34 protein-coding genes and 2 pseudogenes (1 of these 36 running past the window's edge) are annotated in these 41,898 nt (G+C 62.6%); 24 read left to right on the plus strand and 12 right to left on the minus strand.

Annotated elements, in window-relative coordinates:
• The 3 genes from GGQ88_RS07070 to GGQ88_RS07080 all read left to right on the plus strand — a co-directional run.
• Positions 1–326, plus strand: the final stretch of a protein-coding gene (locus GGQ88_RS07070; protein WP_183612405.1) for a response regulator. The gene continues 412 nt to the left of window position 1, outside the view; only the last 326 of its 738 coding nucleotides appear in the window; its start codon lies beyond the left edge, outside the window; its stop codon occupies positions 324–326.
• Positions 323–1,747: a sensor histidine kinase gene (locus GGQ88_RS07075; RefSeq protein ID WP_343057115.1), complete on the plus strand. Its 1,425-nt coding sequence runs from the start codon at positions 323–325 to the stop codon at positions 1,745–1,747. The genes GGQ88_RS07070 and GGQ88_RS07075 overlap by 4 nt, the downstream gene beginning before the upstream one ends.
• 135 nt (positions 1,748–1,882) lie before the next feature.
• The gene (locus tag GGQ88_RS07080; RefSeq protein WP_183612406.1) at positions 1,883–4,549 is read left to right on the plus strand and encodes a M1 family metallopeptidase; all 2,667 of its coding nucleotides are present in this window, start codon (positions 1,883–1,885) and stop codon (positions 4,547–4,549) included.
• A 141-nt stretch (positions 4,550–4,690) separates the two neighbouring features.
• On the opposite strand, the gene GGQ88_RS07085 is transcribed toward GGQ88_RS07080, so the two are convergent.
• Positions 4,691–6,265 carry a helicase HerA-like domain-containing protein gene (locus GGQ88_RS07085; RefSeq protein ID WP_183612407.1) on the minus strand — a complete coding sequence of 525 codons (1,575 nt, stop codon included), beginning with the start codon at positions 6,263–6,265 and terminating at the stop codon, positions 4,691–4,693.
• A 104-nt stretch (positions 6,266–6,369) separates the two neighbouring features.
• Between GGQ88_RS07085 and pabB the strand changes: the two genes are divergently transcribed.
• The 4 genes from pabB to arfB are packed head-to-tail and all read left to right on the plus strand — an operon-like array spanning position 6,370 to position 10,523.
• On the plus strand, positions 6,370–8,157 hold the full coding sequence (pabB, locus tag GGQ88_RS07090; RefSeq protein WP_183612408.1) for an aminodeoxychorismate synthase component I: 1,788 nt from the start codon (positions 6,370–6,372) through the stop codon (positions 8,155–8,157).
• 1 nt (position 8,158) lies between these two features.
• Positions 8,159–9,337: a pyridoxal phosphate-dependent aminotransferase gene (locus GGQ88_RS07095; protein ID WP_183612409.1), complete on the plus strand. Its 1,179-nt coding sequence runs from the start codon at positions 8,159–8,161 to the stop codon at positions 9,335–9,337.
• On the plus strand, positions 9,334–10,107 hold the full coding sequence (locus GGQ88_RS07100; protein ID WP_183612410.1) for an RluA family pseudouridine synthase: 774 nt from the start codon (positions 9,334–9,336) through the stop codon (positions 10,105–10,107). Before GGQ88_RS07095 ends, GGQ88_RS07100 begins: the two co-directional genes overlap by 4 nt.
• Positions 10,108–10,109: 2 nt before the next feature.
• On the plus strand, positions 10,110–10,523 hold the full coding sequence (arfB, locus tag GGQ88_RS07105; protein WP_183612411.1) for an alternative ribosome rescue aminoacyl-tRNA hydrolase ArfB: 414 nt from the start codon (positions 10,110–10,112) through the stop codon (positions 10,521–10,523).
• 160 nt (positions 10,524–10,683) lie between these two features.
• Here the strand turns inward: arfB and murA are convergent, their stop codons facing one another.
• Positions 10,684–11,967: a UDP-N-acetylglucosamine 1-carboxyvinyltransferase gene (gene murA, locus GGQ88_RS07110; protein ID WP_183612412.1), complete on the minus strand. Its 1,284-nt coding sequence runs from the start codon at positions 11,965–11,967 to the stop codon at positions 10,684–10,686.
• 139 nt (positions 11,968–12,106) lie between these two features.
• Between murA and galU the strand changes: the two genes are divergently transcribed.
• From galU to GGQ88_RS07135, 5 genes are all read left to right on the plus strand, one after another.
• The gene (gene galU / locus GGQ88_RS07115; protein WP_183612413.1) at positions 12,107–13,000 is read left to right on the plus strand and encodes a UTP--glucose-1-phosphate uridylyltransferase GalU; all 894 of its coding nucleotides are present in this window, start codon (positions 12,107–12,109) and stop codon (positions 12,998–13,000) included.
• Positions 13,001–13,173: 173 nt separating this feature from the next.
• Positions 13,174–13,920 (plus strand): electron transfer flavoprotein subunit beta/FixA family protein, encoded by a 747-nt coding sequence (locus GGQ88_RS07120; protein WP_183612414.1) that lies wholly within the window; start codon positions 13,174–13,176, stop codon positions 13,918–13,920.
• Positions 13,920–14,852 carry an electron transfer flavoprotein subunit alpha/FixB family protein gene (locus GGQ88_RS07125; RefSeq protein WP_183612415.1) on the plus strand — a complete coding sequence of 311 codons (933 nt, stop codon included), beginning with the start codon at positions 13,920–13,922 and terminating at the stop codon, positions 14,850–14,852. The genes GGQ88_RS07120 and GGQ88_RS07125 overlap by 1 nt, the downstream gene beginning before the upstream one ends.
• A 35-nt stretch (positions 14,853–14,887) precedes the next feature.
• Positions 14,888–15,658, plus strand: a complete 771-nt coding sequence (locus GGQ88_RS07130; RefSeq protein ID WP_183612416.1) for a DUF2889 domain-containing protein — start codon at positions 14,888–14,890, stop codon at positions 15,656–15,658.
• Positions 15,659–15,688: 30 nt separating this feature from the next.
• On the plus strand, positions 15,689–16,009 hold the full coding sequence (locus GGQ88_RS07135) for a putative quinol monooxygenase (RefSeq protein ID WP_183612417.1): 321 nt from the start codon (positions 15,689–15,691) through the stop codon (positions 16,007–16,009).
• A gap of 18 nt (positions 16,010–16,027) precedes the next feature.
• On the opposite strand, the gene GGQ88_RS07140 is transcribed toward GGQ88_RS07135, so the two are convergent.
• Entirely contained in the window at positions 16,028–17,278 is a 1,251-nt protein-coding gene (locus GGQ88_RS07140) for an amidohydrolase family protein (protein WP_183612418.1), read from the minus strand.
• A 225-nt stretch (positions 17,279–17,503) separates the two neighbouring features.
• Here GGQ88_RS07140 and GGQ88_RS07145 point away from each other — a divergent pair, with 225 nt between their 5' ends.
• A complete protein-coding gene (locus tag GGQ88_RS07145) occupies positions 17,504–18,703 on the plus strand; it encodes an MFS transporter (RefSeq protein WP_183612419.1) in 1,200 nt (399 codons plus the stop codon).
• A gap of 37 nt (positions 18,704–18,740) precedes the next feature.
• Positions 18,741–19,484, plus strand: coding sequence for an enoyl-CoA hydratase/isomerase family protein (locus tag GGQ88_RS07150; protein ID WP_183612420.1), 744 nt, complete (start codon positions 18,741–18,743; stop codon positions 19,482–19,484).
• Between the two features lie 9 nt (positions 19,485–19,493).
• Here the strand turns inward: GGQ88_RS07150 and GGQ88_RS07155 are convergent, their stop codons facing one another.
• Positions 19,494–20,303 (minus strand): enoyl-CoA hydratase-related protein, encoded by an 810-nt coding sequence (locus tag GGQ88_RS07155; RefSeq protein WP_183612421.1) that lies wholly within the window; start codon positions 20,301–20,303, stop codon positions 19,494–19,496.
• 184 nt (positions 20,304–20,487) lie between these two features.
• Between GGQ88_RS07155 and GGQ88_RS07160 the strand changes: the two genes are divergently transcribed.
• Positions 20,488–21,870: a spinster family MFS transporter gene (locus GGQ88_RS07160; RefSeq protein ID WP_183612422.1), complete on the plus strand. Its 1,383-nt coding sequence runs from the start codon at positions 20,488–20,490 to the stop codon at positions 21,868–21,870.
• 6 nt (positions 21,871–21,876) lie between these two features.
• Here GGQ88_RS07160 and GGQ88_RS07165 read toward each other — a convergent pair whose 3' ends face one another.
• A complete protein-coding gene (locus GGQ88_RS07165) occupies positions 21,877–22,530 on the minus strand; it encodes a TetR/AcrR family transcriptional regulator (protein WP_183612423.1) in 654 nt (217 codons plus the stop codon).
• A gap of 172 nt (positions 22,531–22,702) precedes the next feature.
• On the opposite strand from GGQ88_RS07165, the gene GGQ88_RS07170 reads away from it, so the two are divergent.
• From GGQ88_RS07170 to GGQ88_RS07180, 3 genes are read left to right on the plus strand one after another with little or no spacing between them, the layout of a single operon-like run.
• Positions 22,703–24,460 (plus strand): N-acyl-D-amino-acid deacylase family protein, encoded by a 1,758-nt coding sequence (locus GGQ88_RS07170; RefSeq protein WP_183612424.1) that lies wholly within the window; start codon positions 22,703–22,705, stop codon positions 24,458–24,460.
• A gap of 13 nt (positions 24,461–24,473) precedes the next feature.
• Entirely contained in the window at positions 24,474–26,423 is a 1,950-nt protein-coding gene (locus tag GGQ88_RS07175) for a flavin-containing monooxygenase (protein WP_183612425.1), read from the plus strand.
• The gene (locus GGQ88_RS07180; RefSeq protein ID WP_183612426.1) at positions 26,420–27,313 is read left to right on the plus strand and encodes an alpha/beta fold hydrolase; all 894 of its coding nucleotides are present in this window, start codon (positions 26,420–26,422) and stop codon (positions 27,311–27,313) included. The genes GGQ88_RS07175 and GGQ88_RS07180 overlap by 4 nt, the downstream gene beginning before the upstream one ends.
• Positions 27,314–27,326: 13 nt before the next feature.
• On the opposite strand, the gene GGQ88_RS07185 is transcribed toward GGQ88_RS07180, so the two are convergent.
• Complete coding sequence (locus tag GGQ88_RS07185) at positions 27,327–27,632, minus strand: putative quinol monooxygenase (RefSeq protein WP_221214539.1); 306 nt, start codon at positions 27,630–27,632, stop codon at positions 27,327–27,329.
• 313 nt (positions 27,633–27,945) lie between these two features.
• On the opposite strand from GGQ88_RS07185, the gene GGQ88_RS21765 reads away from it, so the two are divergent.
• The 5 genes from GGQ88_RS21765 (at position 27,946) to GGQ88_RS07210 (ending at position 35,678) form a co-directional block, all read left to right on the plus strand.
• Positions 27,946–28,206, plus strand: a complete 261-nt coding sequence (locus GGQ88_RS21765; RefSeq protein ID WP_221214571.1) for a transposase — start codon at positions 27,946–27,948, stop codon at positions 28,204–28,206.
• A 606-nt stretch (positions 28,207–28,812) separates the two neighbouring features.
• Positions 28,813–29,412 (plus strand): TetR/AcrR family transcriptional regulator, encoded by a 600-nt coding sequence (locus GGQ88_RS07195; RefSeq protein WP_183612428.1) that lies wholly within the window; start codon positions 28,813–28,815, stop codon positions 29,410–29,412.
• A 220-nt stretch (positions 29,413–29,632) separates the two neighbouring features.
• Entirely contained in the window at positions 29,633–30,955 is a 1,323-nt protein-coding gene (locus GGQ88_RS07200; protein ID WP_183612429.1) for an efflux RND transporter periplasmic adaptor subunit, read from the plus strand.
• 62 nt (positions 30,956–31,017) lie between these two features.
• On the plus strand, positions 31,018–34,209 hold the full coding sequence (locus tag GGQ88_RS07205; protein ID WP_183612430.1) for an efflux RND transporter permease subunit: 3,192 nt from the start codon (positions 31,018–31,020) through the stop codon (positions 34,207–34,209).
• Positions 34,210–34,220: 11 nt separating this feature from the next.
• Complete coding sequence (locus GGQ88_RS07210; protein ID WP_246385589.1) at positions 34,221–35,678, plus strand: efflux transporter outer membrane subunit; 1,458 nt, start codon at positions 34,221–34,223, stop codon at positions 35,676–35,678.
• 425 nt (positions 35,679–36,103) lie between these two features.
• Here the strand turns inward: GGQ88_RS07210 and GGQ88_RS07215 are convergent, their stop codons facing one another.
• The 5 genes and pseudogenes from GGQ88_RS07215 to GGQ88_RS07235 form a co-directional block, all read right to left on the minus strand.
• On the minus strand, positions 36,104–36,391 hold the full coding sequence (locus tag GGQ88_RS07215) for a type 2 periplasmic-binding domain-containing protein (protein ID WP_183612432.1): 288 nt from the start codon (positions 36,389–36,391) through the stop codon (positions 36,104–36,106).
• A gap of 471 nt (positions 36,392–36,862) precedes the next feature.
• Positions 36,863–37,892, minus strand: a pseudogene (locus GGQ88_RS07220) (IS110 family RNA-guided transposase).
• 87 nt (positions 37,893–37,979) lie between these two features.
• A protein-coding gene (locus GGQ88_RS07225) for an IS5 family transposase (RefSeq protein ID WP_183612433.1) occupies positions 37,980–38,740 on the minus strand; the annotation gives its coding sequence in 2 pieces (ribosomal slippage) (positions 37,980–38,407 and positions 38,407–38,740; 762 coding nt in all).
• A 189-nt stretch (positions 38,741–38,929) separates the two neighbouring features.
• Positions 38,930–39,451: a DUF1993 domain-containing protein gene (locus tag GGQ88_RS07230; protein WP_183612434.1), complete on the minus strand. Its 522-nt coding sequence runs from the start codon at positions 39,449–39,451 to the stop codon at positions 38,930–38,932.
• A gap of 314 nt (positions 39,452–39,765) precedes the next feature.
• Positions 39,766–40,779 carry an alpha/beta hydrolase gene (locus GGQ88_RS07235; protein ID WP_183612435.1) on the minus strand — a complete coding sequence of 338 codons (1,014 nt, stop codon included), beginning with the start codon at positions 40,777–40,779 and terminating at the stop codon, positions 39,766–39,768.
• A 115-nt stretch (positions 40,780–40,894) separates the two neighbouring features.
• On the opposite strand from GGQ88_RS07235, the gene GGQ88_RS07240 reads away from it, so the two are divergent.
• Positions 40,895–41,368, plus strand: a complete 474-nt coding sequence (locus GGQ88_RS07240) for a MarR family winged helix-turn-helix transcriptional regulator (protein ID WP_183612492.1) — start codon at positions 40,895–40,897, stop codon at positions 41,366–41,368.
• A 369-nt stretch (positions 41,369–41,737) separates the two neighbouring features.
• Here GGQ88_RS07240 and GGQ88_RS21240 read toward each other — a convergent pair.
• A pseudogene (locus GGQ88_RS21240) lies at positions 41,738–41,898 on the minus strand (IS3 family transposase); the annotation flags it as partial.

Consider the following 41,898-nt stretch of genomic DNA (forward strand, 5'->3'; position numbering starts at 1 on the left):
TCGAAGGTTGGCGGCTCGATCCGTTGAAGCGTCGGCTGGTCGATGCCGAAGGCGCGGTCGTGGCCATATCGTCTGCAGAATTCCGACTGCTGATGGCCTTCCTCGATCACCCCCGCCAGGTGCTCGATCGTGACCGGTTGCTCGATATGGTCCAGGGCCGCGAGGCGCATCTGTTCGACCGCGCGATCGACAACCAGATTTCACGCCTGCGCCGCAAGATCGAGGTGGACAGTCGCAACCCGCAATTGGTCCAGACCGTGTGGGGCGGCGGCTACATGCTCGCTACCGAAGTGCGCAAGCGCCCGCCAACGACCACCGAGGCGTGAGCGGCTTGCGCAACTTCCACCTCAAGCTCTGGCCACGCAGCCTTCAGGGCCAAGTCCTGCTGTCGATCGCGCTCGCGCTGCTCGTCGCGCAGACCATTTCGGCCGTGCTGATCTGGAAGGAACAGAGCCAGCGCCGCGAATCGCAGCTCGTTAGCTCCGCTGCATTCCGCCTGCTTGGTCCGCCACCTGAAAGTCGCCGCGCCGAAATGCGCCGCGAACGCCGTAGCGACGATGCCGACCGCAGCCCGCCCCCCTTCCGACTCAACCGAAGCGACGTTTCTCCCCGGCGCGAGGGTGAACGCCGACTGGAGCACGTCGAGCATGAGTTAGCCGAGGTCCTTACGGCGCAGGGATTTGACGCGAACGAAGTGATCGTGTTCGAACGCAATCCGCTGCACGATCCGCTCAGCCTCGGCTTCATGAAGCGCCACCGCCGCGAACTCGCGGTGCTTTCCGACGAGCCTATGCCCCGGCTGGTAATCGCGTCGGTGCGGCAAAGCTCGGGCGAATGGGTGTCGACGCGCGTATTCAGCGAAGGCGGCGAGATGCGCGTGCTCGCGCCGCTGGTCGGACAGACCATCGTTCTCTACTTCGTGCTGGTCGGCGCGATGGCGCTGATCCTGCGGCGCATCGGCAGACCGTTGAAGGCGCTGACCCGCCGGGTCGAGGACTTCGCGGGCAACCGCACCATCGATGGCCAACTCGAGCCCGAAGGCCCGGAGGACATCCGCGGCCTGATCGTCGCGCACAACGCGATGGAAGCGCGCATCGCCGCCATGCTCGATGAAAAGGACGTCATGCTCGGCGCGATCGGGCACGATCTCAAGACCCCGCTCGCCGCTCTGCGCGTGCGCATCGAGGCGGTCGAGGATGATGTCGAGCGCGGGCGCATGGCCGCGACGATCGAGGACATCAATCGCTCGCTCGACGATATCCTCTCGCTCGCCCGCGTCGGCCGGCCCTCCGATCCGCTCGAGCCCAACGAACTCTCCGCGCTCGTCGCCGACGTGATCGGCGAATTCGAGGACATGGGCGAGGCGGTGGAACTCGGTGAGACTGACCGCGTCGTCGTGTCGATCCGCGCCACCTGGCTGCGCCGCGCGCTCCGCAACCTCGTCTCCAACGCGCTGCGCTATGGCAATCGCGCCCGCATCTCGCTCAAACGCGAAGGCCGCAACGCGGTCCTGCGCATCGACGACGACGGCCCCGGCATTCCCGAAGGCGACATCGCGCGGATGATGGAGCCGTTCACCCGCCTCGAAGCCTCGCGCAACTCCAGCACCGGCGGCACCGGCCTCGGCCTCACGCTCGCGCGCGCCATCGCCGACCAGCACGGCGGTACCCTGACGCTCGCCAATCGGCGCGGGCCGACCGGCGCAATCGTCGGGCTGACTGCAACCATAAGCCTGCCGGTCGGTTAACCACCCAGTCACGCGCCGAATCTTAGTCAACGACGCTGATCGTCACGGATTAGCCGTTCGTCGAAAGGACTCGCGAAGCCGTGGACCGGTTGCTAGTGCAACCAAACTTGATTGCGCCGGGGAGTTCGTTTCAGCATGCGTACCATTTCATTTGTATCAGCGATTGCGCTGTCCGTTGCCACCGCCGCCATCCCGGCCGTTGCGCAACAAGCTCCGGCCAACCCTTCGGCAGCCGCCGGCGTCCACACCGACCTCCCCCGCGTCGCGCACCCGTCGCACTACACCATCTCGGTTACGCCCGATGCGAAGAACCTGACGTTCTCGGGTACGTCGTCGGTCGATCTCGAAGTAACCGAGGCGACTCCGTTCCTGACGCTCCACGCGCTCGATCTCAAGATTTCGTCGGCCACGCTGACACCCGCAGGCGGCGCGGCCATGCCGATCACCATCACGATGGACCCCGCCAGCCAGACCGCGAAGTTCACTGCCGCGCAACCTCTGGCGCCGGGCAAGTATCGGCTCGACACCGTCTACACCGGCGTGATCAACACCCAGGCCAACGGCCTGTTCGCGCTCGATTACCCTGACAAGGTCACCGGCAAGGAAACGCGGGGCCTGTTCACCCAGTTCGAAGCGCCCGATGCGCGCCGCTTTGCCCCGATGTTCGACGAACCGATCTACAAGGCCACATTCGACCTCTCGGCAGTCGTCCCTTCCACTCAGATGGCCGTCAGCAACATGCCGGTCGCCAAGGAAGAGGACCTCGGCAAGGGCCTCAAGCGCGTCACTTTCGGCACCAGCCAGAAAATGTCGTCGTACCTGCTGTTCTTCGGCGTCGGCGATTGGGAGCGTCTGTCCAAGGAAGCCGCACCCGGCGTCCAGGCAGGCATCGTCAGCCCTAAGGGCAGTGGCGAACAGGGCCGCTTCGCGCTTAACGAACTCGCCCCGCTGATCCCGTTCTACGCCGAATACTTCGGCCAGCCCTATCCGCTGCCCAAGATCGACAACATCGCAGCACCTGGCCAGTCGCAGTTCTTCTCGGCCATGGAGAACTGGGGCGCGATCCTCACGTTCGAGCGCATCCTGCTCGACGATCCCGCCATCACCAGCGCGGCTGCGCGTCAGAACATCGTCACCACGCAGGCCCACGAAGTGGCGCACCAGTGGTTCGGCAACCTCGTCACCATGGCGTGGTGGGAAGACCTATGGCTGAACGAAGGTTTCGCCAGCTGGATGGAAACCAAGGCCACCGCGCACTTCCACCCCGACTGGTTCCCGCTGCTCAACCGCGTCGATGGCCGCGAACAGGCGATGAACCTCGATGGCTTCAAGACCACGCACCCGATCGTGCAGGAAATCAAGACGGTCGACGAGACCAACCAGGCCTTCGACGCGATCACCTATCAGAAGGGCGAGGCGGTCATTTCGATGCTCGAAGCCTACGCGGGTGAGAGCGTCTGGCGCGACGGGCTGCGCAACTACATGCGCGACCACAAATTCGGCAATACGCGGTCGAAGGACCTGTGGCAGGCGGTCGAAAAGGCCGGTGCGCCGGGCCTGACCTCGATCGCCACCGATTTCACCACCAAGCCGGGCATCCCGCTGGTCAAGGTCACCGGCCTCACCTGCAAGAAGGGCGTCTCGACCGTCTCGCTGCAGCAGGGCGAATTCAGCATCGACCGCAAGGACGAAGTCGCCGCCAAGCCGACGATGTGGAAGGTCCCGCTGCTGGTCTCGGCTGGTGGCGAACCCGTTCGCACCATCCTCGAAGGCGGCAAGGGCACGGTCACGGTCAAGGGTTGCGGCCCGGTCGTGATCAATTCGGGCCAGCTCGGCTACTACCGCTCGCTCTATACGCCCGCGATGCTCGCCAAGCTGACCGCCGCGATGCCGACGCTTCAGCCGGTCGACCAGACGGGTCTGATCCAGGACAACATGGAGCTTTCGACCCGCGGCTACCAGCCGCTGGCTCCCGCGTTCGATCTGCTCGCTGCGGTCCCGGGCAACGCCAACCCGATCGTCACCGGAACGGCATTCGGCGAATATGTCGGCGCATGGCGTACGCTAGAAAAGGAACCGGCGGCGCAGGCCAAGCTACTCACCCGCGTTTCAGGCACGTTCAAGCCGCGCCTGATGTCGCTGGGCTTCGAGCCAAAGGCGGGCGAGAGCCTGCCCAACGCCGATCTGCGCGCGACGCTGATCAGCGGCTTCGGCACGATGGGCGATCCCGATGTCGTGGCTGAGGCGCGTCGTCGCTTCACGGCGCTCTCGGCCAACCCCAAGGCGATGGACGGCCCGCTCAAGACCACCTGGCTCAACATCGTCGCGCGCAACGCGACCAAGGCCGATTGGGACGCGATCCGGACGATGGCGGCAGCGTCCACCAGCGCGGTCGAACGCCAATACCTCTACACGCTGCTCGGCCGTCCCTCCGATGCTGCCCTTGCCAAGGCGGCGCGCGATCTCGCGCTGACCGACGCACCGGGCAAGACCACCAGCGCGGCCATGATCGTCGCGTCGGCAGGGCTGCACGCCGATGAAACCTACGACTTCGCGCTCGCCAACCGCGCACGGATCGAAGCCCTCGTCGACGCCCAAAGCCGCGTGACCTTCATTGCCAGCCTCGCCAACAGCTCGACCGATCCAGCCATGATCGCCAAGCTGCAGACGTTCAAGGCCAGCGTCCCTGCCGAAGCATCACGCCCGGTAGACCGCGTCATCGGCGGCCTCACCGAGCGCGCCAAGGCCCGCCCGCTGTTCGTCAAGGGCCTGACCGACTGGCTCGCTGCGAAGAAGAAGTAATGCCCTGTTGAATCCCCCTCCTCTTCAGAGGAGGGGTTAGGGGTGGTGGCGATGCTGGAAGCATCGCTCGCGAAGCGACTTCGGGTCAGGTGGCGAAACACCACCCCCAACCCCCTCCTCTGAAGAGGAGGGGGCTTACGGTTACCGCAACAACCCGCCCATGATCCCGCGCGCAAAGCGCCCGAAGGCCGCGCCGCCGATCGACGTGGCAATCGTGCCCACAACGGCAGTTACACCCGACGCCATCGGCGCGGCGCGCGATTTCTTGCCCGTGATCTTCGCCGCGATCACCGCCCCTGCCGAAGACGCCACCGCACCCGCAGCAGCCTTGCCGGCACGCTCCCACATTGAAGGCGATTGACGCGGCGAGGCCCGCTGCGCTTCCTCGCCTTCCTCCTCGACCTGCTGCGCGGCAGCCGCTGCATCCGATGCCTTCTGCGCCAGCACCTCGGACGCGGATTCGCGGTTCACAGCGGTATCGTACTTGCCCTCGAACGGGCTGATCGACTGGATGATTGCGCGTTCCTTGGGGCTGAGCGGACCCAGCCGCGAACGCGGCGGCGCGATCAGTGTGCGCTGCACGACCGAGGGTGAGCCATCCTCGTTCAGTGTCGACACCAGCGCCTCGCCCACCTTCAGTTCGGTAATGACCGTTTCGACATCGAGATCCTTGTTGATCCGGAACGTCTCAGCCGCCGCCTTGATCGCACGCTGATCGCGCGGCGTGAACGCGCGCAGGGCGTGCTGCACGCGATTGCCCAACTGGCCCGCGATCTTCTCCGGAATGTCGATCGGGTTCTGCGAGATGAAGAACACGCCGACGCCCTTCGACCGGATCAGACGCACGACCTGTTCCACCTTGTCCATCAGCGCATCGGGCGCAGCCTCGAACAGCAGGTGCGCCTCGTCGAAGAAGAACACCAGGATCGGCTTTTCGGGATCGCCGACTTCGGGCAGCGCCTCGAACAGTTCGGACAGCAGCCACAGCAGGAACGTGGCGTAGAGCTTCGGGCTCTGCATCAGCTTCTCGGCGGCCAGTACATTGACCATGCCGCGGCCCTGATCGTCCACCTTCAGGAAGTCGTTGATCTCGAACGCAGGCTCGCCGAAAAAGCGGTCCGCGCCCTGGCTTTCGAATGCCAATAATTGCCGCTGGATCGTGCCCACGCTGGCCTTGGACACATTGCCGTACTTGCCAGAAAGTTCGCTGGCATTCTCGGCGCAGGCCATCAACACCGATTGCAGGTCGGGCAGGTCGATCAGCAGCAGGCCGTTATCATCGGCATAACGGAACGCGATGTTGAGCACGCCTTCCTGCGTGTCGTTCAGCCCCATCAGCCGTGCCAGCAGCAGCGGCCCCATTTCGGATATCGTCGTGCGGATCGGGTGGCCGTTTTCGCCATAGAGGTCCCAGAACACCGCCGGATTGTCGGAATAGGCATAGTCGGTGATGCCCAGTTCCTTCGCCCGCGATTCCAGCGATGCGGCATGCTTGAACGTCGGGCTGCCGGGCATCGAAATGCCCGCAAGGTCGCCTTTCACATCGGCCATGAACACCGGTACGCCACGGCTCGAAAATTGCTCGGCAATGCCCTGCAGCGTCACCGTCTTGCCGGTCCCGGTGGCCCCCGCGATCAGCCCGTGGCGGTTGGCGCGGCCCAGCCGCAGCACTTGCCGCTCACCATTGGAAGCCAGACCGAGGTAGATGTCATCCATGCCGTGTGTCCCATCCGTTTGCCTGATGAGTAAGACGCAACCGGCGCGCTTGCGAGGGGTTTTTGCATCCGCAACGCGGAACGGCTAGAGCGCCGTCCAAGCCCATGACCCGCGCCCCTTTCATCCTCCTCGACGATGCCCGCAGCGAGGGCGCCAGCGACGCGCGGCTCTACGAGCAGCCGGTCGAAGTGATCGTCGCGCGTAGGCCCGATGATGTCGAAGCCGCGCTCGCGCAGATCGCAGCGACGCCGGGCGATTGGGCAGGCTATTTCGCCTATGAGGCAGGCCTCGCGCTCGAGCCGCGCCTTGCACCCCTCGCGGCAGCGCGCACCGGTGCGACCGGCCCGCTCATCTGGTTCGCGCGTTTCGCCAAGGTCACCCGCATGCCCAGCGAAGAAGTCGAACGCTGGCTGGCGCGCCAGATCACCGGCCCCGGTCGCCTCGGCCCGTTGGGGGCATCGCTGTCAGCAGGCGGCTACGCCCGTGCCTTCGGTGTCGTGCAGGAAGCCATCCGTGCGGGCGACATCTACCAGGCCAACCTCACTTTCCCGCTGGCGGGCACATGGGACGGCGATCCGTTGGCGATCTATGCCGATATCCGCCGCGATGCGCGCGCGGGATATGGTGGGATAATCTGGGACGGCGCGCACTGGCACCTCTCGTTCTCGCCCGAACTGTTCTTCAAGCTGGCAGGTGGACAGGCACGCGTCCGCCCGATGAAGGGCACGGCACCGCGCGGGGCAACGCCCGAAGAGGACGCGCGTTTCAAGGCGGAGCTATCCGCCAGCGTCAAGGACCGCGCCGAAAACCTGATGATCGTCGATCTGATGCGCAACGACCTCTCGCGCGTCAGCCAGGCAGGCACCGTCAAGGTCGAGGCCCCCTTTGCGATCGAAAGCTACCCGACCGTCCACCAGATGGTCACGACTGTCCGCGCCCAGCTTGCCCCCGGCGAGGACGTCCGCAGCCTCTTGCGCGCCATCTTCCCCTGCGGCTCGATCACCGGCGCGCCCAAGATCCGCGCGATGGAAATCATCGACCGCGCCGAGCGCGATGCGCGCGGGGTCTACTGTGGTTCGATCGGACGGATAGACCCCTCTGGCGATGCCGCCTTCAATGTGGCAATCCGCACGGTGCGGCTCAGCAGCGATCATCCGGGGGCAACCGGCGGTCGCGCGGTCATGGGCGTAGGCTCGGCAGTCGTCGCCGACTCTGTCATGATCGGCGAATGGCGCGAATGCGTGGTGAAGGGGAATTTCTTGCGTCTGACCGCTGGCCATGCAGACCTGATCGAGACGATGGCCTTCGATCCCGCCAAAGGCATCGAACTGCTCGAACTGCACCTTGAACGCATGAAGGCGAGCGCGCTGGCTCTCGGCTTCAGCTTCGATCGCCACGCCATCCGCAACGCCATCCACGCGCTGTGCTTCGATCTCGAAGCCCCGTCGAAAGTGCGTCTCGTCGCCTCGAAGGGAGGCGCACACGCGCTCGAAGCCTCGGCCTTGCCCGCGCCGATGGAAACGATCACCTGCGCCGTCCTGCCGCTGCCGGTGTCCGACGGGGACTGGCGTCTGCGCCACAAGACCACCGACCGCGCCTTTTACGAAGCCGGCCTCGCCGCCGCGCGCAAGGCAGGCGCTGGGGAGGCTCTGTTCCTGCGCGACGACGGCCTGATCACCGAAGGTACGTTCACCAACGTGTTCGTCGAGCGCGATGGCACCCTGCTTACCCCGCGTGCCGATCTCGGTTTGCTCCCCGGCGTCCTGCGCCGCAGCCTGCTCGACGCGGGCCGCGCCACCGAAGCCGATCTCACGCTCGATGATCTGTCCGGCGGCTTCCTCGTCGGCAACGCCCTGCGCGGCCTGATCCCCGCACGCCTGCTCGGTGCCTGATATGCTCTCATCCGATAAGTTGTCAGGGGCACTGTCCCGCATTGCCCCCTCGCGCACCACCGCGATCACCGACCGCGCGATCCAGCTGCGCGCCGAAGGCCGCGACGTGATTTCGCTCTCGGTGGGTGAGCCCGACTTCGCCACGCCCGCCCACGTGATCCAGGCAGCCAAGGACGCGCTCGACGCCGGCGACACCAAATACACCGCCGTCGTCGGCACGGCCGCCCTGCGCGAAGCCGCCGCGCTGCACTTCAAGCGCGACCTGGGCATCGACGTGCCGCCCTCGCAGATCATCGTCAGCGCAGGCGGCAAGCAGGCGATCTTCCACGCACTGCTGGCAACGCTCGATCCGTCGGACGAAGTGCTGATCCCGTCCCCGTGGTGGGTCAGCTATCCCGAAATCGTCCGCTTCGCCGGAGCCAGCGTCGTGGACTTGCCGACCACCGCAGCGGGCGGTTTCCGCATCACGCCCGCCCAGCTCGAAGCCGCGATCACGCCCGCCACGCGCTGGCTCCTGCTCAACAGCCCCGGCAACCCCACCGGCGCAACTTACCCCGCCGCCGAATTGCGCGCGCTTGGCGAAGTCCTCCGCCGCCACCCGCGCGTGCTGGTGATGAGCGACGATATCTACGCCCCTCTGCGCTATGGCGAGGGCATCCACGCCACGCTCGCCGTCGAGTGCCCCGACCTTGCCGACCGCATCCTCACCGTCTCGGGCGTGTCGAAAAGCCACGCGATGACCGGCTTCCGCATCGGCGTTTCGGCAGGCCCCGCTTGGCTGATTGGCGCGATGGGCCGCCTCCAGTCGCACTCCTCGGGCAACGCCGCCTCGATCAGCCAGGCCGCTGCCGTCGCCGCGTTCACCGGTCCGCAGGACTTCCTCAACGATTGGCGCGAACGGTTCCGCGCGCGCCGAGACATGGTCGTCGCCGCACTCAACGCGATCCCCGGCCTCAGCACACCCGTACCCGACGGCGCGTTCTACTGCATGATCGACGCCGCACCCTTGATGGACCGCTTCGGCGATGACGAGGCGCTGTGCCTCCACCTCCTCGAAAGCGGCGTCGCGGTCGTCCCCGCCTCGGCCTTCGGCGGACGTGACGGCTTCCGCATCAGCTTTGCCGCCGACGAAGCCAAACTTACCGAAGCGCTCCGGCGTATAGCAAAGGCCGTAGCATGATCGATTTTTCCATATTGTTCGAAGACGGCGAAGCGCTGGTCATCGACAAGCCCGCCGGGCTCCCGCTCGACCGCCCGCGCGCTGGCGGACCCGCGCTCGAGGACTATCTGGACGCCCTGCGCTTCGGCTTCCAGCGCGAACCGTTCCCGGTGCACCGCCTCGATCGCGACACCTCGGGCTGCTTGCTGCTCGCGCGCAATCCCAAGGCGCTCAAGCGCTTCTCCGCCGCCTTCGAAGCGCGCGAAGTGGCCAAGGTCTACCTCGGCGTCGTCGCAGGCGAGGTCGCTGGCAAGCAGGGCACGATCGATTTCTCGCTGACCAAGATCAGTTCGGCGGAAAACGGCTGGCGGATGATTGCCGCCAAGAAGGGCAAGCCCGCCGTCACCCACTGGAAGGTGATCGACCGCAAGCCCGGCCTGACCATGGTCGAATTCCGCCCCGAAACCGGCCGCACCCACCAGATCCGCATCCACGCGCTCGCAGGCCTCGGCTTCGCGCTGCTCGGCGATCCGATTTACGGCGACGGGAAGGGCGCGCGCCGCACCATGCTCCACGCCGCCGCGATCACCATCCAGCGCACCGGCAAGCCGCCCATCTCCGCGATCGCCCCACTGCCGATCGATTTCGATGCCCTGGGCTTCGACGTCCCCGGCTTCGAGCGCGAAGAACTCGAACCCTTCGCCGCGCCCGAGATCGTCGAACCAACCAACCCCGCCCATCCTGAGCCTGTCGAAGGACAAGCGCAGCTTTCGCCCGACGAAGACGCATAGCAATGACCCCCGACGAGCTTGTCGCGCACGCGCTCACGCTGGTCGAGGAAAGCTTCATCGCGTCAGCCGGACCCGGCGGTCAGAACGTCAACAAGGTCGCCACCGCCGTCCAGATTCGGCTCGATGTCTTCGCGCTGCGCCTGCCGCCGCCGGTGTTCCACCGGCTCAAGGAGCTCGCCGGGTCAAAGCTGACCGCCAAGGGCGAGATCGTCCTTACCGCGCGCAGCTACCGCACGCAGGAACAGAACCGCGAAGACGCCCGCAAACGCCTGTCAGACCTCCTGCGCGACGCGATGAACCTCCCCGCCAAACGCGCCAAATCCCGCCTCAACCGCGTCGGCAAGGTCCAGCGTCTGGCAGGCAAGAAGATCCGCGGCACCGTCAAAGCGGGGCGCGGCAAGGTCAATCTGGACTAGCGCCAGCCCACCGTTCGACAAATCAACCGAAGTATTCGTCGCCCCGGACTTGATCCGGGGTGAGGCTACCTTGGCGCCGGGGAACAAAGCCTCACCCCGGGTCAAGCCCGGGGCGACGTCATTCTGGATTTGTGCAGACGTAATCGGGCGACAGACCCGCTCAATCCCCGCCGACGCGCTCGATATCGGCACCCAGCAGCGACAGCTTCTCTTCCAGCCGCTCATACCCGCGATCGAGGTGATAGAGCCGGTGGACCTGCGTCTCACCCTGCGCCGCAAGCCCAGCGATCACCAGGCTCATCGAAGCGCGCAAGTCGGTCGCCATGACCTCGGCTCCGGTCAGCCCGTCCACGCCATGGACAACCGCCGTACGGCCCTTGGTCTCGATATGCGCGCCCATGCGGTTGAGCTCGGGCACATGCATGTAGCGGTTCTCGAAGATCGTCTCGGTCAGCACCGACGATCCCTTGGCCAGGCACAGCATCGCCATCAGCTGGGCCTGCATGTCGGTCGCGAACCCGGGATAGGGCGCGGTCGAGATCGTCACCGGCTTGATCGGCCCGTCCGCAGCAACATAAAGCCCGCCCTTGCGTGGCTCGACCAAGACGCCCGCGTCGCGCAGCGCCTGCACGGTCGCTTCCATGTCCTCGATCCGCGCACCGGTCAGCGTCACTTCACCGCCGGTGATCGCCGCGGCACAGGCATAGGATCCCGCCTCGATCCGGTCGGGCATGACCATGTAGGTCGCGCCGTGCAGCCGGTCGACGCCGTGGATTGTGATGTCCGAGGTACCGATACCCTCGATCTGCGCGCCCATTGCCACCAGCAGGTTGCACAGATCGACAATTTCCGGCTCGCGCGCAGCGTTGTGCAGCGTCGATTTGCCCTTGCACAGCACGGCGGTCATCAGCGCGTTCTCGGTCGCGCCGACCGAGACCACCGGGAACGAATAGCGCCCGCCCGGGAGCCCGCCGTCCGGTGCGATCGCGCGCACGTAACCCGCCGCCATCTCGATTGTCGCGCCCAGTGCTTCGAGTACCTTGAGGTGCAGGTCGATCGGTCGGTTGCCGATGGCGCAGCCGCCGGGCAGCGACACCGTCGCTTCGCCCGCACGCGCCAGCATCGGGCCGAGCACGAGGATCGACGCGCGCATCTTGCGCACCAGATCGTAGGGCGCGACGGTCGATGTCAGCCGCGTTGCCTGCAGCGTCATCACCCGGCCGAAATCCTCAGGGCGAGCCCCCGCGATCGAGGTCGAAATACCGAACTGGTTGAGCAGGTGCTGGAACCCGTCGATATCCGCCAGACGCGGCAGATTGCGCAACGTCAGCGGTTCGTCGGTCAGCAGCGCGCAGGGCAGCAGCGTCAATGCAGAATTCTTTGCGCCCGATACCGGAACCGTGCCCGAAAGGCGCTTCCCGCCGCGAATGATGATCTTGTCCATCGCGGTCGTTTAACCGGTTTGTAGTGTCACGCAAGTACAGCAAATGTGAACTAATCCGCAGCACGGGCGTTGACAAATCGTCACGAGAATTGTGCATTGCATCATCAAGAGCAGCACTGCTTTGGCAAAAAGGGAAAAGATGTCCGGCACGACCCCACGCAAGCCTATCCGCAAGGCCGTTTTTCCTGTGGCGGGGCTCGGTACCCGCTTTCTTCCCGCGACCAAGGCCATCCCCAAGGAAATGCTGCCAGTCATCGACAAGCCGCTGATCCAGTACGCCGTCGATGAGGCGCGCGAAGCCGGGATCGAGCAGCTGATTTTCGTGACCGGGCGCGGCAAGACCGCGATCGTCGAACATTTCGATACCGCTTACGAACTCGAACACACCATGCAGGAACGCGGCAAGGGACTCGAAGTGCTCGACCCTACCCGCATCCAGCCGGGCAATCTCGTGACTGTGCGGCAGCAGGTGCCGATGGGCCTGGGCCACGCGATCTGGTGCGCCCGCGCGGTTGTCGGCGACGAACCTTTCGCCATTTTCCTGCCCGATGAAATGATGGTCGGATCGCCGGGCTGCATGAAGCAGATGGTCGAGGCCTACCACCAGGTGGGTGGCAACCTCATCTCGGTGCTTGAAGTCCCGCGTGAAGACGTCTCCAGCTACGGCGTGATCGCGCCCGGCGCGCGCGTGTCCGACAGCCTGACCGAAGTCACCGGCCTGGTCGAAAAGCCGAAGGTCGCGGATGCGCCCTCGAACCTGATCATCTCGGGCCGATACATCCTCCAGCCCGAAGTCATGCGCACGCTCGAAGATCAGGGCAAGGGTGCGGGCGGCGAGATCCAGTTGACCGACGCGATGGCGCGGATGATCGGGCAACAGCCGTTCCACGCCGTGACCTTTGCCGGTCGCCGCTTCGACTGCGGCAGCAAGACCGGGTTCGTCGAGGCGACGCTTGCCCTGGCGCTCGAGCGCGAAGATATGGCCGACGATGTTCGCGCGATCATGCGCCGCCTGCTCGACGCACAAGCATGATCGCTTCGCCACATACCTGACGCAGATCATCCCGGCGCGGTTCAAACTGCAAAGTTGCCCTTTGCACCTTTGCAAGTTTACCGTGGACACCACCGTCAATCCGCGCCATCCGCCACGGCATGGCGGGGCGCGCAGGCGTCCGGCATCGGACATTCATGTCGGGAGCAAATGCAATGAAAGCCCTGGTCTGCGTAAAACGGGTGATCGACTATAACGTGAAGCCTCGGGTGAAGGCGGATGGTTCGGGCGTCGATCTTGCGAATGTGAAGATGAGCATGAACCCGTTCGACGAGATCGCGGTCGAGGAAGCCATTCGCCTGAAGGAAAAGGGCGTTGTGACCGAGATCGTGGCGGTGTCGGTCGGGCCGCAGAAGGCGCAGGAGACGTTGCGCACGGCGCTGGCGATGGGTGCGGATCGTGCGGTGCTGGTGCTGTGCGAGGATGAGGTCGAGCCGCTGGCGGTTGCCAAGATCATCGCGGGTCTTGCCAATGAAGAGGCTCCGGGGCTGATCATCACCGGCAAGCAGGCGATCGACGACGATTCGAACCAGGTCGGCCAGATGGTCGCCGCGCTGCTCGGCCGCCCGCAGGGCACCTTCGCCAACGAGATTTCGGTCGAAGGCGACGCGATCGTGGTCAAGCGCGAGATCGACGGCGGTCTGCAGACCGTGCGTCTGGCGCTCCCCGCAGTGGTCACCACCGACTTGCGCCTCAACGAGCCGCGCTATGCCTCGCTGCCCAACATCATGAAGGCCAAGTCCAAGCCTTTGGCGACCAAGGCTCCGGCCGACTACGGCGTCGATGTGGCCCCGCGCCTCAAGACGCTCAAGGTCACCGAACCGCCGGTGCGCAGCGCCGGGATCAAGGTCGCCGACGTCGACGCACTTGTCGCCAAGCTCAAGGAAATGGGAGTAGCCTGATGTCCAAGGTTCTCGTTCTGGTCGAACACGACAACGCATCGGTCAAGGATGCCACACTCGCCGCCGTCACTGCCGCCAGCCAGTTGGGTGAAGTCACCGCGCTGGTCGCAGGCGCATCATGCGACGCTGCCGCACAGGCCGCCGCGCAGATCGCCGGCGTTGCCAAAGTGCTCAAAGCCGATGACGCGGCCTACGCCAACGCGTTGGCTGAAAACGTCGCCCCGCTCGTCGCCGGCCTGATGGCCGATTACGACGCCTTCGTCGCGCCTGCCACGACCACGGGCAAGAACATCGCCCCGCGCGTCGCCGCGCTGCTCGATGTGATGCAGGTCTCCGAGATCCTCTCGGTCGAAGGGCCAAAGACCTTCACCCGCCCGATCTACGCCGGCAACGCCATCGCCACGGTCGAGAGCAGCGACGCCAAGCTGGTGATCACCGTGCGCGGCACTGCGTTCGCCAAGGCCGAAGCGACCGGTGGATCAGCCAGCGTCGAGGACGTCACGGCAACCGCAGACTCAGGCCTCAGCACGTTCGTCAGCGCCGAGATCGCCAAGTCCGAGCGCCCGGAACTGACCAGCGCCAAGATCATCGTCTCGGGCGGCCGCGCGCTGAAGGACGCCGCGACCTTCGAGGCGATCATCACCCCGCTGGCCGACAAGCTCGGCGCAGGCATCGGCGCGAGCCGCGCTGCGGTCGACGCAGGCTTCGTGCCCAACGACTACCAGGTCGGCCAGACCGGCAAGATCGTCGCCCCCGAAGTCTACATCGCGGTCGGCATCTCGGGCGCGATCCAGCACCTTGCGGGCATGAAGGACAGCAAAACCATCATCGCCATCAACAAGGACGACGACGCCCCGATCTTCCAGGTCGCCGACATCGGCCTGGTGGGTGATCTGTTCACGCTCGTGCCGGAACTGACCGGCAAGCTGTGAGCGCTTCTGCACCTCGAGGACGTCCTACCGACTACATGCGTGCAGCTGAGGACTGGGGCAGTGGCGTGACCCGCCGGGCCATTCGCCTGAGCGGATCTCCCGGCAGGGTGGACGCAGCAATTGTCGACATGCGCCATGACATGACCTGCACCCTTCGCCACGATGGACAGGTCGTGACGGCGATAGAGCCCGCGTTCCACCGGTACACGCTGCAGGTCTGTCCAGGCGCAAGTGCACCGCTTCAGGCAATGGTCGGCATGTCCATCGATACCACCACGAAGGATGTCTTCGCCGGTGGCCGAGCACGCCTTAATTGCACACACATGCTCGACATCGCGTGGCTGGCGCTGCGCCACGCCAACCGGGGCAATGTGGAATGGATTTACGAAGTGGCCATTCCCGATGCCGTGTCGGGCGCACTGCGCGGCACGTTGACCCGCAACGGAGAAGTCGTGCAGGATTGGGTGGTTGATGGTCAGGTTATTGCCGCGCCGCCACATCTTGCCGGACAATCGACCAGTGCCGGACTGATGCGCTGGCTCACCTCGGAATCGAGATTGCCCGACCTTGAGGTCGAGGAATGTCTTATCCTCAGCAAGGGCTTCTTCATGGTCGGTGCGCGGCGATTTCAGCTGATCGAAGGGCCGCTTTCGGAGGGATATCGCAAGAACGTGTCAGGTGCCTGTTATGGCTATGGGCCTGAACGCATCGATACAGCGATCGGCTTGACCGGCATGGGCCGCGATTTTTCGCATGATCCGGAGTCGCTATTGAACGGCCTTTACAAGGATTCCACAAACCGCTGATCGTGCAAGAGTAAAAGGGGGAAAGCAGCGATGATCATCGTCACTGGCCGGGTCCAGACAGACGGGGCCAATCGGGCGGCAATCGAAGCGGAATGTGTCAGCCATTCCCGGCGATCGCGCACGGAACCCGGCTGCCTTGCACACAATTGCCACTACGACATCGAACAACCCGACCTGCTTGTCGTGCTTGAAAGATGGGCCGATGCCGGTGCGCTGCTCACGCACTTTGCGCTGCAGGAAACCCGCGATTTTGCAAAAGCCATCGGCTCTCTATCACGCAAGGCCCCGGAGATGCATATCTACATCTCCAAGGAAGCCTCGCCAGCGGCACTTGCCACCGGCGCGCAGTAAAGGCCTTGGCGCTGAGCGCTATTGCGTACGATAGCGCTCCGGAACATCGAAACGGAACGCCTTGGCTGCGTTAAGGCCGAGCAGCTTGGCGCGTGTTTCCTCGCGCAACCCGTTACCAAGCGTGCGATAAAGCGCCTGCGCCGAGAACGGCCAGCTGCCTTCATGGTGGGGATAGTCGTTGGCCCACATGAAGTTGTCTTCGAGCCCAAATTCCTCGACCAGCGCCATTGCGGCCTTGTCCTCGCCGAACGAGGCAAAGCAATTGCTGCGATAATATTCGCTGGGCAGGTTCTTCATCTTGGGACGAACCCAGAAATGGTGCTTGAGATAGGCCTCGTCCATCTTCTGCATCATCCACGGCACCCAGCCGGCGTCAGCCTCGATGGTGGCCGCGCGCAGACCGGGGAACCGCTCGAACACGCCCGATGCACACATGTTGACGATCGGTTCAATCGTTGGCGACAGCGAGTGGCACACGTAGTTGATAATCGCGCCGCCGTTGCCGCGCGCGGCACGCGGATCGCGCCCGGTCGAGACGTGATAGGTGATTGCCAGATCATGGTCCTGAATTACCGCCCACATGCGGTCGAACACGGGCAGGTTATAGTTGATGTCGTTGACATCATGTTCACCGAAGATGGGCTTGTTTGGCAGCGCCAGGATACGATAGCCCAGCTTGGCGACACGCTCGATCTCTGCCACCGCAAGGTCGATATCGGCCGTGCAGATCGCAGCCGTGGGATTGCAACGATGCAGGAACGGCGCGCATTGTTCCATCGCCCAGTCGTTCCAAACTCGCGCTTGGGCATCGACCATTTCGTTATTGCGCGATGACCACATCAGCAGCGCGGCGCCGTTCGGAAAGATCACTTCGGCGTCCACCCCATCGCGATCCTGATCGGCGATGCGCGGCAGGCCGGTAATGACGCCGCTGTCGAGATCCTTCGACAGCAGGTCAGCGCCAGATGTCGAGCGCAACAGATCGTCACCTTCGAAATCGGCAACGATCAGCCGCTCGTCACGCGCGCCGGGCATCACGATGTAGCGTTCGCCATCCTCGCGCTTTTCGATGCGCGGCAGGAGGTGATGGTACTTCTCATCCATCCGTTCGTGGAACAGCTTCACCGGGGGCGACATGTGCGTATCGACCGAGACGATGAAGTGCTTGTCCGTACCCGGCCGCACGTCGCGCCCCCAGCCTTCCACTTTTGGTGCATCCAGCCGCCACGCATTGGCAGGGTTGGCGACGATCTCGCTGTTCGATGCCATTGTCTTTTCTCCCAATTTCTAATGACTGCACTCATCGGCCACGAACCACCAACGATAAAGCGCGAACTTTTCTGCGATCGTTGAATTATTTCGTATGATAGCGCTCAAATCACCCCCGGTCATGGGGCCTTGCCACCCGAGACACGCAAACGCGGCCAAGCCATTTCGTGTGTCGGGCCATCCGTGAAATACTGACAAATCAGATAAACGGTCGCGGGAGAGACCATGCAAAACGCAGCCTCAAGTAGCGGACTTCGGACAGTCGTAGTCTGCATGCTTGCCAACAACCTTACGCTGGGCCTGATTTACGGCACCTTCGGAGCGATGCTGTCGAGCAACGAGCAGGCTTTTGCCGTGGCGCGTGACACCATCTCGTTCGGAATGAGCGCGGTGGCGACCACGACCGGGCTTTCCGCGCTGCTCATGGGCAAGGTCGTACGGCGGATCACGCCCCGGATCGCGATTCTGATTGGAACGCTGTCTGCCGCCGTGGCTTTTGGCGGCCTTGGCCTGACCACGAGCATTACTGTGGCCTTGGCCATGTGGGCGTTGCTTGGTTTCAGCGCCGCCATGGCAGCCATACTTGGGCCGGTCGCCATCGCCGCAGAGTTTTTTCCCGCAAAGTCAGGCAAGTTCCTGGCGATGGTCAACCTGCCCGTGGTCCTGTTCGTCAGTCCCTGGCTGGTGACCGCCATTCTCCCGGCACTGGGACGGGACGGGGTGTATATGGCGATGGCATTGTGCCTGCTGCCGATCAGCCTGCTGGTCTTGCTGGCCTTGCCCAAAGGCACAGGAACCACGGCAGCCCCCCCCCCCCCCCGTTCGGGCAAGCCGGATCAGACGATGCTTTCGCGCGCCGATTTCTGGCTTATCACACTTGGCATTGCCGTGATTGCCGGCACCGGCACGGCCTTCACGGTTCATGCAATTCCCTATGCCCAGGCCGAAGGCTTGAGCGTTTCCGCATCGGCGCTGATGTTCTCTGCTTATATGGGCGCTGGTCTTGTTGGGGTGCCGTTCTTCGGATGGCTGGCAGACCGCATCGGCGCGCCGCGTGCCCTGGCGCTATCGGGCTTGGTTCAATGCCTTTGCTGGGCGGGACTGGGAACCATGCCCCCAGTGGCGTTCGTGCCGATCGCCGCCCTGCTGGGCGCTGCCACAACCCCGCTGACCACACTGCATGGCGCGGCGATGGCACAGATATTCGGTGCGGCCAGGGTAGGCACGGCGATGGGATACAGCTTCGCCATCAAGCTGCCCTTCCTGTTCGTTGCGGCACCGGCAGTTGGCTACGTCTATGTCAAGCTTGTCGACTACCGCCCTGCCCTGCTTGCGGTCTCGGCCACACTTGTCGTGGCGGTCATCCTTCTTTTGATTGGCGGGCGCCTGGGGCGGGCGATGTCTGCACGCCAGGTCAACGCCTGAACATACCGATCGACCACTAGATGGAGTTGCGCAAAGAATGCCGGTAAACACAGAAATTGCTTTGGACGGCCGCGTCGCGGTGATCCGCCTCGATCGCCCCGGCGCACTCAATGCCCTGGGAGGCAAACTTCTCGACGCACTCGATGCGGCGCTCGATTCCGTGGCGAGCCTGCCCGACGCACGCGTTGTGGTCATCACCGGATCGGACAAGGTGTTTTCGGTGGGGGCAGATCTCAAGGAAGCTCTGCCCGACCGCGACGAACGCATCGCCCGGATGCACCGGCTTGCCTTGCGCATTACAGGCTTTCCCCTCCCCACGATCGCCGCGATCGAAGGCTGGGCGCTGGGGGGCGGGATGGAACTGGCGATGGCATGCACATTCCGCGTCGCCGCACCGGGGGCCAAACTCGGCTTGCCCGAGATCAAGCTGGGCGTCATTCCATCTTATGGCGGCACGCAGCTGGCACCGCGCCTGATCGGCAACAGTCGCGCGCTAGAACTGCTGTGCCTTGGTGATCCCATAACGGCCGAGCGGGCCGAAGCGATCGGCCTTGTCAACTGGCTGGCCCCGGAACAGGGCGGCGCACTCGCTCTGGCAATGCAGCGCGCAGGCGCGCTGGCAGAGCGTCATCCGGCGGCCATTCGCGCAGCGCGGCAGGCGGTGGACGAAGGGTCCGCGCTGGCGCTTGACGCAGGGCTTGCGGTCGAAGCCCGCGTCAGCGCAGCGTTGATGTCCGGAACTGACGCGCCCGATGCCGCAGCAGCGTTCCGGGCACGATGAGGCAAACGCCTATTGTCCCGTAAAGCCAGGCTTGCGCTTTTCGCGGAAGGCGGCAACGCCTTCTGCGAAATCGCCGGTCCTGCCCGCCGCGCGCTGGTTGACGCGCTCGCGCTCCAGAGCCTGAGGGAAGTCGCCGGTCATGCCCTGCCTTATGGCTTGCCGGGTCAGCGCATAGGCAGCTGTCGGGCCTGCGGCGAATTTCTCGGCAAGGGCGTCGGCCCGCGCGTCAAGCTCCTCGTCCTCGACCATTTCATAGATCATGCCCCACTGCGCTGCCTTTTCGGCCGGAATGCGTTCGCCCAGCATCATCATCGCCGAAGCCCTGCCAGCGCCGATCAGCCGGGGAAGCCACCAACTGCTTCCGGCATCGGGCACCAGACCGATATTGACGAAAGCCTGGAGGAAATAGGCCGTGCGCGAGGCGACGACGACGTCTGCCGCCAGCGCCAGCATGCACCCCGCGCCCACCACCGGGCCACGCAGGGCAGAGACGATTGGAACGCGCAGGGCAAAGAGTTGCTGCATGATGGGATTGTAGTGTTCTTCGAGCACGGCCCCGGCATCGAACCCGTCCGACCCCACGGGCGACGAGCCGGCGGAAAGATCGGCGCCGCTGGAAAAGCCTTTGCCCTCGCCACTCAGCACCAGAACACGTATCGAAGTATCGCTTTCCACGATGTCGAGCGCGCGGCGGAACTCGGTCAGAAGCGGGCGGCTCAAGGCATTAAGAAACGCCGGGCGGTTGAGGCGCAGCCGGGCGATCCCCGCTTGGACGCAGAAGGCAATGTTCTCGAACGATGGGGAAGTTTCAGGCGACATGGCAGATCCGTAAGCTGGGCTACGCGGCTGGCGACGCAAAGCCGGTGAAGCCGACGCATCTAGTCCAATTACCCGGCAAAGTATGGTGGAGCCTTGGCGATGGCAGTCCCGGCGCAGTATCGGGTGCAGGTCCAGTCAAGTCTTACCCTATGCAGCCCCTCCGCGCGCTGGCAGAACGGCGGGCATGGATCACGACGCTGCCCTCGATTGCCGACTGGCCGTGCCTGCAGCGTCGGGCGCAGTGGGCAGGGATGCATGGGTCGCGCTTGCCCTGCTGACGGCCGCCTACACTATCAGCTTTGTCGATCGGACCGCCGTCAGCGTCGTACAGGACCGCATCAAGGCGGAACTGTTGCTGACCGACTGGCAGATCGGCCTCATGATCGGCCCCGCTTTCGCCATTGTCTATTCGCTGGCCGGATTGCCGCTCGCCCGCCTGGCCGAACGGCGTGACCGCGTCAGGCTGCTGGCCTGGTGCGTCGGCGTATGGTCGATCATGGCCATGGCCTGCGGGCAGGCGCGCAGCTTTGCCGGCCTGTTCATTGCACGGATGGGCGTCGGCATCGGTGAGGCCGGCGGCAATCCGGCGTCACATTCACTGATCGCCGAGTACTTTCCCGAAACACGCCGATCGACAGCGATCGCGATCTACACGCTCGGTGCGCCGCTCGGCGCGTTTCTTGGCGCAGCAGGCACGGGCTGGCTGGCCGGACAGATGGGCTGGCGGAACGCGTTTCTGATGCTTGGTATTCCGGGGTTCGTGCTGGTTGCGTTGATCCTGCTCTGGCTAAGAGATCCGACGCGCGCCGCCGGCAAGGTTGCGGTGCTCGGCAAGGCAGCAGCCATTCCTTCGTTTGGCGCGGTAGCGGGCAAGCTCGTGCGCAATTCTGCCTTCAGACATCTCGTCTGGGGCGGTTCGCTAGTCGTGCTTGTCGGCTATTGCCTTGCTGCCTTCCTACCCGCCCTGCTGGTGCGCAGCTATGGCCTGCCACTGGCACAAGTTGGCTTGTTGACCGGTCTGGTCGGCGGGCTTGGCGGCGGTATCGGCACGCTGGTCGGCGGCTTTCTGGGTGATCGCTGGGCCATGGGCCGTCCTGCCCGATTGGCGATGCTGGCGGCTCTTGCCGTGTTGCCCGCGCCAGCCCTTATCGCCGGCGGTATCCTCTCGCACGACCTTCATCTCGCCGTCGCCGGGTGCTTTTTCGGGATGATTGCGATCTATGGCTATGTTGCGCCTGCCTTTGCACAAGTCCACGCGCTCGCCGAAGAACGCAGCCGCGCGACGGTGACGTCGATCTACTATCTCGTCACCAACCTCGTCGGCCTTGGCATCGGTCCGCCACTGCTCGGCGCACTCAGCGATTTCTGGGCAAGGGGCAGGCTTGGCCTTGATTCCGCAGGGTTCGTGCGCGCCTGCCTCACCCAAGGCACCACCCCGCAATCCGGCTGCGCCCCGGCCATGGCGCACGGCATGGAAATGGCGCTGGTGGCGATGAGCCTGCTGCCGCTGGCGGCTGCCGTACACTTCATGCTGGTCGCGCGCCGCTATCGCCAGCAAAGCGCCTGACCGCGTTCAGGGGCAGCAGAACCTTTCGATCATCGCCGCAACGTCCGCGTTCCATTGCGGATCGCCAAGCCTGCCTTCGTCGATCCAGCGTTGATCGAGCGTTTCGAGCAGGCGTACAGGACACCCGGTCAAGGACATAATCATGATCGCCGCCCGCCCGGTGTCCACAGACGGCCGGTAATGCCCCCGCTCTTTCAGGTCATCGATCACCGCGTGCAAGGCGGCAACGATCGTGTCAGGTCGTCCTGCCCTGTCCTCAAGCCGCCGACCGGCCCGGTCGTGAACGAACACGGCGTTGAACAGCTTGCCGGCAAGACGCTCGCGCAAGTAGATCTCGCTCAGGCAGTCAACAATCTGCCGCGTGTGATCCTGTTTGGCACGGGCCAGATCCGCCGTCAGACCATCGAGCCGGTCGCGTACCCGCACCAGCGACTCGTCCAGCAAGGCGGCGATCAGGCCTTCCTTGCCGTTGAAGTAATAGCGCACCATTTCGGGTGATGTTCCTGCCGCCGCCGCGATGTCGCGCAAGGTCAGGGCATCGGCTGGTCGATTGGCCAGCAAATCCTCCAGCGCGCGTATCAGCGTTTCGGGAACATCCTCCCGCCGATCCCGGCGCGGTCGACCACGCGGCCTCAGAGGATGTCCGCTGTTACTGGTCATGACTGTAGCTGCAAACGCATCCCTTATTGTGCAAGCGGCCAATTTTGGGCTCTCGACGCCCCTCGGACCAGCGCGCACCATCATCCCACACAATGAATGCGCCAAGCCAGCCGCGAAGCCAATGCCCAGCATTGCCATCGAACAGGTCTGAAGGCGCACCGGGAGACTAACCATGGCGCTTGAGGCCACCGAATACGACATCGTTATCCGCAATGGCCTGATCGCCGACGGGCTGGGCGGCGAACCCGTTCCGGGCGACGTTGCCGTACTTGGCGACAAGATCGAGCGGGTTGGCCTTGTCCTTGGCCGGGGACGGGAAGAGATCGACGCCACCGGCCTGCTCGTCACACCGGGTTTCCTCGATATCCATACCCACTTCGATGCGCAGGCGATCTGGGAATCCCGGATGTCACCGGCCAGCGAACATGGCGTCACCACCGTCGTCTTCGGCAACTGTGGCGTCGGATTTGCGCCCTGCCGCGAACGAGACCGGGACAGCCTCATCACGCTGATGGAAGGCGTGGAGGATATCCCCGAGGTCGTCATGGCAGAAGGTCTGACCTGGGAATGGGAAACCTATCCGCAGTTCCTCGATGCGGTGGCAAGCAGGCCACACGACGTCAACATGGCGTCCTACCTGCCCCACGCGCCCTTGCGCCTCTATGTCATGGGCGATCGCGCCAGCGCAGGCGAAGTGGCGACGCCGGAAGACCGCGCCACGATGGCCCGCATCGCCGCCGAAGCGATGAAAGCAGGTGCGATCGGCTTTGCCACATCGCGCAGCCTGTTTCACCGCAGTGCCAACGGTGAGCCGATCTGCACGCAGGATGCCGAAGAGGCCGAACTGCTCGAGATCGCACAAGCCATGGGCGAGCCAGGAAGTGGCGTGCTGCAGGTGGCCGTCGATTTCGGGGGCACAAGGTCGCTGGACGAAGAATTCGGCATTCTCTCTCGCGTTGCCCGCACGTCAGGCCAGCCGCTGACCCTGCCGATTGCGCAGATCCATTCGGATCCGGATCTGTGGCGCAGGATCATGGACAAGGTGGGCGAGGCCAACGCCAGCGGGGCAAATGTCTGCGCCCAGGCCCTGCCGCGCGGCATTGGCGTGATCTTCGGACTGGACCTTTCGGCCCACCCGTTCTTCCTCAAGCCTTCTTACCGCGAAATTGCCGATCTGCCGATGGCTGACCGCGTCGCCGCGCTGCGCGATCCGGCGCGGCGGGCGCGCATCCTGACCGAAGGCCCCGTCGATTGCCACCTGCCGGTAGCCGCCACGATCAACCGTTTCGAGGGCATGTACGAGATCGGCAATCCGATTGACTACGAACCGGTGCCTGAAAGCTCCATCGTAGCGCGTGCCGCTGCGCTCGGTATCACGCCCGAGGCCCTGGCCTACGACATTCTTGTGGCTCACGGGGGCGAGCCTGCGCTCTACATGCCTTTTGCCAACTACGCGGCGGGCAACCTCGATGTCGCGCTTGAAATGCTGCGCCACCCCGACATCGTCCTCGGGCTTGGCGATGGCGGCGCGCATTACGCAGTCATCTGCGATGCCAGCTACCCCACGTTCCTGCTGACCCACTGGGTGCGCGACCGCGTGCGTGGCGAACGCATCGGCGTGCCCGAAGTGATCCGAGCCCTAAGCCATGATACCGCCAAAGCGGTCGGGCTCGATGATCGCGGAGTCATCGCACCGGGCTATGCTGCCGATATCAACCTGCTCGATCTTGCTGCGATGCGCCTGCCCTCGCCGCGCGTCACACACGACCTGCCAAAGGGCGGCAGAAGGCTGAGTCAGCGGGCGGAAGGCTATGTCGCCACTATCGTCAACGGCCACGTAACCTACCGCAACGGCGTGCCGACAGGTCAGCTGTCAGGAAAGCTCGTGCGCGGGCGGCAGGCCGCGCCATCCCGCCAGGTCATGGCTTAAAGGGAGCGCGATCATGACGACGACCACCACTGAAGACATCGCCTCGAGTCAATTCGACGAGGTCGCCGCGCGCGATGCACTCGCCATGGCAACGACCAACGTCCTGCGTATTGCGCTGTATCAGGCCACCGGGGACGAGGAATTGGCGCTGTTGCCGGTGATCAAGGCCTCGTTCTGGGCCGGTGCCTATGAAGTACCGGTGCTGGACCCGGCCTATGACGACCTCGTCCGCGAAAAGGCGCTCGCTTTCCTGCGTTCGGGCAAAACGAGCCTCTGCGAGGCGCCCGACGATGCGATGCTGCACCGGCTGATGGAGAATATGGTCGGCGAACCGGTCAACGACTATCTCTTCAGCTTCGGCAAGGAGGAGGCCAATTTCACGCCGTTTCCGCGCGGGGTGGAATGGCCTGCCGACCGCCCCAGTGCCGAAACGGTCGCTGGCTACAACGTCATCGTCATCGGTGCCGGTGCGGCGGGGCTCGTCGCTGCCGCGCACTTGCGGCGGCTTGGCATCGCCTTCACGGTGATCGAGCGCAACCACGATGTCGGCGGCACATGGCTGACGAATGATTATCCGGATGCCCGCGTCGATATCGCCAGCCACCACTATCAGCTCACGCTCACCCGCAATCACCCGTGGAAGCACTGGTACGCAACCCAAGGCGAACTGCTGGACTACCTGCGCGGTGTGGCCGACGAGTTCGACCTTCGACCGGATATCCGCTTCGAAACCGAACTGACCGATGCCAGCTGGAACGAGCAAACCGCAAAGTGGGACGTAGCGCTCCGCGCTGCCGATGGGTCGTGCGAGACGCTCTGCGCCAGCTTCTTGATCAGCGCGGCGGGTCTGTTCAACGCGCCCAACATGCCCGACATTCCCGGAATCGAAGAGTTTGCCGGCCCCATCTTTCACACCACGCAGTGGCCGCACGACTACGACTATGCAGGCAAACGCGCTGGCGTGATCGGGGTCGGCTGCACCGGCGCGCAGCTGATGCCAGCGGTCGCGCGCAAGGCATCGCACGTCTCGGTGTTCCAGCGTTCGCCACACTGGGTTTCGCGCATGGACCACTATCGCGACCCTGTTCCGGACGCATTCCAGTGGCTGATGGACAACGTGCCACATTACTGGAACTGGCATTGTTTCAACGTATTCTACACGCTGTATGCCGATGACGGCGCGCTCCAGCAGATCGATCCGGAATGGCAGGCGCAGGGCGGACAGATCAACCGTAAGAACGATCTCCTGCGTGAGAACATCCGCCAGAACATCATCGCCGAATTTCCCGACGATCCGGCTTTTGCCGCCTCGCTGATGCCTAGCTGGCCGCCCTTCGCCAAACGTCTGGTGGTCGATAATGGCTGGTTCGACGCGTTGAAGCAGCCGCACGTCGATCTGGTCACGCAACCTATCGAACGCATGGAGCCGCGCGGCATAATGACCGCTGATGGACGTTTGCACGAACTTGACATGATCGTAGTGGCCGGCGGCTTCAAGGCCGAGCGCTATCTCTGGCCGGTCGCCTATACAGGGCGCGCGGGCGTGACGCTCGAACAGGCCTGGGCCAAGGATGGCGCGCGGTCCTATGTTGGCGTGACGATGCCCGATTTCCCCAACATGTTCATTATCTATGGCCCGAACATGCAGGCGCGTTCGGGCGGTTTGTTCGCCTGGATCGAGCTTTGGGCGCGCTACAGCCTCGATTGCATCGTCCAGACCATAGCCGGTGGTCATCGCACGATCGAATGCAGGCGCGAGGTGTTCGATGCCTACAATGACCGGCTGGATGCCGCGCAGGATCAGTGCATCTGGGGGATGGACGGGATCAAATCCTACTACCTCAACGAACATGGACGGCAGGTCGTGAACAATCCGATGCGGCCGTCGCAGACATATGCTTCGATCCGTCACGCCGATCTGGCAGACTATCACCTCGATCAGGGACAGCAGGCCGTTTCATGACCGCGATCAGGACCATTGCAACGCCCGTTCTCGATGTGGCCTATGAAGAGCATGGATCTGTCGGAGGCATACCAGTAGTCCTGCTTCACGGATTCCCTTATTCGCCACGAGCCTTTGACGCGGTGGCTCCGATACTCGCCGGCAGGGGCTTTCGCGTCATCGTGCCCTATCTTCGCGGTTTCGGACCGACGCGTTTCCGTAGTGACGCCGCCACGCGATCGGGTGAGCAGGCCGCGCTCGGCACCGATCTGATCGACCTTGTAACGGCGCTCGGGCTGGATCGCCCGCTTGTCACCGGATACGACTGGGGCGGGCGTGCGGCCTGCGTAGCTGCGGCGATCCGGCCCGATCTGTTTCGCGGCCTCGTCACCTGTGGCGGATACAACCTGTTCGGACCACCGGTAACGCATCCCCTCTCGCCAGAGATGGAACACGTGCTGTGGTATCAGTATTACCTGCATACCGAGCGTGGCCGTGCAATGCTCGATACAAACCGCCGTGGTTTTTGCCGCCTGCTGTGGAAGCTGTGGTCACCCCAATGGGCCTTCGACGACGAGACCTTTGCCCGTTCTGCCGAAGCGCTCGACAACCCGGACTTCGTCGAAGTTGTGTTGCATTCCTACCGGCACCGGGCAGGCCTGGTTGCAGGCGATCCAGCCCTGCGTGACCTCGCCGAAAGGCTGGAGCGCGAACAGCCGTCAATCACCGTCCCCACGGTCGCGCTCTATGGCGCGGCCGGACTGTTGCCCGCAGCGATCGCCACCCAGCGCGAACGCTTCCCGGGCGAATGGCAATATCGCTCGCTTGCCGGTGTGGGCCACAACGTACCCCAGGAGGCGCCGTCAGCTTTCGCCGACGCCGTCCTGACGCTCACCGCATGCGGCAATTAACCGGCGTGCCGGGTCAACCGGCAGCGGCGACCAGCGTCGGCCAGAAATCGAGTTGCGGAGGGCCTGCAAGCACCGCGGCCATGCCGTCCATTTCTCCACGTTCGGTGCGCCACGCGATGTAGTCATGATAGGACTGTTCGCTGTCCCAAGTCTCGATGAACATGATCGCAGGCTCGGTGGCATGACGGACGATCTGGAGATCCTGAAAACCGGGACGCTTGGCCGTGTCCTTGATCATTTCTGGAAGCGCACCGCAGAACCCGTCGATCGCTTCGGGCTTCAGCTTCAGTGTGAAAGTAACTTTTACACCAGGCATCATCGTTGCTCCACCAAAAAGGGACAGGTCATCGGGGCATTACGCTTACGGTCACTCACCAGCGTGGAAATACAAGACAATGCCACAAGACACCTGAAAGCAAACTTTGGACTGATTGCAGGCAAGCAACATGAGGCCTTGCAGCAGTTGTCGAAACAGGTTGCGACACAGCCGTTGTGAACCGCCCCAGGATTGCCGGAGGCCCTAACTCCTGAGAGGAAGGGTCCACGATGAGCAAGACGACGAACAAATTTGCACCGGAGGTCCGTGAACGGGCAGTCCGCATGGTGCTGGACCACGAGAGCGATCATCCATTTTGCTGGGCGGCGATCCTAACCGGATCCGTTCCGAATCCGCGCTCGCCAAGCTCTGCGGCGTCTGTCCAATCCCTGCATCGAGTGGCAAACCAACCGCTTCCGGCTTCATCGCGGCGGCAGCCGACAAGCCAATGCCGCGCTCTATCGCGTCGCGATCGTACGGATGCGCAACCATCCGCCAACTCTCGCTTATGTCAGCAAACGTAAGAAAGACGGCAAGAGCAGCCGCGAGATCATCCGCTGCCTCAAAAGCTACATAGTCCGCGAAATCTTCGCTCACCTGTGTCGCCCGGAAACCGCCTCGGCCGGTGCTTGACAAATATAGGAGCCTCAACGCCTTGGCCGAAACGATCAACGGCCTCTGCAAGACAGAGGTGATCCACCGGCGAGGCAGGGATCCAAAATTTTCTACTATTGTGCTGATCTACAACATTATTTTTATGATTTTTTGAAGGCTTCCCAACACATTTCCCCACATCTAAAACGTGGTTGCCTAGCTCCGAATCTTTCGACGTGCTTGCGGCATACTTGGTCAGTTTATCGAAAAGGCTGCGCGTGGCAGTACTGCCACGCGCAGCCTGATCTGGCCATCTGATGAAAGGTGCGGCGGTTCAAGCCTTCCTTCTTCTATTTTGAAGGTCCTTCGCGTGAGCGATCAGCAAATTGCCGCGTCAGCTTCTTGATTCTCAATGTCCTCTTCACGCAGACCAAGGTCTTGTGCGGCCGATATTCTCTGCGCGCATCGCGCCAGCGCAGACGTTCCGGTTGACGAGCGAAGTTTGTCTCAACGGCACCGTTCGATCCTATGATCGGACGCGTCTGCCCATACCTTGCAAATCGCCAAGACGCCTTCTATACTTATCAGTATGGAAAAGATTGTCACCCGCGGTCGCCCGCGTGAATTTTGCGCAGACAACGCATTGGCGGCGGCCCTGCGCGTGTTCTGGGCAAAAGGTTACGAGGGCGCCTCGCTCAGCGATCTGACAGAGGCCATGGGTATTACCCGCCCCAGCCTTTACGCCGCGTTCGGCAACAAGGAGACCTTGTTCCGCCAGGCACTTGATCTCTATGAGCGTGAGAAGCAGGCCTATATCGGGGAGGCGATGCGCGAACCTACGGCGCGAGCCGTGGCAGAAAACCTTTTGCAAGGGTCCGTCGACACAGCCACAGGCAGCGAAAGCCGTGGCTGCATGGGCGTGATCGCCTCAGTCGCGTGTCAGGCGGTGGAACCCTCGATCAGGGACGATGTCAATCGCCGGGCCGAATCTGCAAAGCAGTTGATCGTCGAACGCATGGAGCGCGCGATCATGGAGGGTGAGTTCGTCGTCCCGACCAAGGCAAATGTCATCACTCGGTATCTTCTTGCCGTCATGCAAGGAATCTCGGTGCAGGCTCAAGCAGGCGCGACGCGCGCAGAACTGCTTGAAGTCGTCGAAGCAGCCATGGCAGCCTGGCCGTCGCGCTGATTTTGCTGCAGTGCGAAAAAAATAACGAGCGGTACAGAATTAACGCTTGACCTGCGGCCAGAATTTTATACTAATCAGTACATATAGCGGTCAGGGCGAGTAACGTCGTTCCTGCATGGCAGGCGCATGCGCCTCATCTGCAAAGCCGTAATTCACCAGTTCGGAAGCTCACGCTTCCGGAAGCGATCACTCTCGTCCGCGAAATGCGGGGAACCGACCCATGCTCGATACACCTTTCGATCGTTACGACGACTACGCTCCTGCCCGGGCGGATACAGATCACACACAGTTTCCAGCGTTGTCCGAACCTTCGGGCGTGTCTGCGGAGCGCAAGCCGACTGCCCAGCGCCGCCCGCGTGCCGTCCTTGGCCTGAGCCTGGCTGTCGTCATCGGCGCCGAATGGTGGGTGTTGCAGGGCGGCACACCCGCCCCTGCCGCCTTGCCGGTTCCGGTGGTGACGGCAGCAGTGCCGCTGGTGAAGCAGGTCACGCAATGGGACGAATTCGTCGGCCGCTTCCGGGCCACCAAAAGCGTCGAGGTTCGCCCGCAGGTCTCGGGCCAGATCGTCCGCATTCACTTCACGGATGGACAATATGTATCCGCAGGCGCACCGCTTTTCACGATTGACGCCAGACCACTTCGAGCAGCGCTGGCGCAAGCTCAGGCAGAAGTCGCCCGTGCAGCCAGCGGCCTTGCCTTAGCTCAGGTCAATCTTGCACGTGCCCAAAGGCTCGTTGCCGAAGATGCGGTTGCGGCAACGGAGATTGATCGGCTCCGCGCCGAAGTGCGCAATGGTAGGGCGGCATTGGATGCCGCACGTGCGGCAGTCGAAGCGCGCTCGATCGATGTCGGGTTCACCACCGTCAGGGCACCAATTTCCGGCCGTATATCTGACCGGCGGATCGATGCGGGCAACCTCGTTTCAGGCGGTGGCGGCGCGACGGCCACGTTGCTCACCACGATCAATGCGGTAGACCCGGTCTACTTCGAATTCACCGGTTCGGAAGCGCTCTACCTCAAGGCCGGGCGCGAAGGCCTTGAAAATGGCAGCGCTGTTGAAATCCGCCTTGCGGATGAAGCTGACTATCGCTGGCACGGGCGGCTGGATTTCACCGACAACGGCCTTGATGCCTCATCCGGGACGATCCGTGCCCGTGCGATCGTCGATAACCGCGGAGGTCTGCTAGCGCCGGGCCTGTTCGGCCGGTTGCGTCTGGCGAGTGGCGGTACAAAAGCCGCGCTTCTTGTTCCCGACGCGGCAATCACCACCGATCAGACGACGAAGCAGGTTCTGGTGGTGGGCGCAGATGGCATGATCTCCTCTCGTCCGGTCAAGCTTGGCCCTCAGGTCGGTGGACTTCGCGTCATCGAAAAGGGTCTTAAGTCGACCGATCGCGTAGTCATTCAGGGCGTGCAAATGGCCAACCCGGGACAAAAAGTTCGCGCACTGGCAGGCAGGATTTCGGTGGCAGCAACCCAACCCCGGCCCGCAGATAGCGCCACTGCCGTTACCCGCGCGGCGTCGGCCACCATCGCTAACTGATCTTAGCTCCTGTCGGCGCGATTCCAGAGCGCGCCCGGAGTCTGTCCACCGGAGTCTGCCCGATGCGCATGTCCCATTTCTTTATCGACCGCCCGATCTTTGCCGGGGTCATCGCGGTTCTGATCACGCTTGTCGGATCGATTGCCTATTTTTTCCTACCCGTAAGCCAATATCCCGACATCGTTCCGCCGACAGTTACGGTCAGTGCCGTCTATCCCGGCGCTTCGGCCGAAACGGTTGCCGATACGGTCGCCAATCCCATCGAGCAGGAGATCAATGGCATCGACGGCATGCTTTACCAGTCGAGTGAATCGACCGGCGACGGCCGTATGACTATCACGGTCACCTTCAAGCCCGGCACGGACCTTGATGAGGCACAAGTGCTTGTTCAGAACCGTGTGGCCATCGCTGAGGCGCGTCTGCCGGAAGAAGTGCGCAGGCAGGGTATCGTCACGCGCAAGACCACGCCTGATTTTCTCATGGTCGTGAATCTCGTATCGACCGACGGCTCACTCGATCGCGCCTATATGTCCAATTATGCGCAGACCCGGATCAAAGATCGTCTCGCACGGCTTGATGGCGTCGGCGATGTCCAGCTGTTCGGACAGCGCGAACTGGCGATGCGGGTATGGATCGATCCAGGCCGCGCGGCGGCATTGGGCCTTACCGGAAACGACATCGTCCAGGCACTGCGCGCCCAGAACGTCCAGGTTGCCGCCGGTACGTTGGGGCAACAGCCTAGCCCAGAAGCCGCGTTCCAGCTCAACGTAGAGACACAGGGGCGGTTTACCGATCCAGCGCAGTTCGGCCAGGTTGTTGTCCGTACCGATCAGCAGGGTCGCCAGATCCGGGTAAATGACGTCGCGCGTGTCGAAATCGGCGCGGCAGACTATGCAACCTCTGCTTATCTCAGTGATTTGGATTCGGTCATCCTGCCCGTGTTCCAGAAGCCCGGCTCGAATGCGCTGTCTGCCGCCGAAGGCGTCAAGGCAGCAATGAATGAGATGTCGAAGTCCTTCCCGCAGGGCCTTGAGTACCGGATCGTCTACAATCCCACCGAGTTCATTTCGCAAAGCATCGATGCCGTGCTGCACACGCTGGTCGAGGCCATCGTTCTCGTCGTGCTGGTCATCATTGTCTTTCTTCAGAAGGCCCGCGCTTCAATCATCCCGGTGCTGGCGATTCCCATATCACTTGTCGGCACTTTCGCCGTGCTGGCAGCTGCGGGCTATTCGCTGAACAACCTTTCGCTGTTCGGACTGGTTCTTGCGATCGGCATCGTGGTGGACGATGCCATCGTCGTTGTCGAAAACGTCGAACGCAACCTCGCGGCCGGGTTCTCCCCGCGCGATGCAGCACGCAAATCGATGAACGAGGTGGGCGAGGCCCTGATAGCCATCGTCCTGGTGCTCTGCGCCGTGTTCGTCCCCACCCTGTTCATGGGCGGACTTACCGGCGAATTCTACAAGCAGTTCGCGGTGACCATTTCAGCCGCGACTGTAATTTCGCTCATCGCTTCGCTCACGCTGTCTCCTGCCCTGTCTGCCATGCTCTTGCGCCCACATCAGGCTCCGCGCGCCGATGCCCCCCGATGGAAGCGCCTGATCGACGCGGCAGGAACGCGTTTCAACACGATGTTCGACCGGTTCAGCGATCGCTATGCAAGACTGACAGCGCGCCTGGTGGCCATGCCCCGGCGGATGATGACCGTTTATGCAGCGCTGATCGGTCTGACCGCCCTTACACTCGCGCTTACCCCGACCGGCTTTATTCCGCAGCAGGATCAGGGCTATTTCCAGAGCGTTATCCAGTTGCCGCCTGGCAGTGCCACTACGCGGACAGATGCAGTAATGAAGCAAGTGGCAGAGCGCGTGCTGAAGGTGGATGGCATCAAAGGCGCGGTCATGCTCTCGGGCTTCGATGGGACTACTCAGACCCAATCGGCGAGTTCTGCCGCCGCATATTGGGTGCTCGACGATTTCGAGACACGGCAGGCCGCCGGGCGTGATGTCGATACAATCATTGCAGAAGCGCAAAAGGCCACCGCGGACATCAACGAAGCGCGCCTCATGATCGTCAAGCCGCCCGTGATCCAGGGCATTGGTTCGGCTGGCGGGTTTCGCCTGATGCTGCAGGACACGTCAGGTAAGGGCTATCGAGCCATGCAGGAGATGGCCAACAAGATCATCGCCAAGGCCAATCGACAGCCGGGTCTTGCCGGGGTGTATACCTTCTTCGACACCAGCACGCCGCGCGTCAAGACAGAGATCGATCGCGACAAGGCGCAGATGCTGGGCGTCGCGCCGTCTGACATCTTTGATACTTTGTCGATTTACCTCGGCAGTGCCTTCGTGAACGATTTCAATCTTCTGGGTCGCACCTATCGTGTCACTGCACAGGCAGACGCCCCTTATCGTGCAGATGTCAGTGATATCGCCAGCCTCCATGCCCGTTCAGGGTCAGGCGCGATGGTGCCTCTGGGATCGGTGGCCACGTTCACCGATGCGACCGGGCCCTACCGCGTCACGCGCTATAACCTTGCGCCGGCGGTGGCCATTGATGGAGACACTGCGCCGGGTGGGTCGACCGGAAAATCGCTGCTGACGATGGAGAAAGTGGCCGCCGAAACCGTCTCGCAGGGCTACGCGACCGAATGGACGGGTATCGCCTTTCAGCAGGCGAACACCGGCAATACCGCCATTTTCGTGTTCGGCCTTGCGGTCCTGCTGGTCTTCCTCGTTCTGGCCGCACAGTACGAAAGCCTGATCGCGCCTCTGGCCATCATCCTCATCGTGCCGATGTGCCTGCTGGCAGCCATGGTCGGTGTCAACCTGCGCGGAATGGACAACAACATCCTGACACAGATCGGTCTTGTCGTGCTGATCGCGCTATCTGCCAAGAACGCGATCCTGATCGTCGAGTTCGCGCGTCAGGGTGAAACGCTTCAGGGCCTGTCCGCCGCAGAAGCCGCTATCGAGGCAGCGCGCACGCGCCTGCGACCGATCCTGATGACCAGCTTTGCCTTTATCCTGGGGGCCGTGCCACTCGTCGTCGCCACCGGTGCGGGTGCAGAACTGCGCCAGGCGCTGGGAACGGCGGTCTGCTTCGGAATGCTGGGCGTTACCGGCTTCGGCCTGATCTTTACGCCCACATTCTACGTCGTCACTCGCACGATCGGTGATCGTATCGCCGGGCTGCGCAACCGTTCGGATGGCAGGCGCCCCGGCCCAGCCTTGATCGAACCTGCAGAATAATGGAGCCAGTCATGACACTGCGCACGCTTCTCTTTGCCGCAACATCTGCTCTCACACTCTCAGCATGTGCCACTGTACCGGCGAGCCTGCCCCCGCCGACAAACGCTGCTGTACCGTCCGGTCCCTTTGTCTCCGCAACGCCGGGCGCCGTCACCCCCACGGCGCTACCGCCGGACTGGTGGCGCCTCTATAATGATCCGGTCCTCGATGGTCTGATCGACGAGGCAAATGTGCAAAACACCGATGTCCGACAGGCCGTTGCCCGTATCGAACGCGCGCGCGCGTCATTGCGCGGCGCACGTGCCGACCGAACGCCGCAGGCACAGCTCAGCACGTCTGCCGGATATGGGCGCACGCCTCCAGGCCAAGCGGCGGCTGGCTTTGACCGCGATGGTGCTCTGTTCAGCATCGGAGCAGATATTACTTACGAACTGGACCTGTTTGGCCGCATTTCCGAAAACGTTGCCGCAGCACGCGGCGACCTTGCCGCCGCCCAGGCCGATGCCGATGCCGTACGGGTCATGGTCATTGGCGATACCACGCAAGCCTATGCCGCTGCCGCCAGTGCGGCGGCGCGGCTGGAAACGGCGCGGTCGATCGTGGCGCTGCTGGATGAAACCGTACGCCTGACGCGCAAGCGTCACGATGCAGGTTTGGCCGATGGTCTTGCGGTTGCGCGGATCGAAACATTGCGGGAACAGCGCGCGTCGGCGATCCCGGCAATAGAGGCACAGCGCAGTGCCGCCCTCTTTGCCCTCGCAACGCTTACCGGCCGTGCGCCGTCGCAGTTGCCGGTCATTGCCGGCGAACGATCGGTTCCGCTCGAGATTGCCGCGCCCATCCCGGTCGGCGATGGGTCGCAATTGCTCGCCCGGCGCCCTGATGTGCGCGCGGCCGAACAGCGCTTTATGGCCAGTTCCGCTCGGATCGGCGTGGCGCGTGCAGACCTTTATCCCCGGATCACGCTTGGCGGATCGGCCACATCGACTGCGCAAAGCATAAGCGATCTGTTCAGCGGTGGCCCGCTCAGCTTTCTTCTCGGCCCGCTGATAAACTGGGCATTTCCCAACCGCGAGCCGATCCGCGCCCGCATCGATGCAGCCAATGCCGACGCGTCAGGCGCGCTTGCAGCGTTCGACGGCACGGTGCTGACGGCGCTGCAGGAAACCGAAACGGCCTTGTCGGCCTATGCCCGATCGCTCGAACAGCGCCGCGCGCTTGCTGCAGCGCAAGCCGCTGCCATGCGCGCGGTCAAGATCACCCGCGCCCAGAATCGCGAAGGTGTGGTGGATTCACTCCAGACACTCGATGCCGAGCGCACTTTGGCCGAGGCACGCGCTGCGCTGGCCGATCAGGATGCCGCGGTCTCGGCGCAGCAGATCGCTGTTTTCCGGGCGCTTGGCGGAGGATGGTCTGTAACGGCGATGGTTGCCACGAGGTTGGCGCCGTTAGCGCGGGTGGGTCCGTAGTCGCGCAGACCGATGCGTTCCTGGCGAGGCTTACCTGATCGATTAATATGTTAGGAATGACCTGTGATCTGAATTCGCGACAGGCAACTCCCCTTGCCTAGCCCGGTAAGGTCGAACATCAACCCGTCGCAATCCAGATATCGGCCGGGTTCTTCGAGATTACGTTCCTTGATTGCCGTCTGGTTTCCCATCAATCCGCCTCAATTCTTCCCCCACACATTTCCCCGCATCAAAAATGTGATGCCTGGCGTCGAACCTATCGGCGTGCTTCCGGCAAGCTTGGTCAGTTGGTCTTTACGGGGGCGCGACCAAAATTCGGCGTTACCCTAAACTGCCCCCGTCGTGTCTTTCCACCGGATACTGACTATTGTTGGCTACAAGTCGAATAGCTCCCCTGCCCGCGTTAAGCCAATCGCAGTGATGCATCACGACGAAACAACATCACGCGGGAAATCGGAGGTTTCGTAGCCGAGGTCCTCTGCTGCCTTGTAGACCTGCCGGACAAACCGTTCCGCAAAAACGGATAGCGGTGAGAAATTCGATGTCAGCAGATACGCGTACACGGGGATGTCGATGTCGATATCCTTAACAACAAACCCGTTCCACAAATCATTGTCCACGCTGAAGCTGTAGATCAGCGCGACCCCGACATTCTTGCGAACAAGCGCGCAGGCCAATTCCGAGCGGCTGACTTCGACGATCGGATCCAGCACGATACCGGGGAACGCTTTCGACTTTGCTGTACCATGGGCTGGTTGAACGCGACATCCCGGTCGAGTGCATCTGTGCGCGGCATGCCAAGGGTGCCCTTTCCGCGCGGCTGTCCGATGACCTCGAAGGCAACCACTGGCGAACGGGAAAAAGGAAGAGCAATGCAGGAATCAATTAGACAACTTAGGCTCAGGACTTCTGTGGTTGCCGCCCGTGGTGCAAGAAGATTTTGATCCCAGTGTGCGAGTGATCGAGTGCGGTCTTCTGTAAGGCCTTCGATTGCGGCATTGTCGGAAGCCGCTGGCCGGTATGGTGATCCGCGGATCAGATCCAACTCTCATTGGCGAGCTGTATCGCTCAGAGTCCTGAACTGGTTTTTCTGACCCAGATCTGTTCGATCATTTTACCCATTCGGGTCGTCGCCTTCTCACACCGCCTTTATCCGACCTCTGGCAGATTTTGCAGCATGTTGCTCATGCTGCCGCCACCAATGCCGGAACTCGGTAATCCACATTCTTTGCCGTCAATGCCCAGATTGTCCGTGCCATCTTGTTGGCCAAAGCAATTGCCACAAGCATCCGCGGCTTTCGCGCTGCAATGCGCGCCAGCCACGAATCCGCTGGGATTGATTTTCGGCTCAGCCAGTTCAGACGCGACATGGCGCCTATGATCAGCGGCCTGCGGATATCAGCCTGCCCAGCCTTGGAAGTGCGACCAAGCCGCTCCTTACCCGCTGAGGAGAACTGGCGCGGAACGAGGCCCAGCCAGGCCGCAAAGTCGCGGCCACAGCTAAAGCTGTCTATAGGCGGGCAAAGCTTCAACTGCCAGCGCGGTTAACGGGCCAACCCCGGGGATCGTCTGCAAGCGCCGCGCTGTGTCGGACTCAGCCGCGAGAACCTTGATCTTCGCGGTTCGAGCGTTGATGCAAACCGACTGTTCGGCGATCTGTTCCAACAGGTCGCGGCATTCCTCACGCATCAAATCGGGCAGGTCGCTGTTCGGCGCATCAAGGATTTCCTCGATCCGTTTGATCTGATGGATTCCCTGCGGAACAGCATGGCCGTATTCATAGAGGCCCGCCCTGAGTGCATTGCCCAATTCGGTGCGCTGGTGGACGAGCCTTTCTCGAGCGCGGAACAAAATCGCCCGGCTTTGTTGTTCAGCACACTTCGGCTCGACAAAGCGCATTTCAGGCCGTTGGGCCGCGATCACTATAGCCTGCGCGTCTGCCGCATCGTTCTTCTGCCGCTTCACAAATGGCTTCACGTAATGTGGTGCAATTAGCTTCACCTCATGGCCAAGCCTGATCATCTCGCGGGCCCAGTAATGCGCGCTGCCACAAGCTTCCATAACCACCACCGCTGGAGGCTGCTCGGCCATGAACCTGGAGAAACTTTGCCGCGACAGCTTCTTGCGGAACTTCTCTTGCCCCGTCATCGACGCGCCGTGCACCTGAAAAACAGCCTTTGGCAGATCTTCGCCGATCATCGTATCTTTCTGCATGGTTGCCGTCCTTTCCGCTAAGTGGCCTTCAACGCCACTTTTTTGGCACATTGCGATGCCGTTCGGCAGGGCGGCAACCACCCCATCTCATTGATTGAGCCAGAAGATGACGGTTGCGGCGATGCAGATGGCGGACATGAATGTGTGGGCGTATCGGTCGTAGCGGGTATGGATGCAGCACCAGTCCTTGAGTTTGCAGAACATGTTCTCGATCCTGTGGCGCTGGCGATAGAGCACAGTGTCGTGGGGGATCGGGACCTTGCGGTTGACCTTTGAGGGGATGCAGGGGGTAATGCCGCGCTCGCTCAGGGCGGCGCGGAACCAGTCGGCATCATAGCCCTGATAGGCCAACAGCGCTTTGGCCCTGGGCAAGGGGTCGATCATCAGCGCCGCGCCCTTGTAGTCGCTGATCTGCGCTTCGCTGAGCAGCATGACCAGTGGCCGGCTCTTGCCGTCGCAAACGGCGTGAAGCTTGGAGTTCAGGCCGCCCTTGGTGCGTCCGATACGTCGGGGAACAGCCCCTTTTTGAGCAGACTGGCTGCCGTCCGGTGCGCCTTGAGATGAGTGGCATCGATCATCAACTGATCCGGCTTGCCGCCCATGGCGGACAGTGCCGCGAGAATCCTGTTGAACTCGCCCATGCGGCTCCAGCGGATGAACCGGTTGTAGATTGTCTTCGGCGGCCCGTACTCCGCAGGCGCATCGCGCCACCGCAAGCCAATACGGATCACGAAGATGATGCCGCTGATGATCCGACGATCATCGACCCGAGGCACCCCGTGCGACAGCGGGAAATGTGGTTCGATCCGGCGCATCTGCGCCTCCGACAACCAGATCAGATCACTCATGGCAGCGCCTCCTCGCGCCGCCATTGAATCAACCAATCGAGAGGTTCGCAAGCAATTTAATAGGTCCTGAGCCTAAGTCGCTTCCGACGTCAGTGCGCCGATCGAGAAGCTTCATCGCGCCGGACCTAGCCTTGCCGGCAAGTCAGGAGCGACACCGTGCAACAATGACACCCAGCGAGCCGGGCGCTATCAAGCCCGCTTTCGGACCCGTCCATTGAAGTCGCGCTTGCCAATCTGCACGCCTTTCATGCGCAGGATGTCGTAAGCGGTCGTGGCGTGAAAGTAGAAATTCGGCTGCGAGAAGGACAGCAGGAACTCTTCGGCAGCAAAATCCATGGCATTGGCGCCAAATTCGAAGCGCATGTCTCGACCGATGAAGCTTTCGACTTCGTCCGGAACTATCGCTTCCAGTGCGACGATCGTTTGAGCGATGCGCGCGCGCAGGCCGTCGAATGTGGCGGGCGGTGTAGTAGTGTCAGGTGAGAAGGTACCCCTCCGGACACCTTCAATGGCACCGATGGAATGCACTGCAGTAGATTTGACCTGGTAGGCGAACGGAAACATATCCTCCGCCAGACGCGCCTGAATTAATACCTCAGGCTCGAGACCGTTCTCGCTGCAAAAAGCTTCGGCTTTGCCAATCAGCCTCGATATCGAGTTGAGGATCTGCAGGTAGGATGGGATCGTTGCGGCATAGAGCGTAAAGGCCATCTCGCTTAACTCCTGCACAGGTTTGGGCATTCTCACGGCGCGGTTGGTGGGGCGCGAACCTATCACGTCTTAGCGCAGTCTCGATCAACCGAGCAATGGCATGGGATGAGCTGCACTCTCGGTGCTACCGGTCTTTCTACACCTTGACCGCCGACGCAAATGGCGGTGGAATCAGTCCGATCCAATGTCGCGCGTGAACGGCTCCCTTCACATGCAAGCCTGGCCCTACATTCCACTTTGTGATGGAAACACTATACCCCCTCCCCATGCGGGGAGGGGGCGCTGTCATGTGCCGTGAGTGTGTGCCGCCTTGCTCAGTTGGAAAATGCGCGGCGCAACTGCGAAGCACCCTGTGCAATTGCGGTTTTGGCTGCGTTGGTCTGTGCGAGCGGGCTCAGCATCACGAAATCGTGCATCGTTCCGTTATAGCGGGTCGACGTGACTGGCACACCTGCCGAGAGGAGCTTGCGGCCAAAAGCTTCGCCTTCATCGCGCAAAAGATCGTTTTCGGCGACAATGATCGTGGCCGAAGGAAGACCTGAAAGCTCCTCCACAGACGCCTTAAGCGGGAACGCCAGAACGTCGTTGCGGCTCTTGGCGGGGTAGTTGGCGCCAAGGAAATAATCCATCGCTTTGCGGGTCAGGAACGGACCATTGCCGAAAGCGCGATAGGAACTGTTGTCCGAGACATCATCGGTAACGGGATAGAACAGCAGTTGGTGGGAAATCTGCGGCCCCTTGCGCTGCTTGGCCATCAAGCTCACCGCAATTGCCATATTCCCGCCAGCGCTATCCCCGGCAACAGCCAAGCGCTTGCCGTCGATCCCCAGTGCTTCAGCATTGACCTTCACGTGGGCCAGCGCAGCATAGGCCTGCTCGTTGTTGATCGGATAGCGGACCTCGGGTGCATTGTCGTACTCGACAAAGATCACCGCAGCCTTAGCCTGCACTGCCAGTTCGCGGATCAAGTGATCGTGCGTGTTGCGATCGCCCATGACCCAGCCGCCGCCATGATAATAAAGGACTGCTGGCAACTGTCCCTTTTCGCCCTCAGGACGGACGATGCGGATGCGCACGCTGCCTGTGGGTCCGATCTTCCAGATCAGATCCTCAGTGGTGGTCGGCGCTGACGCGGCAATCTTTTCAGCCTGCACGCCAGCCAGCACCTTGCGGGCATCTGCAAAAGGCAGGTCATAGATCGGACGGCCTGCAGCAGCTGCATCGGCAAAAGCCTGGGCGGTGGGCTCCATGATTTCTGCAGCGGCGGGCGAGGCAAAGAACAGGGCGGAAGAGGCGGCGAGTGCAACATGCAGGGACTTGATTTTCATGGCTTGGCTCCTTCTTAAAATCGCTCACGATTAGATCGTGTGCGATCTTTATTGCCGATTCGCCCGAGCGAGTCAATCCCTTGCGATTAAATCGCGAGCGATGTATATCAATGTCATGACAAATGGACCAAACCATACCACCCGAGCAGAGCTCCCTCAGGCAGACCCGCTCGACCATTTCCTATGCTTTTCCGTCTATGCAGCCGGACTAGCGTTCAATCGCGTCTACAAGCCGCTTCTCGACCGTTATGCCGTCACTTATCCGCAGTACCTGGCCATAGTGGCGCTCAGCAGCAAAGACGGCCAGAAAGTCAGCGAGCTTGGCGAACGGCTGTTCCTTGAATCGAACACACTTACACCCCTGATAAAGCGGCTAGAGACCGCCGGACTGGTCTCGCGCAGGCGCGATCCCAAGGATGAACGCGTGGTGCGCCTAAGCCTCACGCCGACAGGCCGTGACCTTGCCGACGAGGCACTTCAGTGCGTTCCAGGCGAGATTCTTCAAGCCACCGGCATGTCCTCGGAGGACTTGAGCAGCCTAAATCAAACCATGATCGCGCTGGGTTCGGCCCTGCGGGAAATAGAATGATTTCACTTTAAAGCCCTAGCCCAAAGAGCATTCCAGCCCTTCTCGCCTGCGCGAACGCAAGTGTGGGCCAAATCGGTCATCCCTTAGGGATACGTGACCTTGCCTTGAAAAGCGAACTTCGCGGCTTGATGATGCTCTCTAATTTCTACCTACCAGCGAAACAGAGATCGGCAGCATCGGTCTAAATCAATGTGAAGCGGGCGCGCTCCATTGAAGCCCGATTGGCCAAAGCCCATTGCACCAGCGCACCGACCCGGAGCAGCGTTCTGGGCGAGCTATCTGCAAACCGCGAGCTTTCCGGTACGATGATGCAGAAGCTGCAAGCGGATTGACCACATTCACAGATTACATTGACCTGCCACGGGACATTCATCCAGTTCTGATTAGAGCCTCGGCGGTAGTGGTTATGCCTTTCGGCGCCTTGTTTGCAATGGGGTCAGGCATGCCTGACCCCATTGCAAAAATCGTTTCCGCGTAGCTGGCCGGGGTCTGGTATCCGATCGAGGAGTGCGGGCGGCAGGTGTTGTAGT

The sequence above is a fragment of the Novosphingobium hassiacum genome (genome assembly GCF_014196055.1).
Classification (GTDB): domain Bacteria; phylum Pseudomonadota; class Alphaproteobacteria; order Sphingomonadales; family Sphingomonadaceae; genus Novosphingobium; species Novosphingobium hassiacum.

Bases quoted from the DNA above. Each gene is read 5' to 3' on its own strand.
- GGQ88_RS07080 (WP_183612406.1), top strand. From the start codon at position 1,883: ATGCGTACCATTTCATTTGTATCAGCGATTGCGCTGTCCGTTGCCACC.
- GGQ88_RS07085 (WP_183612407.1), bottom strand. From the start codon at position 6,265: ATGGATGACATCTACCTCGGTCTGGCTTCCAATGGTGAGCGGCAAGTG.
- pabB (WP_183612408.1), top strand. From the start codon at position 6,370: ATGACCCGCGCCCCTTTCATCCTCCTCGACGATGCCCGCAGCGAGGGC.
- GGQ88_RS07095 (WP_183612409.1), top strand. From the start codon at position 8,159: ATGCTCTCATCCGATAAGTTGTCAGGGGCACTGTCCCGCATTGCCCCC.
- GGQ88_RS07100 (WP_183612410.1), top strand. From the start codon at position 9,334: ATGATCGATTTTTCCATATTGTTCGAAGACGGCGAAGCGCTGGTCATC.
- arfB (WP_183612411.1), top strand. From the start codon at position 10,110: ATGACCCCCGACGAGCTTGTCGCGCACGCGCTCACGCTGGTCGAGGAA.
- murA (WP_183612412.1), bottom strand. From the start codon at position 11,967: ATGGACAAGATCATCATTCGCGGCGGGAAGCGCCTTTCGGGCACGGTT.
- galU (WP_183612413.1), top strand. From the start codon at position 12,107: ATGTCCGGCACGACCCCACGCAAGCCTATCCGCAAGGCCGTTTTTCCT.
- GGQ88_RS07120 (WP_183612414.1), top strand. From the start codon at position 13,174: ATGAAAGCCCTGGTCTGCGTAAAACGGGTGATCGACTATAACGTGAAG.
- GGQ88_RS07125 (WP_183612415.1), top strand. From the start codon at position 13,920: ATGTCCAAGGTTCTCGTTCTGGTCGAACACGACAACGCATCGGTCAAG.
- GGQ88_RS07130 (WP_183612416.1), top strand. From the start codon at position 14,888: ATGCGTGCAGCTGAGGACTGGGGCAGTGGCGTGACCCGCCGGGCCATT.
- GGQ88_RS07135 (WP_183612417.1), top strand. From the start codon at position 15,689: ATGATCATCGTCACTGGCCGGGTCCAGACAGACGGGGCCAATCGGGCG.
- GGQ88_RS07140 (WP_183612418.1), bottom strand. From the start codon at position 17,278: ATGGCATCGAACAGCGAGATCGTCGCCAACCCTGCCAATGCGTGGCGG.
- GGQ88_RS07145 (WP_183612419.1), top strand. From the start codon at position 17,504: ATGCAAAACGCAGCCTCAAGTAGCGGACTTCGGACAGTCGTAGTCTGC.
- GGQ88_RS07150 (WP_183612420.1), top strand. From the start codon at position 18,741: ATGCCGGTAAACACAGAAATTGCTTTGGACGGCCGCGTCGCGGTGATC.
- GGQ88_RS07155 (WP_183612421.1), bottom strand. From the start codon at position 20,303: ATGTCGCCTGAAACTTCCCCATCGTTCGAGAACATTGCCTTCTGCGTC.
- GGQ88_RS07160 (WP_183612422.1), top strand. From the start codon at position 20,488: ATGGATCACGACGCTGCCCTCGATTGCCGACTGGCCGTGCCTGCAGCG.
- GGQ88_RS07165 (WP_183612423.1), bottom strand. From the start codon at position 22,530: ATGACCAGTAACAGCGGACATCCTCTGAGGCCGCGTGGTCGACCGCGC.
- GGQ88_RS07170 (WP_183612424.1), top strand. From the start codon at position 22,703: ATGGCGCTTGAGGCCACCGAATACGACATCGTTATCCGCAATGGCCTG.
- GGQ88_RS07175 (WP_183612425.1), top strand. From the start codon at position 24,474: ATGACGACGACCACCACTGAAGACATCGCCTCGAGTCAATTCGACGAG.
- GGQ88_RS07180 (WP_183612426.1), top strand. From the start codon at position 26,420: ATGACCGCGATCAGGACCATTGCAACGCCCGTTCTCGATGTGGCCTAT.
- GGQ88_RS07185 (WP_221214539.1), bottom strand. From the start codon at position 27,632: ATGATGCCTGGTGTAAAAGTTACTTTCACACTGAAGCTGAAGCCCGAA.
- GGQ88_RS07195 (WP_183612428.1), top strand. From the start codon at position 28,813: ATGGAAAAGATTGTCACCCGCGGTCGCCCGCGTGAATTTTGCGCAGAC.
- GGQ88_RS07200 (WP_183612429.1), top strand. From the start codon at position 29,633: ATGCTCGATACACCTTTCGATCGTTACGACGACTACGCTCCTGCCCGG.
- GGQ88_RS07205 (WP_183612430.1), top strand. From the start codon at position 31,018: ATGCGCATGTCCCATTTCTTTATCGACCGCCCGATCTTTGCCGGGGTC.
- GGQ88_RS07210 (WP_246385589.1), top strand. From the start codon at position 34,221: ATGACACTGCGCACGCTTCTCTTTGCCGCAACATCTGCTCTCACACTC.
- GGQ88_RS07230 (WP_183612434.1), bottom strand. From the start codon at position 39,451: ATGGCCTTTACGCTCTATGCCGCAACGATCCCATCCTACCTGCAGATC.
- GGQ88_RS07235 (WP_183612435.1), bottom strand. From the start codon at position 40,779: ATGAAAATCAAGTCCCTGCATGTTGCACTCGCCGCCTCTTCCGCCCTG.
- GGQ88_RS07240 (WP_183612492.1), top strand. From the start codon at position 40,895: ATGACAAATGGACCAAACCATACCACCCGAGCAGAGCTCCCTCAGGCA.